This window comes from Phycisphaerae bacterium, from assembly GCA_028714855.1.
GTDB lineage: Bacteria > Planctomycetota > Phycisphaerae > Sedimentisphaerales > Anaerobacaceae > CAIYOL01.
This window is the reverse complement of the sequence record JAQTLP010000012.1, coordinates 1-46,893: the sequence shown is the minus strand read 5'-3', so window position 1 is coordinate 46,893 and position 46,893 is coordinate 1. Positions and strand designations below refer to the sequence as shown.

The following is a 46,893-nucleotide window of genomic DNA, read 5'->3' as shown; positions in this document are numbered from 1 at the left end:
TGCCGACCTTCGCTATGCCAAAGGCGTGAATAAATATCTTACAACTCCGTTATACTTACTTCTCGACCAGCCCGCCAAAATCAGGGCATATAAAATTGTTAAAGACAATTATGAAGGTATTTATAATGGAGGTTTGATATATAAAAAGGGAATGGCTCTTAAAGTTACTGATTATAATAGCAGTGAAAAGGAGCAATGTGGTAGCGGTATAAATCTTGCAACCCTCGACTGGTGTATCAAAGAATACAAAGACGGATATAGAATTATGCTGTGCGAATTTACCGCTAAAGATATTGTGGCCATACCTATTGGCTCTGATGGCAAATTCAGAGTCAAAAAATGTAAAGTTATTAAAGAGATTGACCTCGTAAAAATCGGATTAAGAAAAATAAAAGCAAGGAGAAACAATGATTAAAGAAGCCAAAACATATTTAAGTGAGATAGCATTTGTAATATTTATATCGATGTTGATTACTACTTTTATAGGGGTTGGTTATGCCAATCGAAAGCTATATCAAATGCAAAAAGAGATAGTCTGCCTGCAAAACAGCGGGTGCTGCTTAGAGCTAAAAGGAGTAACTATCAAAAAGGCAGCACAATCCAGATGGAAAAACAAAACTTCTGACTACCAGCCAAATTATACATACAAATGTATCAGGTGCGGCAGGGTAGTTGTCAAAGATTCACGGTCTTTGTCGGCAGAAGAGTGCATAAATATAATAGATGTCCTTTTCTGTCCGATTCAGCACAAACCCATACTGCAATCATACTATAATCATATTTTAGACAATTAAAGGAGCAATAGCCAATGGCAAAAGAAGTAAACCTGATTAAGAAAATAGTTTTAGACGTTGACGGAAAAGAAATACCACTTACTCCCGAACAGGAACAAAAACTTTGTATGGCACTTCTGGACTTATTGGGTATCAAAAAAGAACAAGATGATTCTTTCAAAGAATTGTTACAAAAACTCAGGGAAGGTGGACGGAGTTTCGATGTGGTTATCACCGCATCGGCGTTATTAGTGATTTTACAAAGTAGCCCTATTAAGTAAAGATATTATGGAACATAATTATCTTGATTGTATTGTATTTTTTATAGCAGGTGTTATCGAAACTGCTTGTGCATTTGTTGTATTTTGGAAACATATTAGGAAGTGGGATATATTTAAGTAGCAGTTTTAAGTGCGGGGTATAATCCTTTCACCCTCCCTCCGCAGCCCCGCACTTTTTGGAATTATAACTTTATATAAAAGGACAGAAGTATGAAAGTTTATATAAAAGCTAAGTATGTCGATGAAGCTGTTGACCTGCAATTTAGCCACTACGACAATGGCAGTGTATCGATTAAAGGTGTAAGCGTTGAAGACGAAGAACCTCTATTCATTGCTACCGTTGCACTTGAACTGATTCCACCTAAAAACCACGTCTTTTTGAAGGGTTGGGGAGAAAATGAAGGAATACCAAATGCTCTTGAAAAAGCTGGCATTGTAAAATTAACTGGTTGGACGATTCCGACAGGTTTTGTAGAGGCACAAGAAGCTATTTTACTTAAATGGGCAAAAAGGAGAATGAAAAATGAAAGTAGAAGAAATAGAACCTAAAAAGTTTCAACCAGTCAAACTTGTTTTGGAAACACAAGATGAAGTGGATAAACTTTATGCAATAGCCAATCTTGCGCCACTCCAGAACCTTATTGGTCTCGAAAATATGTGGCAATTGCTGATAAGATACAAAAGTTCTGGTTATATGCAATACCACAACCTACTTGATAAGTGCTGGAAAAACTAAATTTGCTGGCAGTTGGTGGATTACGTGCAGGGACGCAAAATAGAAAACTCTGAATGCAACATTATAATAACAGGATAAATCCAACTGCCCGCTTTTGAAAGGAAACTGAACAATGAAAAAACTTACTTTAGACAAAACTTGGTATGAATGTCTAAGGATGTGGAGGGATATTGTCCATAGTGGATACTTTAAAGAGGAATGGCTTGAAAAAAGCGGATACGAAGATGAACTGTATAATAATTGTTTCTTTTGTGAATGGGCAAAACAACATAGGGGGGGAGGTCTTACGTGTGATGCTTGTCCCGCCAAAGAAATTGATGCAGAATTTGAGTGCGGGAAAGAAGAATACGACTATCTTTTCCACCCCGACCTATTCCTTGCCAAACTTGAGGAATTGAACAAAATCCGCCTGAGCAAAAAATGTGCATAGACAAAGGAGATAACGATATGAAGGTTAATTACAGACCCAAACAAACGCACCGCACAATAGGCGTGATTGGCGTATTCGTCCTTGTAATGGCTACCTGCTGGTATGTGTTGTCGCTATGCAATACCCCGCAGCCGGTGATTGAGAAGGTGAGCATCAGAGCGAAGGTAATAGAATTACAGAACCTCGTCAAAGCAAAACCGGACGGCAAAATTGGCAGGGAAACAATGGAAAAAGTAAACACGGCTGTTGACAGGGAATTAGCCAATGAATACGCCGATGTGTATATGCACATGGCAAGTGGAGAGCCAAATGGAAAGAGTGATTAAAGACAAAGAAGGAAATAAATTGTTTTTGGACATACATAAATCCAAGAAGTATTTAGAGATAAGAACTGGAATAACATATTGTTTTCGGTATGCACCTAAACAAATTGATGAGCTTATCACCGCTTTGCAGGAAGCAAAAAAAGAATTGGAGAAAAAATGAAGAACGATAAGAAGGAAACGGCGGAAGAGTTTGCAGAAAGAATGAAGATAAAGTGGCACAATGCAACAATACAGATTAAGCCAGATAATGCTCCTGTTTCTACAAGTTTGCCAAACAAACTTATGAAGGATTTGCACGAAGCACTCGCCTTTATCGACCGCTTATCGGCGGAAAACAAAGAGATTAGAGGAGAATATCAGCAATTTAGGACAGCACACCTTGAAGATAAAGATAATATGACATTAGAAAACAAAGACTTGCGAGCCAGCCGCGAGAGGTGGAAAAAGGCAGTAAAATACATATTCCAAGATATGAGTTTAGACGCTGAATATGGAACAGCAGAGACGGATAAAGTTAAATATATTATTGGCGATGAATTTGAGGAAATAAAGGAGTAAACAATGAAAACTCTTTTTGACATTAAACCTTTATCAGCAAACACCGACCCGATAAGCAGTTTTGAAACTGCCGAGAAGAACAGGCCGACTATAAATGAACAGGCGTTTAAGGTGCTTAAAGCATTGACCGAACATAATGGCGTTACAAGTCTTGAACTGTCTGAAAAGTCGGGCATTGATTATGCTGTTTGTGCAAGAAGATTACCTGATTTGCGAAGATACGGTGCAGTCCAGAATTGCGCACACCCTTGCGGTAGAGAAATCTGTAATGTGTGTACCCTTGCAATGTTTAAGAATTACAAGGGCGAGAAAAGAATAATATGGTATGTGAAAGAGGTGAAATAATGCAAACAGACCATTTGGTAAAAGTAGAATTTGTGGGCACTGGCTATGTCCACATTATCACCGACAGCGAGGACGAAGTGTGCAATATGATAACCAAAGGCGAAGGGTATGATAAGCAAGATATTGATAGTCAGTGCATAACCAGCGTAGAAATGATAGAAATTATTGGCAAACAGGAATGCGAGGAAATAAATGAAGATTAAAATATCAGCAGGATTTTCGGGAGTAATTGCAACGGGTTCTTTTCAAAATGCACGACCGAGTTATACGGCAAAAGTAGAAATTGAAACGGATGTGTCTATGGTAACTAATATTATAGATGATTGGCAGAAAGAACTTCAGAAAATTTGCTACCAAAACTTTAAACGGGACGAACAAGCCCTGACTATCGAAAAAATACAACGGGAGCGCACGGATTTCAGAATGTACGGTGATTTCCCGTCTGTAACATCTATCCTTAATTGGGACACTGACTTTTGGGTAACTGCGATTGAGTTACAGCAATATGCTTCGCAAGGAAGTCTAATTCACGCTCAAGTCGCCGAATTTATAAAGACCGGTGAATGGAAACCTGTTGAAAAGATAGACGGCACTTGGTCTGATTTGGTTATTGTGAAACAAGGCAAATTACAACTACCTATTGAAGGATGGAGTTTCCCTGATTTCCTCAAAAAATATCCTATCGAGAAAATGATTTGTGGCGAGTCGATTATAAGCAAAGAACATCGTTTCGGTGGTACGCCAGATATAAGAATTTGCTATTATGAAGGCAAAAAAACGCTTGCCGATGTTAAGCGAACTCCGCAAAAACTTAAAGATTTCAAGCAGATTGCCGCCTATATTATTGCAGAGGAAGAAAACGGCGAAAGTCCCTATGAGCAAATGATGGTGATTCCTTTGAATGATAAAACACAACAAGGATTTTCAAGGCCGGTTATCTCAATAGAAATTAACCAGTACAAACAAATGTTTCTTAAAGATAGAGAAAATTTTCACCGCCGTTATGGGATTTAAATTGGGAGATTAAATGAGCATAAGAGATGATTTGCATTGTCCTAAATGTAAGGCCAGAATAATTGTAGACTGCCTTGCAAGCAATCCCCCGCAATATGAATGTCGATGTTGCCGATGCGATTGGGGATTAAGATATTTTCAAAGAGCAGATTCGTTTGCCCAGATAACCCAAGAAGAAATAGAAAGTACTGGTTGCGAAAAGTGCGATAAACTCAAAGGCAATAGATTATGTCCTACCTGCGAGATAGAAATGTGCGAATCGTGTATTTTACAAAATATGAATAGGGTTGAAGAATTGAAACAAGAACTGAAAGGAAAGAAGGTGAAAAATGAACTTTGAGCAAATTAGATTGGCGGACGGCAAAAAAGATGAAAAGGGCTACCAGATAAAAATAGCTATGTTTGGCACGGTCAATAGTTTTGAGCCGGTACAATTCACAAAAGATGGCAAACGTTTCCAGCAAGTGATAATTACGGACGATAATAATGAGCGGCAAAAGGTCAAAATATGGCTTGGCAAGGACAAAACCATAGGGGATGGTTTTATAAATCGCCGGTTAGCGTTTAACATTGCCCCGAACCCGTTCAAGAATATAATGTATTACGGTGGGTTTTGGAATGAGAGGGTAACCGTTGAACCCGCTAAAACCCCCGCCAGAGCGTCTATTCCGCCGTCAAATCCATTATATTCGCCTACCCCCCAAAGCAATTTAGGGACTATTAGTGAGGACTGGGCAAGGTGCAAAGTATTGTGTGCATATATACAGGGCGAACGGGCTTTAGGACAAGGACTTTACGAATTAGTCCTGCAAGATGTTAAGTTTATCAAGGAAGGCGAAAAGTATTTTACCCCCGAACCAGACCCAAGCATAACGGAAGGCGGTCAAGACGATATTGATGCCGTTGGCAATAGGCATAGACCGGACGAGGTGGATGATTCGCCCTTTTGAGCGTCAACGGCAAGTAGAGGAATTTAAAGCTAAATATAAGTTATGAGGTAAATATGTCAAAAGAAGAAAGTCCATATATTGTCGCAGAAAAAATCAAAAGTAAGATAAAACTACTCGAAACCGGCAGGGGATTACTTGAAGGATTAGGCAATGACAAGGCGTTGGCGATAGCCCTTTATGACAAAGAACTTGCTATTACTTTGATGAGATTAAAAAATGGGAAGGCGTTATCCCTTGAAGATGAGATTATCAAAGACCCCCCCGCCTCTACTTGTGAAAAAATAGCCAAAGGTATCGTTTGGGAAAGCAAATTGCGACTCGAACAGTCAGAAGCAGCATACAAAAATGGCGTATCAAAATTGCAAAGCGTAGAGGCAGAATTGAACGCTTTACAATCTCTGAATAGACATTTATCAGAAACTTAATCCTGATTACGAGGAAGGTTGCAAACTGATTGAAGGAATTAAGATGAGAATGGTTGATACGAAAAAGGAGTAGTGAAAAATGAGCATATATGCAAAAACAAGCGGGGTAAGTATAGAACGGTCAAAAGCTGCTATCGAGAAAACTTTATCAAGATACGGAGCGTCTCATTTTGCCTATCAAACAGACCATCAAAAAGCAATAATAGCATTTGCGTACAAAGGAATGGCTATCAAGCTTAAATTGATTTTACCTAATCCTGATAATTATCAAACAACACCAAGCGGACGAAAGCGGCGCAGTAACGAGGATATGCTTGCGGCGTGGGAGCAAGCGTGCAGGTCAAACTGGAGGGCGTTACATCTGGTTATTCTTGCAAAATTAGAAGCTGTTGAAAGCGGAATTGCTGCTTTTGAAGATGAGTTTATGGCATACACTTATTTACCAAATGGACGTACTGTCTCAGAGGAAATTTTACCACAGATAAATAAGGCAATAGAAACGGGCAAAATGTCGAATTTGATTTTAACCGGATTAACACCTTAAAGGAATTAAATTAAGGATAAAAAGCTAATGCACTACAATACCAATACCCTTGCAAGGACACCGTTGCAACTTAGCTACGCAGCAGTAACCTTTGACGAAAACAAAAACGAGGTAGGCAATATCCTGCTCGGCAAGACCGTAGTTGCGTGCGGGATACGCAAGGAGATAGCCGGTGAGATTTGCAGAAGGTTTAACGAATATTTATGGCTAAAGGGAAACAGAAATACCGGAATCGAGGTAAAGTTGATATGAGTCGGAGTTATAAAAAAAAACCGATTGTTTGGATTACCCGTCCTTGCGATGAAAAATCCCACCGTGCCGCTCGGCATATAGTAAAAATGGAACTTAAAAAAGACGAACCCGACTTGGCAATAATAGAAAGCGACACAAGGGGACTCGGTTACGATGAATGGGGAACTTGGGTTGGGTGGCCTTCCAAAAATCTTGTAGAGGATAAACACAAAAAAGCCGCTGAAAAAATTATGAGAAAAAAATAGATGAAATACATAACAATAGAAATGGACGAGAAAAAGACAAAAGCATTTGAAAAAGCTCATAATGCTCTCAATAAAGCCCGAAAGAATTTTGAGATAGCCCGTGAGGTTTATTCCAAAGCCCGTAAAAATGAAGCTAATACGGCTTATTGGAAAGCTTATAGGGCTTATATGGCTTACACAAAAGCTTTTGAAGCTTACCAAGAAATTATTAGAACCACCGTAAATTTTAACACTAAAGGAGCGAAAAATGAAAGTAAGAATTAAATTTGTAGAGCCGGTTTTAGGAACATTGTCGGGAAATAAGGACGCCGCAACGGACTTTATTCTCTCAAAAAATCCTGCCAAAGTACCGGCACAGGACGAAATCGAGGCGTTGCCTGAAGATGAAGCCCTCGAAAAGTCCAGCACGATATTCCCCAGAGAGGACGGAAGGCCGTTTATTTGGGATTACCAATTAAAAGGATTTTTCAAAGATTCCTGCTTGGCATTGATAATGTCCGGCAAAATGACACAGGAGGAATTAAAGAAAATCGGCCTGACGAAATATCTGTATAAACGAACCATTGATATGATGTTATTTGTCAGACCTCGAAAGATGTTTTTAACGATACCTGAAGGCGGTAAGATAGAGTTTTGTGAAAGACCTTTGCGGGGACAAACGATGCGGGGTGAAAGAATATCTCTGGCACGTTCCGAAATGTTGCCTGCCGGTACGACCTTTGAAGCAGAGATAATGTTACTCGATAAAAAACTTGAAGATTTTCTGAAACCGTGGCTCGACTATGGTGCGTTAAGAGGTCTACTGCAATGGCGAAATTCTGGAATGGGTTCTTTTGTATATGAGGTTTTGTGATGCAAAGGCAGAGTTTTGCAAGGCGAAGTATCGCAGAGGCAAAGTGGAGATTGTAACGCAATGTGTTGTAAAGGTTAAGCATGGTATTGTATTGCAAGGGCAGCGTGGCGTAAGGTGGAGTATGGTTTCGCGAGGGCGTTGTGTTGTGTCGTGATGTATTGTCGAGCAAAGGCAGCGTCGCGTAAAGTATAGCAAAGGCATGGTGATGTACTGTTGAGCGAAGGCGAAGTAGCGCAAGGCGTAGTTGGGCAATGTGAAGGCGTAGTAACGTATCGCAACGCAGCGGCAATGCTTTGTTTAGCTTAGCTTAGCTAAGGTATGGTAGCGTAAGGTGCTGTATAACAAGGCGCAGGCGAAGTAGCGCACAGTATTGCAATGGCAACGTAAAGTAATGTAAAGTTTTGTTTTGCAAAGGCGCGGCAGCGTTCGGCAAAGTAAGGCAGTGGCATGGTGAAGTCGGGCAATGTGAAGGCATAGTAACGTATCGCAACGCTATGGCGGGGTGCGGTATGGCAATGTATTGTTGAGCAAAGGTATGGTAGCGTATGGCAACGTGAGGTATAGCAAAGCGAAGGCGTAGCGAATCAGTAAAAGGAGAAAGAAGGAATCGTATGGCAAAACTATCCCTACAGGAGGCAAGAAAATTGGGTTTTTGTGAAGGGCCACTGGTTAAAGAATACAATAACCAGCGAATCCACGATACTATTGGCAGCAAAGAATATGACTTTCGTTCAAAACTGGATTGGCGGATTGCTAAATATCTCCAATTCTTGAAAACAGCCGGCGAGATTAAAGATTGGTGGTATGAACAAACCACGTTTAAGTTTCCCGATGATACTTGGCTTGTAGATTTTGACATACGCAACAATAATGATACCTTAGAATACTGGGAAGGAAAAGGGCTTTTTGAAGCTGATACACGGCGGAAGTTAAAATTACTCAATAAGTATCAGCCAGAGGTCAAAATAACAATGGTTTTTAACTCCAAAAATAACGCCAAAAAGGTCAAATTGTCAAAAAAGTATCTTAATAAAATATGTATTTTGACTAAAAATGGGATACAAACAATTTTAGATAAAAGTGTTACAGAAAAATTCAATATATGATATACTTTAACACAGATAGGTTAGCTACCGAAAAGGCGGGGCATCTCGACCCGCCCTGCTGTGTCTCAATTTCGAGAAATACTACGAGAGGTATTAAATGAAAACAATTCAATTAACACAAGGAAAAACATCAATTATTAGCAATTCAGATTTTGGTAAAGTCTCAAAATTAAAATGGCAATACTGTTTGGTTGGCCGCAAAGGACACAAACGGGAATGTGTGATGTGGAGAGGTAAAATAGATAGGCAAAAAGTAACTATTATTATGTCTCGGTTAATTATGGATTGTCCACCCAGTAAGGAAGTTGACCATCGTAATGGTAATCGCCTCGACAATCGTAGATGCAATTTACGGGTTTGTTCTCATGCCGAGAATATGCGAAACCAAAAAAAGAAGGTTGGTAAAAATATACATAGCAAATATAAGGGTGTCGCTTTGGTACAAGACAAGTATTGGATGTCTGTTTTGACCTATAATTACAAAACTGTTTATCTTGGTTATCACAAAACAGAAAAAGAAGCTGCATTGGTATACGACAAAAAAGCAAAGGAATTATTTGGTGAATATGCGAATCTTAATTTTAACTAAATTGGGTGTTCGGGCCACTTGCCGATGCAAAAGGGTTGTATTATTGCGGGATTTAACAAGAGGTATGGTTTAAACGGCTGAAATAACGCATACGCCTTCGCTGGTGCTGTTTTCTTGGTTATTGGCAGCAGGAAATACGGCTAAAACGAACCTGCGTGATTGTGGAGAGTTTTGAATGTTAAGAATTGACGATTTGCAAGGTGATTGGACAAAGGCCATTGGCAACGTGGTGTGTTGCGACTGCATTGACTTGATGTCCCTTATTCCCGACAAGGCGATTGACCTCACATTAACAGACCCCCCTTACGGGATAAACTTCTGTTCTAACCGGACGAACCGGAAAGAGAGATTACAAAACGATGATTATAATGACTGGCTTTTGTTATTGGCCGATACTTTGCCGGAAATCAAGCGGGTATTGTCAGATATTGCTTGCTGCTGCTGCTGCTGCTGCGGCGGCGGAAAAACTCCTGTTACTGCTATTTTCACGATTGAGGCCATAAAACATTTTAACTTAATCCAGACGTTGGTTTGGAAGAAATTTATCGGCTTGGGTTGGCGATATAGGCCGTCTTATGAAAATATTGTTGTTCTATCAAAAAGCAAAGATGGTTACAGTTTTTATGACGAAAGCAAAAAATGCTCAAACGTAATTGAGGGAATAAATCAAGACATACCACAATTTGACGAACACCCCACACAAAAGCCCCTTGAATTGATGAAACGTCTTATTGAAATACATTCAAAACCTGACGACCTTATTTTCGACCCCTTTGCGGGTTCTTTCACTACCGCCCTTGCCGCCGAGCAATTAGGCCGAAGGTGGATTTGTGCTGATATTTCTGAAAAGTATTGCGAGATTGGCGACAAACGCTTAGCCAAAGAGCGTAGTCAGGGCAAGTTTTCTTTTGGCGTTAAATAATGTGGAAAATTATTAACCTTTTTTAGGAGATTAAAAAATGAAAACGAGAATTGTATTAACTACTGTATTTGTAGTAATGGTAGCGACAATAAATATCGCTTTGTATCAGGGCGTGTTGCCCAACACTACCGCAAACCTTGCTCTTGGCCAAATGAACGAAGATGGTTCAAGAGAAGCTCTGCGTCTTATTCAACAACTTCAATCCGGCGCAGGTTCATGGGGGTGGTTTGTTTGTATCGTTATCTTGCTTTTGGTTTGGTGGAAACCGGCAAAAGAACTAATTCAAAAACACCTTGCTAAAATTGCTATTTTGGCTATTTTGTCTGTCTCGTCATTTGTATTAACGGGTTGTCCGAAGCCATACGACAAAGAAGAATTTGTTGAAGTTAAAAATAATGAAACAGCTTTTGTAATACCACTCGAAAACAAAACTGATTTGCAACAAAAAATGCAGTCAGTAGAATCTCTACAAAAAATGCAGGTAGCTACTAAACGTATTCAAATATCACATCGCTGGCAGAAAACGGGTCGCTTTAACCGAAATGGCAATTGGATTCCAAACATCGTTGTAATCAAGGTGGACAGAACTCCCGTTACCCGCGAGTGGACAGTCAACGAAACAACGGGAACAACCGGAAAAAATGAAGCTATTTGGGTAGAATCACAGGACAGTATCGGGTTTAGTACCGGCTTTACCTGTACTGCTTACGTTCAGGAAAAAGACGCCGCAACATTCCTGTATTGGTATCCTACGGGTTCGCTTGCGACTGTTATGGATTTAGAGGTTCGTGGCAAAATTCAAAAAGTAGTCCAACAGGTTGCCGCTGGATATAAAATGGACGAACTCCGCAATATTAAGAATACTATTAGTGATGCGGTCGTTAAGGAAATTACGGAGTTTTTTACCCAACGCGGAATAACAGTTCAGAATATTGGTATGTTTGGCGGCTTTGAATACGAGAATAAGGATATTCAAAAAGCCATTGATGATGTCTTTGTATCCCAACAGCAAAAGAATGTGGCTCTTGCTTTAAAACAAGCACAGGACGACAAAAATAAAGTTATCGTTATGGCTGCCGATGCTGAAGCACAGGCACGTATAAAACGAGCCGAGGGAGAAGCAAAGGGTATCCAGCTTGTTGCCGATGCTGCCGCCAAAGCCAACAGTAATCCTGCTTTCATAAAACTTAAAGAGCTTGAGAATCAGGCAAAATGGATTGACAAATGGCAAGGACTTTTGCCGCAAAATCTGTGGACTACTGGTAATAACCCTCCAAATATAATGGTTACAACTGACGGTAAATAACACATAGATTTTGACTTTGCGGGAAAAGGTCGTAAAGTAGGTAAGAGAGATTATTGGTAGGAAAATGAAGAAATTTAAACCGCCGACTCCGGAAGAAATTCAAACCGTTTTTAGCTCTTGGAATAGATATAAAGGTCAAGGCAACTGGAAAAGCCATAGGGAATTAACCTACGAAACGGAAACTGCCATTAAAGATGTCCTTAAGCATTATACTGTTGAGCAAATATGCAAAGCCATAGACAATTATGCCCTTGTACTATTAAGTAAAAATTGCATTTGGAGTTATGCGTGGACTCTATACCAATTTCTAATACGAAGTAGACCTGATAACAGACAGGAAAAGCAGTTTTGGCGGTTCTTGGAAAACAATTTTATAATTGATGATTATATGACCATTGAAGCAATTAAGGCGCGTGCGGCAAAGCGGCAGGAAAGTTACAAGAAGATAGAGCCGCCCGTTGTCCCGCCTACTCCGGAAGAAAAAGCCGAACTACGCAAACAGTTTGACGAGCTAATGCACCGTAAAAAACCGGAAATATTATCACCGGAAGAAATAGACCACAGGAAAAAAGAGCAGATAGGCAAACTGGCCTTAAAGTTGGTTTGACCTGATAATAAAGGAGACAGAAAAATGAATTTTGAACAGATGAAACAGGCAGGGCGTTACTGGCAAAAGGCGTGGCAGTTGGTTGATGGTTGCACCAAAGTAAGTCCTGCGTGTGATAACTGTTGGTCGGAGGCAATGGCGAAAAGGTTTCATAAATTTGCCTTGATAAAAAGTTACAACTGGAAGGGGTTAATTAAATTCCGTCACGGTAATCTTGACCTTCCCCTGCATACTCGAAAACCGACAGTATTTTCAATCTGGAACGACCTTTGGCATAGTGAAGTGCCTTATACTTTTTTCACTGACGCAATGGTAACGGTAGAAAAATGTCCCCAGCATATCTTTTTAGGGTTGACAAAAAGAGCCGAAAGAATAACGGAATGTTTTAAGGATATATGCCCCCCTAAAAACCTCTGGCTCGGCGTAACAGCGGAAAACCAACAGTATGCAAACGAAAGAATACCGATACTTTTACAGATACCGGCGGCACATAAATTTATTTCATTTGAACCCTTGATTTCTACAATAGATTTGTTAGAATGGAATAAAATTGGAAATACGCCAATTGCTACGGAAGAGGGAATTACGGCAAAGAGAAATAGCGGCGTTGTTCGGAATAACACAAGCTGCGGTAAGTTGTATTCGCAGGGGGAAAAGTTGGGTATATCTTCGCTAAGTCTTTGTATTGTCGGCGCAGAGACCGGCCCCAACGCTCGTTATTGTCCGCGCGAATGGATTGAAAGCGTAGTGGAACAATGCAAGGCCGCTGGCGTGCCGGTGTGGGTCAAGGCATACCACAAAGGCACAAAAGACCATTTTAAGATAATCCATAATTTCACAGATTTGCCCGAAAGTATAAGAAAGCGAGAACTCCCCTTTGCGATTGACAAGAAATAACAAAATGAGCGCAGGGCGTTGTGGGTTGCCAATAAAAATATGCTAATGCCAATTTCTCATAGGCCGAAGCAACGCCCTGATATTATTAACAATTTTAAGAAAGGAAAAAAAATGAAACACTGGACTGATAAACTTGTAAAATTAGGTGCTTGCCAAGAAGCTATTGAATGGGGGAAAAGGTTTAGTTCAATGCAAGCTGCGTGGTTGGTCTGTGAAAGAGGAGACCACATGCTCTGGCTAATTGGTAAACTATCCGGCGAACCGGGCTGTGATAAGCGAAAACAGTTGGTTTTGACGGCTTGCAAGTGTGCCAGACTTGCTTTGCCTTATATAGAAAAAGGTGAATTGCGACCACTAAAAGCTATTGAAACGGCAGAGCAATGGGCGAGGGGTGAAAATGGCGTAACTCTCGATGATGTAAGGCACGCCGCCTACGCCGCCGCCGCCGCCGCCAACACCGCCGCCTACGCCGCCGACTACGCCGCCGACTATGCCGCCGCCTACGCCGCCGCCGCCGCCGCCGCCGCCGACTACGCCGCCTACGCCGCCGACTACGCCGCCGCCGCCGCCTACGCCAGAAAAGAAACTCTTGCTCAATGTGCGGATATAGTTAGAACTGATTATCCAAATGTTGACAACTTGTTTGAAGCAGAAAAGGTATTGCAATAAAAACAGCCCTTGACGTTTTCAGTCTTGGGCTGTCGGGAGGAGGAGGAAAAATGATTTTACTTCTTATCTTTTATTTTGGAAAAACATTTTAAGCACCATCCGTCTTTTTCCCGATTACGACACTTTTTCTTTGGGCATTTTTTGCAGTACATAGTTTACCTCTTGGGTAGTTTCTCCAGAAACTCCAGTATATATCCGGCGATTCTCGAAGGCCAGTATTTGCCTTTGGCTTCCTTAACCTCATCACTTTCCAGAAACTTAGCAACGTCTTTAAGTTTTCGTTTGAGTTTCTGGTTTTCACTTTTTAATTGCTTAATTGTCGTTTTTAGTAATATCATTTTATTTCAACCTTAAAAATCTTTTTAAGAACTCGATTGCTTAGATACGCCCCTGTATGCTTGCCCGTTGTTTCTATCCTGTAATAGTCAACCTTATTAGGGTCATTAACATCATAAACTGTTTTAACGAATTGAAGTTCTTCACCTTTAATTGCGTATATTGGTGTTAAAGTGTCCTGCTCAAAAGGATTGCAACCGGAAATAATCAACAGTGCTGCAACAATAAAGATTCGTTTCATATCGTTGATTGCGTCTAATAAGCCCTGCCGGTCGCCTTTGTCGATAGCTTCATCAGCTTTTTTGAGGGCGGCTTTTTTGCGTTTGACTTCTGCCGAGAAATATTCTTTATAGACCTTATCTGCCAGACTTATTATACTTTTGGTCATATAACCAAATACAGCCGCAATAGCTTGAAATGCTGCCGTTAAAAGAGCCAACATAAGCCACCTCTTGTTTCAGGTTACTTTTTCAGAAGTCCTTTAATCGCTATCGGAATATGCTTCGCTTCTTCTATGATAGTGTTAATTTCCTCTTTGGTCAAGTTTCTATCGGCAAGGGCTACCAGTATAGCATTAAGCAAATCAGCGACCTCTTTAACTACGACCAAAATCTTGCTGGCATAAGCCCACACCACGCCGATAGCCAACAACGCTCCGAGTAAAGCGGGCAGGTTTGAAATAATGTAATCAATCATAATCTGTTCTCCTTAAAATTAACTTTTCCTAAAATGTTCTTTCTGGCCTTTGCTATTGCCAGTTTTATATTCACAACTTCCCGTAAAACTATATCATCAGCAAAATGCCCTTCAGTGTGCATAACCTTGATTTCATTTTCTAAATCTTCGTATGTTTCGTCAAGATTGTCAAGATGTTCCTTAATGTCCATCTTTAGTTTCCAACGCCTTTTCAATTCTATCGAGGGATTCTTTGACAGTGTTCATCTGGTCGTCCCTCATTTTTTGATAGATATTAAATTCACTTCGATTGACAAGTTGCTGAGTAGGAGCGTGTATTTCATCGTTGGTTAGGTGTTTGAATAACTTTTCGTCTATCTTCTCAATGTCTTTATCAACAGAGCCAACATAAATACCAACAGCAAGCACCAGTATAGATGCTAATGTAGTTAGTGAAAAATGAGTTATCTCAAACCACGTTTTTTTGCTATTGCCGTTCTCAACCATGATTGCAATCCTTTAATCTGTATTGTCGTTTATAGCCGCACCCGCAGCCGGAGTTAAAACAAAGCTACTTGTTCCCAAATCATTTATATCTAAGCCGCCGCCGTCAAATATCCTGTTAAGTGCAACTGTCGTGTCGTCTGCTGTTGATGCTATATTCACCGCAGCCGAGGTCTTGGCTGTTCCAGTAAACTTGTGCCGGATATAGTTGCCGAGAAGAATACAATCATCACCGGAGATATTTACAGAGCTTGTTTCTGCATAAGGAGTGCCTTTGATTAGTCTATTGCCGATTAGGGTGTAAGTTGATGCGCCGGTCAAATTCATAATGGGATAAGCCGAAGATGAAAGTTGCGTAAAGTTGCAGCCGATTAGTGTGCCAAACGAACCTGCTTGCGTAGAGGTCATACCGACCTTCTCAAAGTCGTAGAAGTTACAGGCGGAAAACGTCATTGGACCGTCATTCAATCCGATAAGTAAAGCCGATGTCTGGTTAGAGCCGAAAGAGCAATCCGTAACCGAAAGATTGTTCACTTCCTCGCACGCGTAGAATCCATAGTTGCTGTCTACTTCGTGGCAGTTTTCTACCACAACATCACGGCTTGCCCCGCCTATCTGTATGCCCCAATTCGCTTTGCCTTTGGTATTATTGGCAATAAGGCCGTGTACGAATACCCTCTTGGCATAGTGGCTATATATACTGCACGCTGTTGCATTATAAAGTTGAACATCGGTTATTCTAATGTTATTGCTTTCGGTAGCCGAGGACGCCTCAATCTCGATAAGGGAATTTCTGTATGCCAATTTATTATCACTATTTCTGTTGGCATAGTTACCCTCAATCTTAATACCTTTAATCTCTACATTGCTTCGGTTATAACTTCCGAGTCCGGTTTTTCCTATACGAATCGCAGGAAACTCATTTGTAAGAATAGCTGATTGAGCGGTAGTATAAGCATCGTCTACGCTTGGTGTCAGGTTTATAATATTGCCGACTACCGAAGTGATTGTATAATATTCTGCACTAAAATCGGTTTTATTATTTGCGGCCAGATAGACTTCATCATTTGCCTGAAAACCGTTAGAATCTGCAACGTGGACGTGCGTATCTGCATTTGCGGCGTTTACTGTTAATGCCGACCATAAACCAGACGGTTTTTTGACAACCGACCTTTGCCCGACCCCTTCCAGTGTGATATTCCTGTCCGGCTTTATCGGGGCTCGAAGATTAAATGTGCCTTCAGACAGAGGAATTAAACCGTACCCTGCCGTATTTGAATCGGTAATGGCAAGGTTAATCTCATAATCGTCCCTGATACCATCACACTTGTATTGCGCAATGTCCCTGATATATGAAGGTGCATTCACGGAAGCGACAAGATACGGCACGATAGTATCAGGCGCATACCTGCTTCTGTCTGCACCAAAACAAATAGAGGTTAAAAACAATACCGCCAACAATGACTTTTTCATTTGTAAACTCCTATATTAGTTAGATTTGTACCTACTGATTTAGTAACGTCATTTCTTATTCTTTGGTATTTTATGAACCCGCCCATTTTGCTCATCATTACGCTAAAGTCCCAAGGGTTTAAAAACCTGATTTCCTGTACCCTGAAATAGTTTCTCTGCATTTCGCAAAGTGGGTCTCTTTTCTGCCAGTTGTTAGCAAGAAAGGCATAGTCTCTTAAATTATACGGCTTCGTCCATCGTTGGTGAATTGCTTTTAAGTCTTTGCCGTCCGTGATGCAATCCGCCTGTGCAGTAAGACAGAGGAAAACAAGCAAAACCGTAACGCCTAAAAATTCCTTAGCCAGTCTGAATATCTGTGTAACTGTCGGTGTTTGATTGCGGTTTTCAGTTGTTCTGAAATGCTCTACTCTGGCAAGGAAAATAGATTCTTCTTCGGTATAGATACTATTATCACCAATCGAGTCCGAGCGTCTGCCTTTGTAGTTTTGGTACTTGATTTTCATTTACCTAATCCGATTTAGTTTTCGGTTGCTTAATAACATTACTGCCTTTTTTCTTTTTAGAATATGTATTCGTACTGACACCCAATTCCTCAAAAATCATAGATAAAATTATATTGGCGGAGTTCGGATTGTTTGCCAATTCCTGATAAGTAGTAACCGGCAGCGGTGTTATAAAAGTATTAAGCTCTCCCGTGAATGTTATTTTATTGCCGCGATAATCACTGCCCTCTAAAATATTCTTAGCTAATTGCGCTGCGGGTGAAAACTTATTCTCAAAAAAATCATAAACAACATCTTTGCCGGTTTGCGCACCGTATTTGCGCGACCATAAATCAACCGTTTTACCTGTAATACTGCTTTTGCTTTTCATCGTTATTAAACGTGAAGCCAATGTAACTATTAAACGTGAAGCCAATGTAACTATTCCCGCCATTCCACCGGTAACGTCAAATCTCGTATCACCTACTCTTATTTTTCCGAAGTTTGCACTGCGGGGGTCAACCTCTACACTGTCAGGGTCAATTGCTTTTGCAATAACAAGAATAGCAGCCGTTCCACTTATTATTTTTACCAGATTTATGGCCGCTTGCTTCCTTACAAAAGGACTCAGATTTTTATCGAATGTGTGTGCCATTAAAATATCGAAGTTTGCTTTAAGGTTTCTTGGTGCAAAGAAAACATTATTAAGAGTGCTTGCTATCGGTTCTAATCTGCCGACATTGCCCCTGCTGGTTAGGGAATTTACAAGTCTGCCAATACCCAAATCGGTCGTTGTCGGCAAGCCGGATTTTATCGCAATCTCGGTATATAAATCATACAAATCTGCTCTGTTTCTATACATAAATCCCGTATACGCTGCTTCACTCGCCTTGAACAGTTTGCCGAGAACGGGAATTTTGCTGGGCAGGTGCGTGGGATATGCTTCTTCCATTACGCCTACGGCCAGTTTATCTTTAATCATATTATCATAAGTCGGTCGCGATACTATATCAGAGTTGATTTCGTCCATTACATTTTCACCGCCGAGCGTTTTCCAAATATCCACAAAAGTGTTGGCGGAGTTTTTAAGCCATATTGTTGGGTGCGTCCAAAGTACCTTTAAACCCTGCCGTAGGATTGCACTGTTATCTAAAGACGCTTTAGACGCCTTTGCCAGTCCCGCCAGTTCTGAAAATGCCGTTCTGGGCATACGCAAATATTCATAAACACTTTTTTGCTTTGCTTTTGTTTTGAGGTCGCTTATGTAATTGCTAAAAGCTACCCGTGCATCACCGTATTCTTTCTCGGTCGGTGTCTGCCTCTGGCCGGTCAGCCGTCTTTCGGACGCTTCCATAATAATTTTCTTGTCGAGGGCTATTTTACCAAGAGATGAAATGTTAGCGGCCTGTTCCATTGTTACCGTAACATCTAATTTATGAGCTACTATATCTTCAAGAAAAGCGTCCTGTGTGGCGGGATTAAGAATTTCCGTCATTTTATCGACTCTTGAAATAATGTCCCTTTGCGCCTGCTTGCTTATTCCGGCAGTCTGTTTCGCCCAAGTGATAATTCCTCTTTGCTGGTCTTTTAATAATAACTTGCTCTCAAACAGCGAATTGACTTGTACGGCGTGTTCTTCGCCAAGCATTTCGGTAAAAAACGCCCTTCTTTCGGCAGAGGTCATATCAGTAAGTTTGTCCGGCGTTACAGTCCCGCGTTTTAACGCTTCCAGAAATTTATCGGCTAAATATTTTGGTAAACAATACATAATTACTTTAACATTGAATACTAATTATAAAATCTTCCCACGTCTTAACGGTTCTGGTCTTGCTTTCTTTTGTTATTGATTTTTTGATTTCATCAACACCTTCTTTTTTGGCAACTTTCGCCTCCTTACCAGTCCGTAATTTGAATGATTCTTCTTTAGTAACTACTATGTCCTTTATTGCCGCTACGGGACTTTCAGATTTATCGAGTCCGGTATCGAGTGCTTGTATTCTCCTGCCAATTTCCGTAGCTACCGAATTTAATCTGCTGGTCAATGCTAAGTCTCGTAATGTTTCACTATCACCTTCGTTAGTGGCTCTTTCGACTATTCCGGCATAAACATCTTCGGGATAAACCCCATCAGAAATACGCGGTTCTTCTATGCCCATTGCTATTCGTTTGGCACGTTTCAAATCGTAGTTCATCAAATCCACGACTTTTTTTGCCTGTTTTTCCGTATCTAAAACCCTATACCCCGGCCAACGTTCAGCTTGTAACTCAATTCGTTTGGCTACTGCCGTTTCTTCGGTACTCTTTGAAAGTCCTCTTTGTTTAAGCTCTCCTGCACCTTGAATCTGTGGGTATTGAACGCCGACTTCCCCTTTGATTTCGGGTATGGTTTTGGGTTTATTTATATCATTCCAAATATCAGGCAAGTTAAGTTCGATGGATTTTCCCAAGTCCTCCACCATTTTAGTTGACCAATCTTCAAATTTTCTTGCGCCTGCTTCGAGATGGAATGTCCCTATTTTAACCATATCCGACCATTCCTGTGGGTCGAATATTATGGTTGAACCCGCTTGCCTGCCACCATAAAGACGTCCTTGCCCTTCAATGTCTGGTTCTGGCAATTTATATTCTTCTTTGTCAAGAAATTCCTCCTGTTTTCCGGTTGCTCCACCTTCTAATATTGGACGGCCAAGCAAATCTGTTTGTCTTGTTTTTTCTGATACTTCCTCAGTAATTAATCCAGCCCGTCTTCTCATCTCGTTCCACAATTCGGGTGTTGTTGATGTTCGTTTTAATTCATCTAATCGTTGTTCAAGACGTGAAACTTCTTTCTTGATAGTTTCTTCATCGGAAAATTCTAATCCCATTTCACGGGCAGTGTCCGGCCTTCTTAACGCGCCTCTAACAGACAATATTCTATCTTTAATATTTTTTACTTCTTTGCCAACTTCTCTGGCAACCGCTCTGGCTTCACGGATTGATGTATCATCATAACCAAATAGATTGCCCTGCGTGGATTTTAGTTTGTCTGAGGGTGTGGTTCTGGCAAGTATCTTTGCAAATTGCTCAAGTTCTTCCGGCGACATATTTTCGGCTTCTGACATTGCTGCCAGTTGTGCCGATTCGTTATTTGGTGCGCCTCTGGCTATTGCTGCGGCTTTTGATTCGTTGAGTTTTCCGCCGATAAAGGCGGCGTAGACATCATCGACCGCACCTTTACCAATTCGGAAGCCGACCTCGCCCTTAGTGCGCGATAATAATCCTCTCTCTCTTGCTTCTTGTTCGGTAATGGCGGTGTTTTTGAAGTATTGAGCATAATCTTTTATTCCACCTTGCCCCTCTCTTATATTAGATTCGGCATCGATTGTCAAGGCCATTTCTTTAGTAAATCCATCTGCTTCCTTAACAATCTGTGCCTGTATGGTTTTTTCACCTGTTCTTATTGCGTGTCGCCATCTATGACGACCCGTAATAACCTCTAAACCGCCACTTGCTCGTTCCCAAACAACAATCGGGCCAGTTCCTAATCGTTCATACTTACCCTGCAATTCGCCACCAAGCACCTCGCCAGTTACAGAGCTTGCAGATTCTTTGAAGTTCGGTATGTCTTTTGAAAGTTTTAATTTATCAACAGACACTTCAGAAATAGGTACTTTACTTGTATCAAAAACTGGTTGTGTCAAGGGGGTTGGTTCTGGTATATTTACTATTTCTCCCTGCCCCTTCACTTCAGGTTGCCCTACAATCGTTTCGGGGGTAGTTACGGCAGGTTCGGCAGGAATTTTTGCTTCCTGCGATGAAATAACCCCTGTGGCAGGGGGTTTAGCGGGTTCTATGGGTTGTGTGGTGCGTCTTGCCTTAATTTGATTATATTCATCAAGGGTAACGACTTTATTATCGGAACCCCAAACTTTAGTTTCTGCTACGGTTTGTTCTATAACCTTTGTTAAGTCGGTATCAGCTACTTTATTAAGTTCTGGATTAAATTCTTTAGCTTTTCGTGCCGCTTCAGGGAAAAATCCCTTAGTAGCCATATTCCATGCCTCAAAACCAAGAATAGTGATTCCAGATTCGATTATCTGCTCTCGCGTACCACCTTCTAAGGCAGTCAAGCCCATAAAGCCACCAGTAACAAGAGGGATACGCCCCGGTAGATATTTACCAACACCCTTTTCAGCCAAACCCCAAAATGGATTTTTGATATATTTACCCGCCGCACCAACGGCCGCGCCAACTATCGCCGATTTGCCTGCCTCTTTAGCTTTTTGTTCCGCTAACTGCCCCCACGTCATTTCCCTTGACGGCAGTTGAAGTAAAGACTGTTCGGCGAATTTCAAGGCCGTTCCGGATATTGTTTCGGCTTTGCCCGGTATCAGGCCAAATTCAAGCAAAGTCCTGCCGGTGTCTGCTATTATGCCCCGCCACTTATCTGGGTCGGATAATTTTAACTGTGAAAGATAAATGTCCTGCGCTTCACTTGCAGCGCGAATATCCCCTGCATCATCTTCTATGCCTATCTTTTTGAGAACGCCTTTTCTGCTCAAATAAGGGAAAACACCGAATACGTTACCGAGTCTTGTCCACTTGATAAATTCAGAGCGTTCAGAATCGTTCATGCCCTTGATATAATCAAGATGAAATTGCACCCGTTCTTTTTCAGTTGTTGGTTTTTCATAAGCAGTCATTGTCGCACTGCTTAAAATGTCGGAAAAATTAAACCCCTCGCTGGCATATTTATTATCGGCCAATTCCACTAATTCTATCGGTGCTTCCAGCTGTATAGATTCACCAAAAATCTTTTTGGCTTTTTCGGCAACCTGCTGCGGCGTCCAGTTCGATTCGGGCAGTTTTATTTCAAACGACTTAGGCACTATTTCCGTTTCGGCCTGTTCCTCTAAATCGCCGAACATACCAACAAACTGTCCCTGCGGTTTTTCCAAAACCGAAGTATTAGAACCGGCTAAATCGTCAAATAAACCCATCTTTTAAACCTATCTTTATTCCGGAAATTTTTCCTTCAGTCTTTTCAATGCTATCTTCATTTTTTCAGGGTCTTCGTATATCCGCCAAAGTTGTCTTTTGCTGTCTTCGTCAAGATTTTTCCAGTAAATATCAAGCTCTATTGCGGGTGCTGACTGCATACGAACATCTTTCGGTTTGGCATTGGTAACGCCTATTTGTGCCTTCATTTCGTAAAGTTCTTTAGGAGTGAACGTCTTATTGGGATTTTTGGCAAGCTCATCATCTACAAAATTAAATAATTGAATATTTATATTTTTAACGTCCTCGTCATCGTGCCAGCTAAACCACTTGGATTGAATGTCCTCTTTGTGTTCGGCCATTGCGCCATCGAGCATATCCGCAAGAGATTTAGGGTAAGGATTGTCTAATCTGTTAACTGCCCACTTAAAATCCTCATCGGTAATGCTTCTGTCAATATATCTTGCCTGTAAAAGTGCATCATAAGCATTGAGAGTAGATATTTTCTGCTCCGCCGCGTTAATAATGGTATCTTTAACAACCTTAAATCCCTTCGGAGTTGTTGATTCAGGTACGGGTTTGTAGGAATTTTGCAAATATCCTTCGTTATCGTCTCCGCCAAGCCATTTAGCTTTCATTTCCTTATTAAGATTAAGTGATTCGACTTCGTTTGGAGTTACAACACCTTTTATTAGATTGTGGGTCAAATCCTGCGTGGCTTTTACATCGATAGCGTATTTATTGTCTTTGTCTTGTTTTATTTTACCGGCTGTGTAGTCGTTAAGATTGCTATTCAATGAACCTGTATCTTTGGGGGTCAAAATGCCAGACGTTTTAGCATCGAGAATTAACTTTTGTGCAACTTTTTTTGCCTCGGCAACGTCTTTGCCATTTACCACTGCATCGTCAATAATTGACTGTGTTTGACCTCTGATATTTTCAACACCTCTTTCGTAAAACGCCTTCTGCGCCTTGCCTTTGATTTCTTCTTTAATCTGCAATTCCATTTCGGGAATATTAAGACCGGCCAGTTTCTTGTCTTTGCCGTGCGCTATCAGCGTATCTATCTGCGATTCGTAATTCTTAAATTCTATTTCATCGGTTGAATTTGCCCATCTGTTGCCCCAATATTCCAGTCCCGCTTTTAATGCCGCTTCGTCCTGCTGTGCCGACTGAACCATTGCCTGATTTACGGCGTGGATTTTAAGATTGCTTTTAACGGTATCAAATCTATTATTAAAAATATCGGCAGCCGCACTATTCATTCCCTTCATCGTGGTGTTTTTGAAATTATCGCCGAACATTTCATCGAAAATCTTGCCATCTAAATCAGGAATTCCGCTTTCCTGTACCTTTTTTGAATATACTGTTAACTGGCTGTCAACGGCAACATCGGCGGCGGCCAGTTGGGTATCCCTCTGGCTCTCGATGATTTTACCCATTAGCTCCATATTGACACCAGCCGTTGCATTGCCAAAAGCTATCAGGCCGCTCTTATCGGCAAGTGAATAAGGCGGTTTAGGCATAGACGGCTGTTCTCTTGGACTCGGCGGTAACTGTTGTTGTGTATAAAGAGGTATTTGCATTTTTAACCTTAATACATTATCTTTTCTATGGCTCATTTAACCATAAATTGGCTGAATTGGCCGATTTATACATAGATGGTGAAGCAGTTGTCGGCATTTTCTTTGGCATAGCAGAATAACCCAACATTGCAAGACTTCCCCCGCCCTGCATTAGCGAAGCCCACGAAGACCAGTTGGCATTTTTCCGTGCCGATTTGCCCATTCTTCTTTCAATGTCTGCTGACGCCCTGAATGCGCCCGCCTGTCTGTTATAAAAATTAGCTTCTGTTTCACCTTCTTCGAGAGTAAATCCTATGTCTTTGGCTATTGCGGCGTTTGTTTGTGCCTCTACGACAAGCGGAGTGCCTATATTAAGTTTTATATTGCCTGCCGCAAATATTGATTTTTGGGTGTTCTTGAATCTGCGTCCCTGTTCGGCCTGAACAAGTGCCGCCTCATTCGCCCGCTCTCTTGCTATGCGGGCGTTTTCCTCCGCCATTTTAGCGTTGTCAAGGTCGATTAAAGCGCGTGCATTGGCTATCTTTTGTGCCTCTTTGCCTTCCTGACGCTGGCCGATAAAACTCATAGCCGTGCCTGTTATCATACCGCCGACTGCAAGAGGTAGCAACGCTTCGCCCATATTAAATTACCTTCCTGTCCCACGATAAAACTTTACTTTGCGGGTCTGTAAATCCTAAGTGCCTTACGAAGTTTTCGCTCAATCCCGTTTCTGAAAATACCCGCCATAAACTAAGTTCGTCCCGTTGTTTTTCAAAGGTGCTTTTAGCTTCTTTTAAAAGGGATAGTTTTCGTTCTTGTCTTATTTCGGGCGGAGTAATCATCCAGATTTCCCCTATTCCTGTATATCTTATCCCGCCCACACCGACTAATTCATTATTTTTATTACTATCAAAGTAACTTAAGGCCGTACCCGTACAGATATTAAGATGAGCCATGAGGCGCAGTTGTGCGTCAAGTATCGAATTTTTCTGCTCATCGGTCAAACCCTGCTGTTTCTGTTCTTCGGATAGTACCGGCAATTCGGGATAAACAGATAGATTCTGCATCATAATTGTTACAAAATCGTCAACAGTCATTGCCTTAGTAGTTATCATTTATTACCCTATTGGGGTTACCTCATAAACCGGCGTAATAGAACGCACGGTAATCGGCAGTGGTTTATCACCCGTTAAATAAATCGTCTGCTTGCCCATACTTCCATAGGGATAAGCAACCCTGAAAACAGAATATTCACTTGTGTATAATTCCTGCGCCGAAAGTGTAGGTGAAGTCGGGAAGAAATTTATTTCCTTAAGCTCAGTGTCATGCTCACCATTACCGTATTTACAATACCCTGTTTTGTAGAAGTCAAAATCAATGGCCATTATCTTTTTGCTCATGTCCTTGTCCATAGGGTGGGCGACAAGAGGCATAGACTCATATTCCCAAGTAATAGGCAGGCCGATGATTGCCTTGCTTGCGGCGTTATTGATTGTTACCGAGCCGCTATCAACCACTACGTTATCACAAACAATACCATCGGCGTAAACTGATACTGTTTTACCCTCTAAATGGTCGAGTCCTGAAAATACATTTGCCAGTGCGCCGTCATAAGACAGACCGGAGTCCACAAACCAGCAATCATCATCGTCAGAACCCCAGTTTATCGGCTGAAACTGCTCGATGTAATACACATCAGAACCATCTACATTGCGTTTGACAACAGCCCAAATCTCATCTTCATCTTCTGAAGGGACTTTGGTAAAGTATTGAAATTCCCCGCCTGTGCTATCGAGTGTCGCCCACGCGATAACTTCCTGCTTTTTCTGATATGTTAAGACTGCAATAGTACCATCATTAAGAATACACCATAAAAGAGGGTTCGGCCTGTTCTGGAACAGCATATCTTCTACGCCGCCCCCTTCCCTTAAAATGTCCTCTGAAAGAACGGTCAAATCAGATTCACTTAAAAGCACCCTGTCTTCCGGCGCAACATAAGTAAATTCCCTTATCTTTTTACCGCCCCTTTCGGCGTACAAAATAGATTCCTCGGCATAGACAGCCCTTAAAGCGGTCGAGCCGATTCTTGTTTGTATCGAATATTTAGGACTTGTAGGAGTAATCGGCTTGCCCTGCTCGCCGTATTTGCCAACGGAGTTACTTGTCCCGATAACAAGATAATCCTGTGAAAGAATCCAGTGTATAGGGTTCTGTCCTTCAAGTGCTACGGTAAAGGCCGAATTGTCATAAGTACCCTCGAAGAAACTTTCGTAATTATCGGGGTCTGCCCTGCCGAACCATATTGTTTGAGGATAGTTATCCGAACAGGCGAAAATAAGTCTTTGCTGATGAAATTCCACTGTTTGAGGATAGCCCCTGTAATCAGACCAGTAACCCTCTCTCCACCTTCTTGTGGCAACGGTATCTACCAGCGAAGCAATGACCGTAGCCGTTGCGTTCTGTGAATCCGAAACGTGTGTTATCCTCACAACACCATGATTTAACGGGTCTGCGATAATCAATTTATAAGTGCAAGTACCGCTAACCCAATTTGTCATTTTTATCCGGTAGATAGCACCTGTTTCTTCTTCTTCAGATGGGTTATCAAAATTAGCTGAGCTTAACGGTGCAAGTGCGGGATTCCACGTTGAACCACTGTCCTCGCTTCTTTCAAGTGTTACAGTAGCGTCCCACGTTCCGGCCGTTGTAAATCCGTACCCGCCTGTAAAATACTCCGAGCTTGACGAATTGGCATTACTGCCCAGACTGCCGCTTAATACGGGTGTGCCTCTGGGCTGATTTATCTCGAAAAGACAATCCTCGTGGCTTGGATTGAATACCGCCGCACTTGCCGCAAGCGTTATCGCCCCTGTTATCGCGGAAGGTGTTATAGTTATGTCCTCTGTATTTTCCTTCATAAACGGGCCATTGATTATATTAGCATCGTCAATAGTCCAGTTATCGTGCATTACCCTTGTTAGTTTTTGCGGCCAGTGCGAACCATCTACAAGGTACATCACATTATCAGATTGAGAATATTGAATATACGGCAGGTCTGCGGTCGTAAAAGGCGTTACTATTTCGTATGCCGAAGCACCTGAAAGTATCTGTGCGCCGTTACGGTAAAAACGCATATAAAGATTGCCGACTTCTATTACATAAAAATCAGAAGTAGAATACTCGAAAGTTATTAGTCTGGCTGCGTATGTGGAATCTTTGGTAGATGAGATATATTTAGTACCCGGCCTTCTTGTGAACGGGCCTTGCGGGGTCGTGAATATATTTCTGAATGTTCGGCTTGCGGCCTTATACCTCTGAAAATCACTTCTCGCATCGAGCAACGGTGTCGCCCTGCCGGTATTAAAAGACGTTATTGTCGGGGATATTTTCATATTCTATTTATTTAGTCTTGGTCAACGGGATTGCCTAAAGTTCCTCTGCCTTTAAATCTAATCACTAATGAGCTTCCGGTCGTTCTTATTTCAAAATATTCATCTATGGCAACTTCAAAGGCGATACTTCCGCCCGATGATGTTGCCGCAAGCTGATAACCTACCCTGACACCTGCCCCATAAGGGTCGTTAGTCGTTCCTACATAGCCGTAAAGGGTCTGTGCGGCGGTCAATCCGGCCTCTGCATATACAAAACCGTTTATAGTCGCTTTGTAGGCGTGCGAAGCAACCATATCATCGTTGTTTGAGTCTTTAGTGGTATAGGCGGTAAATGTACTTCCGGTAGCTACCGCATCATCGGCGTATTTCTTATTGGCAACCTGATAATCAGTTGTCGGCGCGGAAGAAGGCGTTACCGGAAAAGAAGAAAATGTTTTAACTCCGGCTATTGTCTGATTACCTGCAAGTTTAGCGCACAAGGCCGACAAGGTATCAACATAAGTTTTTACCGCTTTTTGGGTAGCTATTGAGCTATCAGAATTTGCCGCAAGTGTGCCATCGGTGTCAGATGCCAGAAGTGAAGCTGTTCCCAAACTTAATGCCGCAATGAAAGCGGCGGCATTGGCAGCACTCAAAGCATCTTCCATAAAAGAGCTAACAGGTATCTCGCTATCACCTACCGGCCCGGCAGAAGCTATGATATTTCCACTTGAATCGAAGGCGGCGTATTTACTGTTTCTATCGGTAGGCAATTCAAGCGTGGTAACATCATCGGTATTTTTAAGATGGACTGCCCTGTCCAACCGTTCCTGCAAGTCCTGAACAATCCTTGTCAACTTATCGAGGGAAGCGGCAAGTGCAATATGCGTAACTGAGGCCGTTGCAAGCTCCTGCGTCTTGACTAACTTGCGCACTATATGGATTTCATAGGTGTTTGCCAGTTCGACAAGAATAGTTACCGTGCCGCCGTTAAGATAGTCCCCGCCGGTGGCGGCTATGGTGTAATCCGTAGTTTCGGCAAGGGTCGTTTCTGCTCCGGTGGAAATAAGCCGTTTTCTCACCTCAATATCACTTGCCGAGTAACAGGGCATAGTAAACAGAAACGTAGTTATTCCAGTTCCGCAGGCAAATGATTCCCTGATTGATTCGGACGAGGCAACTGTCATATGTATCTCCTTTAGCAACCTTTGCCGAGCAATTTACAGTTCACATTACAAATAGTAGGTACAAGAACAAGTACATTATCGCCTAACAAGTCTATCCTGCATTCTGCAATCCTGTTATCATCGGACGATGTTACCGTCCAGCTTGCGGTATGGTCTCTATTGGTGTCAGTAATAGTAATCTGGTCTGCAAAATAATAAGTCGCTATATCTGATAATTGTGTACCCACTGTAAATACAAGCTGGCCGTAATAATCAAGTGCGCAATTTGCGGTAGTATCCACCTTCCCACCGGCAAGAACGGGCAAACTTCCGCCGTACACCTGATAAGTAACGGTCAGGTCTGCCGTTATGCCTACGCATCGTATTCTTGCGCCGTTCCAAGTGCAGGGGATTATCACGCTGTTTACTTCTGCTGCGCCGGTATTGGCATCATTGACAACGCTTAAATAAGTCCTGCCGCCATATCCGCCCGTGCCTGTTGCGGCAGTCAAATCATTCGGCTCTAAACCAGCCGAAGTCGTAGTGTCGAGAACCTGCCAGCCGTTCTGATTGGTGATAAGAATTACCGGCGAATTGTGTATGCTGTCAATAAAGTCTTTAACGCTTTCAGGGACAACAGAGCTTTCAACGGCGTAAACTGCCGTGCTGAAAAATATCAGGCATATTAAAATGAAAATCTTTATCAAAACATTTCTCATTTATTGTTCTCCTTTAAATTTATCTTCCACCTAAATAATCTGTTTTAGTTTCCGTAAAATTGTCCTGTTGGGATTGATTAAATCCCTGTGTATCAGGAATTACCATTCCTTTGTATTCGACCATTAACTCACGTCTTATTTGAGTGTTCTTTCCGGCAACGGGTGCTAATTCAGCCGCAAGAAGTGTTGATATACATTCGACCATCATAGCACTGTAAGTACCGGTATTAGTCTGGTCGATGCAATATCTGATAAACGCACTTGTGCCTTCATAATTCGATAACGAATTAGTCAATAATATTTTACCATTGCCGACCTTATTGAGAATTGTTGTGAATTGATACCGTGTGATTTTGCTCTGGTCTTCTAATCCCAAATCACTTTCCGCTATCTGGTCGATGATAACAAGGCAGTCCGAAGGGACGTTAAAGGCGTATTCGTACTGACCTGTTTCGGGCAGACTTGCGCTTGCAATTTCTGCACCCAAATCGGCATATTTCAGGGTTTCCCTTAAAGGGCTTTTAACAACTGCAAGGTCGGTAATTACTTTTCGCCTGCATATCGGATATAAGAATTTACATTTTTTGGACAGGCCATCAGAGGCGTTTATATCGGATATGAACGAATTGCCCGTAATCTGGTCGCCCGCACCGGCAAGTTTAACGAAACTGTAATTGCAAATCTCGGTTTCGGTCATATACCACCTTTACCACCTTTATAATCTTTAATATAAGGGCAGGACGGCGGGCGGAAAAATGAAAAAACGCCCGCCTGTCCCTACCCTTTAATACTTTAATCCTTAACTATTACTTCAACAATTATACTTTCGACAGTAACCGTATCAGCACCGTTGGCAGATGTAATCGTGCAGTAAATATTTCCACCAGCCGCCAAGTCTTTTGCACCTGTGGCGTGGTCGAATACTACTGCATTTGCAGTCTGCATAAACGTTCCGAAACAATCCTGTGTCGCTGCGGCAGTTGACATACAGTAAATATCTGCCGTCCAGTCGCCCGCGTCTGCATCGGCGGCGGTAAGTGTAAGCACATTACCATCGAGAAGATACAGGTTGACTACCATAGCGGCGTTTGCGCCTACTTTCGTACCGAATAATCTGTACCTTATAGTTTCACCGCCGTTAAACCAAGCGGCAGGCAAAGCAATTGAAGTGTCGGTAACGGTGGCTGTGTTGTTAACTATCGAGGTCTGTATCGTACTCTGGTCGGCTATAATTGGAACAGAACCCGTATAATCAGGCAGGGTAATAGTCCGGTCTGCTTTCGGGTCTGAAACTGTAACGGTGGTTTCGTAATCATCGGCAGTTACACCCTCAAAGACAAACGAGGCATTGCCGCCATTGATAACTATTCCCGTTGCGTCCGCCTGTGTCAGTGTAAGAATATCAGCGGCGTTAATCGTAATATCGCCATTGGCTGCGCCAGCCGCCGTTAAAGCTATCCCGCCGTCAGTAGTTGCCATATTGATAACATCACCGGCAAACGCCCCAACAGCGGTAACATAGAATTGGTTAGCCATAGCACCGGAAGTCGCTACTTTCACACCGCCAGCAGAGGCGGTAAGCTGAAGTGCATCTGCCGAAGTACCGGTAGAACTAACTACCAAATGTGAATCCGTAGCACCGGCAAGAGCAACGGTAAAATCTTCTGCACCGGCATTGCTTGTTACGGTGATATTGGATGTTCCAGTACCATCAATACTCAAAAGGTCTGCATCAAGGGTAAAATCGGCACTCGCGCCCGTTCCGGTGATTGTCATATTACCTGTACCATAACCGATTGTAATTCCACCGGCTGCGTTAAGGGTCTTCAGCCATATAGCATTTGCATCTGCCTCACCTGCCGAAAGAGCAAGCGTGGAAGTGGCGGCAACTATATTGACATCTTCACTCGAAGCACCACCATCGGCAGAGATAATAAGCCCGCCGACTGTAGAATTGATTTTAACGGCGTCAACGGTGTTCTCGGTCGATGTTACAGTAACCGATTTAAGACCATCTATATCAACGCCACCGGCACTTGCCGCCAAATCAATGGCGTCATCGCCCGTACCTGCGGCCGCCAAAGTAATACCGGCCGCAAATGCACCTGTCTGCTGCAAAGCCAAATTATCGCCCGAAGTGGTAGAAGCTACCGTGATGATAATATCATCTTTAGCATCTATATCCAAACCACCGGCAGGAGATTGAAGCCGTATAGCGTCAGCACCCGTTCCGGCCGCTTCCAAACTGATAGAAGCGTCAACCGCACCGGTTTGAACAAGCCGGAAATCATCGGCAGTAGTCGTAGAGGCGCAGGTGATGATAATATCGTCCTTAAAATCAGCATCTAAACCGCCTGCAAGGGCTTGAAGTGAAATAGCCGCTGCGCCAGTACCGGCAGCAGAAAGTTTTATACCGGCGTCAACTGCTCCGGTCTGATTTATGGCAAGATTGTCATTGGTAGTAGTGGACGCACAAGTGATAATCACATCGTCTTTGCCATCGACATCTATTCCACCGGCGGCAGCCCTTAGAATAAGGGCGTTTACGTCTGTGCCGGTCGAACTTACGGCAACGTGGGTATCGACAGCCCCTATAGTCGAGATATTAACGTCCTCGTGCGCTGTGGCGGCGGTTAACGTCAATAGTATATCGTCAAGTGCTGTTTCGGATATTCCACCTGCCGAGGCCGTCAACTGCAAAGCGTTTGCACTTGTTCCGGACGAAGCTACAATCAAATGGTTATCGGCTGCGCCAGTAACGGATATTGTCATATCTTCGGCAGTACCGGCCATACTGAAATTGGTCGTGCCTGTGAAGTCGAAACTTGCAAGGTCGCAATCCAAAGCGAAGTCTGCGCTTGCACCCGTGCCTAAAATATCCATATTGCCAGTACCGAAGTTTACATCAACCCCGCCTGCGGCGTTTGATGCGGATATTCTAATGGCGTTTGCAACCGCTTCCGTTGCGTTAACGTCAATCGAACCGCCTGTATTGGCTATTGTAATGTCCTCTCCGGCTGCGCCGGTTGTGGTAATATCAATATCAGCACCGGCAGTTATATCTATTCCAGCAGCAGCGTTGTTGGCAAAAAATACAATAGCATCAGCAACGGCCTCGGTAGCGGTAACATTGACACTTGCGCCAGTGTTGTATATGTCAATATCCTCGCCGGTAGTTGCACCAGAACAAAGAATATCAATACCGCCATTTTCACTTTCAATTGTCAGAGCGTCATCAGACGTACCATTTGAGAAAATAGCAAGATGAGCATCTTGCGCACCAAGTAAACTTATCGCAAAATTATCTCCATCACTATTGGCGGTAAGTGATATTGCCGAGTAGTCAGCATCAAAGGTTATATTGTTAATGCCGGTCAAGTCGTCTATATCACCAAACCCCAAAGTTACAACACCGGTAGTGGATTTTAGGTCTACTTCATCAACAAGAAAATCCAGACTCAAAGTTTCATTGGCCGTGCCGTTATCTTCGGTAAAAGCTATTTCCGTATTGGTAGCATTGGTTATAGTGGCTGCATTAGTAAGAACAAAACCGCCTGTACCGCTTGTAACGGTAGTGCCTGCGGTAAGAGAACCCGCACCGGCCGTTAATCCTGTAAACGTACCCACACCTGCGGCCGTTACGCTCCAAGTAGAGCCAGAACCATCTATGTCTTTACCAGCCACACCGGAGGAGGCAAACTGCAAAGTATCACCCGTTCCCGTATTGGTAAGACGGACAGTTTCGGGGTTGTTTGTGGTGTCGTTCTGAACCACGTCCAAACCCCTGTTATTGCTTGTGTTGGTAACGGTCAGGGTAATAGCATCACCGTCAACAGTTACGGCAGAACCACCATTGTAGGCGGTGTCCAAATCACTGACCGCACCTGCACCGGCAGAAGTCCACGACAAAACAGCCGAGCCGTTGGTCTTTAGCAACTGACCATTAGTGCCATCCGTAGCGGGCAACGTGTAAGCAGTTGAGCCGACAGTAAGGTAGCTTGTCTTTAAAATCAGGTCGTTAAAGTCAATGGTAGTTACGCCGGTAGAGGAGTACAAAGTTGCCTTGTCAGAACTGAAAAGAATCCGTAAATCCTCACCGGTTACGTTGTCGCCAAAAATCAATGTGCTTGCCGTAGCACCTGAAACGTAAGTGTTGGCATCGAAGTAAATCATATCGCCATCGGCAAGATTAGAGTCATTAAGTATCGCCTCTATCTCGTTAATGGTTTTGTAAATAGGGTCTCTGTTTTTACGACCGCTTTTGGCATAAGCTATATTATCAATATAGTTAGTGCCTCCGTAGGTCATATTGCCCAAGACAATGTCTTCCATAAACAGAAGCATTATCAGGAATACTAATATTGTTTTCTTCATTTGTGTTTCCTTTCAAAAAGGGACAGGAGGGACGGTTGTATTTCAAACCGTCTCTCTAATGCCCCAAAATCTTTAATTTTCGTACATCTACGGATTTCCGACATCAGATGTTAAAACCTGCTTGTTAAAATCACTTTGCGCCTCATCTTCGAGCCACGCATCGATATAGAAGTTTCCAACGGTTGTAGTGTTATTGAAATACAGTTGAATGTAGCGCACGGCTATTTCGTAAGGCAGTCTGCCTCTCCAAATCCACGCACCGGCCGTTGCAAGCCGTGCATCGGTCTGGACAACTTCAGCACCGGCCGCACCGTGAAGAAGCATACCGTAATACTTAATCGTGCCGCTCAAATTTGTGGCATTGTTGGTCGCCGAACCCCTTAGCTCAATACTAAGCGTATCTGCCGTCCCTGTTGGCGCAGCGGCCGTTTTGATACAGAGCATCGGTGAATGTTGTCCAACACCGATTTGCGGGGTTGTTACCCCCAAATCGATAAAGTTGGTGGAGTATCCGGCAGCGGAAATCGCTGTTGCCCCATCCTGAAAAATACCTAAATTTTCGTGCATACCCATAATCTATTTCCTTTCCAAATCTATGGAATTTTATTGTTTGTTATGTTATTGCTTTAAACCGCTGTAACGGCAGTTTCGCTGATAGACAACGCATCCATCGCGCGAATGACCATATCGCCAAACCTGTAAAGCGGAACATCATAGATATTGTTTCTGTCATATATCACGTTCTGTTTCGCCTCACCCAAGACCTGAAAATGCGTCAAAAGACGTTTGGGGATATACATAAAGACCGGCTCACTGCCTTTGAATATCTCGTTGCGTGCCTGATAAATCAGTTTGATAATGCTTTCGTCTATACTGGCTATCGCGGCCGCAATGTTTCTTATTCTGGCAACGGAACGAATATCGCTGATATTCAGACCTATTTTCCATTCGAACTCAGTCCGCCATTCCTGACGCTGTAAACTGTTCTCTGCGGTGGCGTAGACAAGGCCTGAATCTTCTTGAGAAATACCCATCTTCGGGTCATTTGCAGGTGTTATGCCGCAAAATTTGTCAACTGATGGCTGAATCATCCATATTGAAGTAGTAGCTGTACCCGTACCGGCAGCGTCAAACACTCCGAAATTCGCGGCCGTAGAAGGGTCTGGATTTGTCGGGTCGTAAGTGCCGGAACTGTTATCAGGTGTTTTGTAACGAACATCCAAGCCATCGAACTTTTCAGGTGTGGCCGCGGAAGTGCCGTAGAAGAAATGGTTGCAAACGCCCTGACTGAATCCCTCAATGTGCCTGTTCTCTATTTTGGAACGATAACCAGTTTTATCCGGCATTATATCGAGAACGTGCTTGGGAATGGACGCCCTGTCAACGAACAGTGAAATGTTCTCTGTGAAGTTGTCCCATTTGACCGTTGACGAATTATGACCATCACCAATCTTGATAATTTGCGGGGTGGGAAGTGATGTTTCTCTCGAACCCTCATTGCTCATTGCCCCGTTTGCCGGAACAATCGGAATGTCCTGCATAAAAGGGTTCTTTTCCGTGCATATCTCGGCGAAATTTACTAATTTGTTGTCCTTCACTAATTTCAGCGAGGACACCAAATTGTAGCGTGAATCTAAACCTAACTCTGCCATTGTATGTCTCCTAAATAATTTTTAGAAAATCTTCGTTAGTAAAAACAATTATTCGGGAGAGGGTGTCGCTTACGCGGCCTCTGCCTTGCGTGTTGTGGACACGCTAAGCCAGTCTGTCTTTGCAGACTGTCAAGAGGCGCAACCTTGCGGTGCGGTGTCTCTATTTTCCTGCATACTTATATACTTATAACCGTATCTGCTTTACTGCATATCACGCAGGGGTTATTTGTTCTTTCTGCTCGTTGCCCAGCTTTTAGCCGGTTTCTTCTGCACTTCAACTGCACTTGCTGTCACTACCACTGGTTCAGGTTCTTTCCAGCCGTTAGTAGGACAATACTTATCAGGGCATTTAACATCTTCCGGCTCTGCCGTGCTTTCAAATGCACAATTACAGGTATTGCATTTGTAACGGCTTATCCGCGAAAACCCTGATGTTTTCTTTTCTTCCTTAACTACAACTTCAGTCTTTATTTCTTTTTCCGTTTCTACATTTGTTTCATCTGGCATTTATATATTCCTTATTTATTTGGGTCGCCCCATAACTGTGGACTTTTAGGCCATCTTTGTTTATTCTGTTCGTACTGGCTTAATACTGGTTTATTTTCTACACCACCGCCGCCTTCGTGCGTTCCCTGCCCTTCGGTTATCTCGGCAAGATGAAATAACACCCGACACAAAACGGGATTTGTGGTTATGCCCGAACTGACAAGCTCGGAGGAGGATTGTTCAATCTCTTTGTCTGTTAATTTGAGCGTTTTGGTGATAACATTCGCAAACATACGCCTGACCAACTCGCTCTTTTCGGCAACCTTTTCCTTCGTACCTTCTACGGCAATAAGCGCGTCATTGGTCGCAATCTGCTTGGCGTGGAAGGCATCTTCGTCCGCTTTCTTCTGTGTGGCTATCATCGTTTCGATTTGCTGTGCTGCTTTCGACATAGCGTTATTATAAAAAGTAACCAGCTTTTGTGCCTTTGCCTTCGGTATCTTTTCATCAACAACGAATTTCTTGAACTCAGTTATCATTTCATCGCTGGTCTGTAAATTCTCCGGCAGGCCGTCTTTTATGTTCAGGTCTTCCAAGTCCTTAATATCGCCGACTGCACCGTTGACCTTTTGCAGCCACGACTTGAAATTATCTCGGTCTTTCTGTTCCCACTTCTCGACCTCGTCAAGACTTTCAGGCATTTTACGGCCTACGATTTTTTTGGCTTCATATCCGCCAATAATAGCTTCTTCTGGTGTGGCGTAGTCGTGCATTGCTTTAGTAAATGCCTCTTTTGCTTCCGGCGTAGCCAGTTTTTCGTGGTTAAATTCCTGCGTCCAGTGCTTTACTTCTTCACTCATTTTTCAAGTCCTTTAATAAGTTTGTTTCCTGTGCTATCTTCAAAACAATATCCGCTATTGCCTTTAAAAACTCATCTTCCCTGCCTGCTATCATCGTAAATATCTCGTTGCGGGTTTCATTGTGCAACGCCTTGTCGCCTTCGTCTTTTATCTCCAGAAATAACCTCTGTAAATGATAAGCAAGAAATTCCCCGCCTGAATGTAAATAGCAGGTCGTCAAAAACTCGCCTATCTTGTCAAAAGGTATTTTGTTTTGTTTCACTTACGCCGCCTTCCCGCCTGACAATGCGCCTAAAATACTGTCTGGCTCAACCTTGCCGGAAACTCCTTTTGCCGCCTTAGCTGACTCAATCATCTGTGCAAACTGCTTGTCCTGCTGCATCTGTTTGTTTATACCATCAACAACCGCTTCCCAATCCTCTTTGGTGTTTATCGTGCTTATCGGGAAATTCGTAGCGTTCCTGATATAGTCCACTAACTCGTAAACTTTGAGAATATACTTAGCTTCGGGGAAGGCCGCAAATATCGGCGACATTGCCGCAAAGCCAGACTCTATCGGGGCTAACGACTGCTGTATTCTCTGCGCCCTGTTAAGCGGCCCGATGAACTCCGGCACAATATCCATCATATTATCGGCAGGATAAATCTTGCTATTAGCCAGAATCACATCGGATATATTCGCCAAAACATCAGGGGCAAAAGGCCCACGACCGGCCCGAACCTCAATTTCCATCTTCTGCTCATCACAATCCCTTAGATATTTGCTATGAGATTCTATACCGGTAACTAACGTTGCCTTCTCACCTACCATTTGCCATATCTGCGCAGCAGTAGGCGGACTCCCACCCTGCTCGACAAGATTATTGAACATTGTAAACGCCTTTAGCTCGAACCAGCGTTCAACATTTTCCTTAGCTACTTTAACGCCCTCGAAATTCCATTGAATATCGCCAATGGTGTCTAATGCTTTTGGGGGGGTCTGGTATTCACTGGCATCAACAGTAGTTATTCCCGAAGGGGAGAAATCCACCCTGCCCAACATACCCTTCAGCATATATCGGGGCGGATTGTTCTTGTGCTGCAAATTCTCAAGATACTGTTTCGTTATCTGCTGCAAACTCTGATTGTCCCATATAGCCATATAAGCGGGTGTTCTTGAAACAGGGTCGTAATATTTCTTCTCGTAATCCCACACAACAAACGGTTTGGCAAAGAACTTGTCAACTTTTAATGGATTGTCTTTATCTTTATCGCTTCCGTTCTCGAAATATACACCAATCCATTTATGGTCTGTGCCTGAATTGGCCGGTTTCCAAGTACCCCATACTAAATCATCTTTCCTGAAAATAGCATAGGCAAGAGTAAGTTTCGTATGAAAATTGCCGCTCTTGATAAAATTATTGAATTGCAAACTAAGATGTTCGGTTGCCCACGTTGCCTTTTCTTCGCTCGTCCTTCCTTGACAGAACGTATCCCAAACCTTCTTGACCGTCCAAGTCGGGTCTTCAATTATCAGGCCGTTAGGCCGATTGTACTTATCATACGAAACGTAACACTGCTTATAATGCTGTGGAAGCCACATCGTCCGGCTTTCAAGAACAGAACTTTCCTCACACAACATTACGGGCGAACCGATAGTACCACCATCAAGCGTGAATTGCGGCTGGACTTCGTAGAAATTGCTCTGCCGATAAGATGCGCTCATGTGGTCTCGGACGTCCTGACACCACTGGTCAAGCCGGTCTATACCCTTTAGCTCGAACTGTTTCATCGAATAGGAAATCCAGTCTATATTCATCGAAACAAGATTGCCCTGAAATCCCTTTGCCCACACGCGGGAAGCCCAAACGGGCGTACCTTCATAAATATCTGCACCAAAGAAGCCGTCCTTACTTGTATCTATTCCTAAATCAGGCCTGAAAATACTTGCAATAGTATCACGGCAGGGATTGAAAACATTATAAGCCGCCTTTAACTGTGTTAGCAGGTCTGTAATCTTATCGAACAGTTTCTTGTCGTCCCACGCTGTCATTTAACACCTGTTATTTTATAGTGTTTGGGTCGTTTATATCCTTTGGCTCAAGTTTTCTTAATCTACTTTCCACGCTGTTAGGGTCATTTGCATCAAGTATCTTGTTAGTCAAAGCAACGTGGTAATCCCCGTTGACTTTGTTCATTCTAACCAATGTAAAGATGATTTGGGACTCTTTACTGTCCCCATACTCGTCAATCCACTGCTGGTTTGGCTTGAGCAGCACACTCATCGGGTCTGTATTTGGGTCTGTAGCCGTGGCTATCTCTTTTGACTTATGGACTTCTTTGCAGCCAGCGACAAGTAACAACACCGTTAAAATCAATACTTTATTCATTTTTCGTTCCTTTCATTTTTTGTTAACATTAACCACCCCCGCCCAACAGCGAAGGCGTTCCCAATGTAGGCGAAGCCCAGCCCTTAGTCAATAAAGAACCGGACAATCTCCTGCTCATTCGCTCATCTTCCGTTGTCCCCGCACTTAATTTTCCTGCCGTAACTTTGGCGTTACCAATCGGCGAAGATTCGATTGACTTCATTCCTTCAGGAGCAGTAGTTTTACTGCCTTCTTTTCTCTTTTTGGCCATCTCGTTATACAAAAAGCCCGCACCCGCACCAGCACCCATACCGGCAGCACTCATAGTCAACATCGTTCCCGAAGCAGCACCTACGGCAGTAGTGGCCGTTGTGCCGAACAATGCTCCGCCAGCTAAAGCACCTATAATTATCGGAGGCATATTACGCCGCTCCTATTCTCATTCCCCGTGTTAACGGGTTGCCGTGATAGGCAGAAGGGGTCAAATCAATTCTGTGATTAACTGAAATACCATCGTTTATAGTAAACATACCATTTGCCCAAATACCCATTATGTAAGCATCAGCCCTGTCGGGACTCGAACTTAAACGCTTTTTAATGTCATCCTTGTTCTCGATAAGCATACGGCCATTTCTAAACTCATAGCAAGGCAGGCATAATTGGTTCTCTAACACAATATCTTTTTTACCATCAGACCGTAATATGACTTTACCATCGCTAAATTGTTTGGCCGCATAATCCCACGCCTCAGCACGCTTATTGTAAAACCTGTTCTCGTCAACGGCTTTTTCTGCACTGTTAAACCCGATGATAGTCCAACCTTTGCCTTCCCGATGTTCATTGTCGGGCGTGTTGTTTCTTTCATTCAGCCAGTCCACGATACCAGCACCAATACCAATAACGTCAATAATGGCAGTCTTGCACCCCTTAGCGTCCATTAGCCACGCTATTTGATTGGCTGTATGTATGGTGTCCTTCATACCGTAAATCAATTCGTCAACGATAACACCATCTTCGAGATAATATATAACAGTCTCATCATCACCAAATCTCGCAGGGTCGCACGCAATAACCTTTTTGACGATGTTCGGCTTGTGCCATAACCGAACAGCGGCGCCGGACACCCAATTACTCTTGATTACCTGATTAACGCCCTCAATGGCAGACCAGTTACCGTATAAGTACGCCTGTAATAGCTCCGGACGATGTTTAAAGCTATCTTTAAGATTGTCAATATACCTTTGCGTACAATACGGATTATCGCTCGGCAGAGCAGAAATGAACCGCTTATTTGGCTTAACCGAATCAATGAATTCTTTTTTTAGCCAGCATTGAGCCGGATTGGCTGTGTATAACGCTTTACCGGCTATTGGCTTGCCATTTACCACCAACCGGCCAAATGTGGCCGCTCTTAATAAACTTAAATCATCCTCAGTCGTTTCCTCTGCTTGGTCAATCGCATAAAAAGCGTATTCGGCAGAATTAAACTTCTTAATCGTTTCACGATTATCGAACCCACCCGTATCAACCTTAACCCGATTATCGATTATAATTGAAGCAGGGTCGTCTTTGACAACATATCCGTCAACTGGAATAGTCTTGAACCACGTCTCTAATGTCGTGTCTTTGAAATGCTTGGCAATTTTACGACCTATAAAGCCAATCGGGAGCGGGTGGTCGCTCTGTGGGATATTGTGTTCCCTGATAAACCTGCACGCAGTTAAAAAAACCCAAACACACAAAAACCAGCTTTTCCCTCCGTATTTTGCACCGCCAAAAAGCACCTCATCAATCGCTAAGTCCTCAAGGGCGTCAAATGCCTCTGTCTGCTTTATACTCAAAACTGGATTAAAATCAACTATCATTCTGTTTATAAGTCTTTGTAACGCTTATGTTTACAAGAAATTCTCGCAAAGCAGGAATATCGTTAATAGACAAATCAGGAACGACCTTGCTCAATAACGAGCACAGCACCTTATCACTCGCTCGCGCGCGCCGAACGGCATAATCAAGCAAAGACTCTTTATCGCGTTTTTCGGCACGTTTAATAGCTGCTACAAGCTCAGTGCCAAAATCTCTGCTGCCTTTTGGACGACCGTGTATATTACCTGATTTTCCTTTTTGAAACATTTGTTTTTTGTTTGTTAAACAACCTTTTGTTGCTTTTCGGCATCATTTACGTTAAGTGTAACTCTAATATTCGGCGTGTCAAGAGAAAAATTAGATTTACTTATAGAATATTTAGAAATGCTTATAATTGTAAAGCAAAAAAGTCCCCAACTGTAAAATTGGAGACTTTCTTGTCCGTATTAACCTCTATTCGCTAAAATAGTTATGAAGGCCCTAACTAATTCGCGGCAAAAGTCCTTCTTTAGAAAACTACTTTACTTTCAATACTTCAATGTTCCTCTGCCTTCGTTGCTCGAATTCTTTATTTGATAATTTTGCCTTTGGTATGGTTTTTAGTATATTACCTTCAATGGGATTGTCAACATTTGTATCTTTTTCTTTTATACTTTTCTTTTCTTCTTCTTTATCTTTATGGTTGACATTGATAACAGGTGTTGACATTTGGTTGACTTGTTGACAAGTTGTTGACGTCTTTAATTTTTGGCGTCTTTCTGCTTGTTTTTTGCACCATTTTTACTTTACCTTACTTCTACCGAAGAACTACTCCTACTTCTCCTTACCCTTCGACAACTCTAACCTTGTCTATGGGTTAAGAATAACGTTCCTTCAGGAAGAAGAAGCTGAAGAAGATTATATCAATTTGGCTTTTTTTGTCAATAGCACTATCTTGCTAATATTTGTTTATGGCGTTTTTAGCTTGAAAACAGCCAAAATAACATAAAATAGTCATAAAATAACCCTGTTATTACAAAAAATAACACTATCTTGCTATATTTTACGTAACTGCTTAATTCACAGGTATTTATATTCAAGGAGTAATATGGCTGTTTTGACATATCCTTTGATATGTTTTTTGGGTCTAAAGATGCCAATTATAATGCCTTTATTGCTTCCTTAAAAACCGCATATTACGTTCTTCCTGCCCTCATTTTTAGCCCAAAAAAGACCATACCCCCTAAGTCGTTTATTTACAAGCACTTAACATCTAAGAAAAACGCTCCACGATGCGATATGAGCGATTATCTTTGCTGGGTAGGGGTAAACGTAGCCCGAAATAACAAATCAAACAATTTGATATTTCCCGATAAAACCGGAAAGTTGAATTGCAATCTATTTATTATGATGTCCCCACCTAACTATTTTTTACCCCCTTTTTAAATCCTTTATTATCAAGCACTTAGCAATAATAATTATTTTATTTTATTAGACTTTGTACTTGACTTTTCACGCGGAATAACCGATATTATACATAAAGAGTAAATGCTCTTTTGAAAGTTAATAGCGGTCAGGCGGAAAGTAGCGGTCAAACAATGCTAACACAAATAACAAATTTACACCATTCAAAACTTCCCCCTGTTGGTTCAATCGGCTACCTTGTTATGAATACAAACAGATACAGAGAAAACCAATACTATCACGGCAAAAAAGAATTATGGCAGGTTTTGGCTTATCCTTTGAATGATAATGTTTCGCCGTATAGTATCGGAATACATACGATTATCGTTCGGAGACTTAATGACAAAAGACTTGCTCCGATACGATTAAGCGGTTTTTATTTTGAGTCAAAAACATACGGGAACTGCGATAAACCAAATTGCAATAAATGTGAATGTTTACCGGTTTGCACAAGAGGCAGAAAACTGTTAAGAAAAAACTAACAACCTTCAAATAGCTTGACCGCTATTATCCTTGCAGGGCACGGCCTGCGTGGCCGTTCGAGTCGGCTACAAGGATTTAAAACGTAAAACATATTTAAAGTTAATAGCGGCTAAGTAGAAAGGCGGCCAAACTATGAGAATCACAAAAACATTTAACCACGAAGGTGAAATTCCTTTTGAAATTACTCCTGAACAAGCAGTTGATTATTTAGAGCATCACGGTTATTACGAAAAAGGTACAATAGAATCAATTTTTGAGCGAAACGTGGAAATTAGTCTTAAAACGCCTTGGGCGTTTTACGATTTTAAGCCAGACCCATTAACAAGTTAAAAATCTGCGAAAGGGAAATTAAAATGGCAAAGAAAGAAACAAAAGCACATCAAACTATTAACGAACAGTATCAAATAATTGGTTGTTTAAATGACAGCCGCCCAGTTAAGCACGAAGGAAACGAACCGGCCACTGATGAAGTATTAAAAGATATGGCTACGGAAGATGCACTGGACGAAATGGATTGGTAATTCTTGAACCCATCCCTGCGTTAGCGGGGAAGAAAGGAATAAATTATGAGAGAAGCTATAACGGCAGGTTTTTTTGTATTCTTCCTTTTGTTCACCTTGTTTTTTATGGCAGGATATGTGGCTGATTATATTAGGGGTAATAAAGCAGAAATGCCGACTGCCGCCTTCGTTGTGTTTCTTTTTGTATTATTAACAGCTATATTTTTCGGGTTGTACAACAAACATTAACCGCCTATTCAGCCCCTTGCCGCGTTGGCAGGGGCTGGAAGTAATAATAAAACTTATCATTGAAATCTTTTATATGATAACGAAATCGCCTAAACGGCGGATATGGTTTGGTGTAAAGAAGGAATGCACAGCGTCCATTTATAAGAGCTGCGGAAGCGGTTGTGGCGAGCTGCGGCGGACGAGGATTATGGGTTCGACTCCCATACCATACGGCACAATAGGCCGCCAGTTAATACTAACTGGCGACCGGTTAATTATGGCGGGCAACTGCCTGCCTGGGATTTTATGAAAAAAAGGAGAAATTGCTACGGACAATAAAGAAATAGAAACAATCAAAGTAGCCATCAAAAATGGTTTTCCTAATCTATTTTCACCTGTTTTAAAAGATAGTGTGAAAGAAAAAGGACGACTGTTGGTTGTAAGGGTTTGTGGGCATTGCCAAAAGAAAAAACCTTTTTCGGATTTTTATTACCAACACAACGGTGGCCTTATTCATAAAATTTGCAAAGACTGCCAAAGAAAGATAACTAATTTTTACCAGAAAGCGTGGAAAAGAAAACGTGCAAAACCAAAACCGTTACCAACGACAAGTAGAATTTGTAATATCTGTCATATTGTAAAACCCATAGAAGAATTTTCTCATAACCCAGTTGGTAATATGCGTAAAAATTGCAAAGAATGCTACAACAAATTAGCAAATCTGCGGAGAAAAACTAAGCTTGCGGAATACCCAAAATTAAAAGAACAACGCTTAGAGTACCGAAAAAAATGGGCTAAAATAGATAGAATTATAAAGCCCAAAAAATACAAATTCATCGCAGAAAAACGGCGTATAAAAGAAGGCAGAAAAAAAGGATGTTCCAGAAAAAGAATTAGCGTTTTCGCAAGCCAAAGCTTAGATGCTTGTTTCAGTAAAGAAAACCCCCACAATTTATATGAAATAACCCAAAAGCAATAATCTAAGGAGAAAAAAATGAAACGTGAAAAACAATTATTCGAGGGTATTTTGACCGATAAAGACTTATACACAATCGAGGATGCTGTGGTCTATAACAAAAACATCGGTATCATCGCAACTAAAGCAGCCGACGAACTTATCCTTAAACTATATACAGATTTTTGGGAAAAGAATGTTGGCACAGTACGCAAACACTCCATCACAAGCCCGCGCAGAACGCCAAGAAAATCAACCTGTTTGTAATAGAGCGCGTTGCCGGTCAAAACTTGCGAGATTGCTCGGCGAGTTTAGTTTGGTAAAAATAAAACCCAAAACAGTTTAAATATCTTTTAGAAAAGGAGAAAAAAATGAAAATAGAAAAAGATATTAGAAAAAAAAGGGGAGTTGCGTATTATGAAAAATTATGAAAAACTAAAATACTGTAGCGGCTGTGAAGATAATTTCTATAACAGCAACAATCCTTACGGCATCAAAGAGTGTTGGTGCTTAAAAACAGCCAGGTTAATATGGCGAAAGAAAGTGTCCGTTGACCAATACCCTCCTTGGACACAAAAAGCGGGGCGATTTTTAAGTTGTTATCATCAAAAAAGATATGTTTTCGTCAAGCCAAAACAATTATGTTAAAAGGAGAAAAAAATGAAACGCACAAAAGAAAAATGGGAAGTACGCAAAAATGGTTCTCAACTTGGGATTTTGGCCAAATTATCAGACAAGCCCAGTGAAGGCGGATACCGCATTGTGGTCGGCAGAAATGATATAGGAAAAGGTTATATACTCGATGAAGCTGACGCCCAATTGATAGCCGCCGCTCCGGATTTGCTGGAAGCGTGCAAAAAGTTATTGGCATTGCACGATGAGGCGATGTTTATTTGCGGTGTAGATGATGATGAATACGCCAAAACTGTTTCCGCTATAGCTATATCCGAAATGCGCGCAGCCATTACAAAAGCGGAAACTCTTTTCGACACAAAAGATAACCAAGAAAATTCCTGACTATTTTGAAATATTTTTTCTCATTGTAACTGCGTTATTTTGCAAATACTTATGAATATTTAAGACGTTAAGTACATAAAAAACAAGAAAATACACTTGACAGATTTAAGAAGAACGCCGATAATCCTAACATTATGAAAAGCCGTGCGAGACAATTTGAAACCAAACCAGCCTTGTTGGCCTGCCGTACGTCCATCACTCCGACCGCTCGCACGGCGCAGCTTACGACTGCGGCAGGCATTTTTTACCGAGGGAATTGAAATGCCATATTATAAACTGACAGACCAGAATTTGGGAACATACCGAGGTTTTCAATGGACTATCGGCAAATGGGAACAAGCCGATGGTAAAGGCGAGTTGTGTACTGAACACTGGCTACATTGCTATAATTCTCCATTGTTGGCCGTATTCTTAAATCCAGTCCACGGTGGTATAAAAAACCCCCGATTATTCAAAATAAAGGTTGGAGGCGAGAAAAAATCCGATAGGGGACTAAAATTTGGTTTTACTAAAATGCGATTGGTTCAGGAAATTCCACTACCCGAATTAACAAAGAATCAAAAGATTGCGTTTGGTATTTTGGTTACTAAGGAAATCTATAAAAACAGAAAATGGAACAAATGGGCTAATAACTGGTTGAATGGTAGGGATAGAACGATTGATGCGGCCCGTGCGGCAATTGATATGAATTGTACGGCTTTTTGTGCCAATGATGCGGCTTATGCAGCTTGTTCGGCTAATTTATTTGATGTAGAGAGATATGCAGCTTGGACGGCAGCTGATACGTTTAAAAAACGTCTGCCGCTTATCAAATTAGCCAAACAAGCATTAAAATACCCATAAAAGGATAAAAGAAGGAAAAAGATGAATCGAAACAAAGGTAGAAAATTTGGCAAATGCCCTTTTTGCGGGAAAAAGGGGCTATGTAAATATAACACTCGCTGGTATGTTGGTGCATTGTGCAGATATTGTTATTGTCGAGTTACAGGTTGGGTGTGGCTTACAAACAAGAAACCCCATGCCGGATTTGTGCCGATAGAAGGCAGGAAAAGGGAGCGCGAAATAATAAACTCGATACCGAAGGAGAGATAAAATGAGCAAATTAACAATGAAATTTGAAATTAAACACAAACTAACCGACAGTATTTTGTTTTCTATCAAAACGGAAAATTGGCGCTTGGCAATTGAAGCGGCAATAAGAGCGAAGGCCGACCTTAGCTCTGCCGACCTTCGCTCTGCCGACCTTCGCTCTGCCGACCTTCGCTCTGCCGACCTTCGCTCTGCCGACCTTCGCTCTGCCAACCTTCGCTCTGCCGACCTTCGCTCTGCCAACCTTAGCTATGCCGACCTTCGCTCTGCCGACCTTCGCTATGCCGACCTTCGCTCTGCCAACCTTCGCTATGCCGACCTTAGCTATGCCAACCTTCGCTATGCCAACCTTAGCTATGCCGACCTTCGCTATGCCGACCTTCGCTATGCCAAAGGCGTGAATAAATATCTTACAACTCCGTTATACTTACTTCTCGACCAGCCCGCCAAAATCAGGGCATATAAAATTGTTAAAGACAATTATGAAGGTATTTATAAT

Annotated in this window: 65 protein-coding genes; 37 read left to right on the top strand and 28 right to left on the bottom strand. The window is 42.2% G+C overall.

The window, feature by feature from the left end; genetic code table 11:
* From PHG53_09745 to PHG53_09615, 27 genes are all read left to right on the top strand, one after another.
* A partial coding sequence (locus PHG53_09745) for a hypothetical protein (GenBank protein MDD5381901.1) occupies positions 1–415 on the top strand: 415 nt, incomplete at its 5' end.
* Complete coding sequence (locus PHG53_09740) at positions 408–794, top strand: hypothetical protein (protein ID MDD5381900.1); 387 nt, start codon at positions 408–410, stop codon at positions 792–794. The genes PHG53_09745 and PHG53_09740, both read left to right, overlap by 8 nt.
* Before the next feature lie 14 nt (positions 795–808).
* Positions 809–1,054: a hypothetical protein gene (locus PHG53_09735; protein ID MDD5381899.1), complete on the top strand. Its 246-nt coding sequence runs from the start codon at positions 809–811 to the stop codon at positions 1,052–1,054.
* A gap of 210 nt (positions 1,055–1,264) precedes the next feature.
* Entirely contained in the window at positions 1,265–1,603 is a 339-nt protein-coding gene (locus PHG53_09730) for a hypothetical protein (protein ID MDD5381898.1), read from the top strand.
* Positions 1,578–1,790 (top strand): hypothetical protein, encoded by a 213-nt coding sequence (locus PHG53_09725; protein ID MDD5381897.1) that lies wholly within the window; start codon positions 1,578–1,580, stop codon positions 1,788–1,790. The genes PHG53_09730 and PHG53_09725 overlap by 26 nt, the downstream gene beginning before the upstream one ends.
* 112 nt (positions 1,791–1,902) lie before the next feature.
* Complete coding sequence (locus PHG53_09720; GenBank protein MDD5381896.1) at positions 1,903–2,220, top strand: hypothetical protein; 318 nt, start codon at positions 1,903–1,905, stop codon at positions 2,218–2,220.
* A 17-nt stretch (positions 2,221–2,237) separates the two neighbouring features.
* The gene (locus tag PHG53_09715; GenBank protein ID MDD5381895.1) at positions 2,238–2,546 is read left to right on the top strand and encodes a hypothetical protein; all 309 of its coding nucleotides are present in this window, start codon (positions 2,238–2,240) and stop codon (positions 2,544–2,546) included.
* A complete protein-coding gene (locus PHG53_09710) occupies positions 2,530–2,706 on the top strand; it encodes a hypothetical protein (protein ID MDD5381894.1) in 177 nt (58 codons plus the stop codon). Before PHG53_09715 ends, PHG53_09710 begins: the two co-directional genes overlap by 17 nt.
* Positions 2,703–3,104 (top strand): hypothetical protein, encoded by a 402-nt coding sequence (locus PHG53_09705; protein MDD5381893.1) that lies wholly within the window; start codon positions 2,703–2,705, stop codon positions 3,102–3,104. Before PHG53_09710 ends, PHG53_09705 begins: the two co-directional genes overlap by 4 nt.
* A 3-nt stretch (positions 3,105–3,107) precedes the next feature.
* On the top strand, positions 3,108–3,449 hold the full coding sequence (locus tag PHG53_09700) for a winged helix-turn-helix domain-containing protein (GenBank protein ID MDD5381892.1): 342 nt from the start codon (positions 3,108–3,110) through the stop codon (positions 3,447–3,449).
* A complete protein-coding gene (locus tag PHG53_09695) occupies positions 3,449–3,652 on the top strand; it encodes a hypothetical protein (GenBank protein MDD5381891.1) in 204 nt (67 codons plus the stop codon). Before PHG53_09700 ends, PHG53_09695 begins: the two co-directional genes overlap by 1 nt.
* Positions 3,642–4,463 (top strand): hypothetical protein, encoded by an 822-nt coding sequence (locus PHG53_09690; GenBank protein MDD5381890.1) that lies wholly within the window; start codon positions 3,642–3,644, stop codon positions 4,461–4,463. The genes PHG53_09695 and PHG53_09690 overlap by 11 nt, the downstream gene beginning before the upstream one ends.
* 13 nt (positions 4,464–4,476) lie before the next feature.
* Positions 4,477–4,803: a hypothetical protein gene (locus tag PHG53_09685; protein MDD5381889.1), complete on the top strand. Its 327-nt coding sequence runs from the start codon at positions 4,477–4,479 to the stop codon at positions 4,801–4,803.
* Positions 4,793–5,413, top strand: coding sequence for a hypothetical protein (locus tag PHG53_09680; protein MDD5381888.1), 621 nt, complete (start codon positions 4,793–4,795; stop codon positions 5,411–5,413). Before PHG53_09685 ends, PHG53_09680 begins: the two co-directional genes overlap by 11 nt.
* A 53-nt stretch (positions 5,414–5,466) precedes the next feature.
* The gene (locus PHG53_09675) at positions 5,467–5,838 is read left to right on the top strand and encodes a hypothetical protein (protein ID MDD5381887.1); all 372 of its coding nucleotides are present in this window, start codon (positions 5,467–5,469) and stop codon (positions 5,836–5,838) included.
* Positions 5,839–5,917: 79 nt separating this feature from the next.
* Positions 5,918–6,382: a hypothetical protein gene (locus PHG53_09670; GenBank protein MDD5381886.1), complete on the top strand. Its 465-nt coding sequence runs from the start codon at positions 5,918–5,920 to the stop codon at positions 6,380–6,382.
* A 27-nt stretch (positions 6,383–6,409) separates the two neighbouring features.
* Positions 6,410–6,634, top strand: a complete 225-nt coding sequence (locus PHG53_09665; GenBank protein ID MDD5381885.1) for a hypothetical protein — start codon at positions 6,410–6,412, stop codon at positions 6,632–6,634.
* 86 nt (positions 6,635–6,720) lie between these two features.
* Positions 6,721–6,879 carry a hypothetical protein gene (locus PHG53_09660; GenBank protein MDD5381884.1) on the top strand — a complete coding sequence of 53 codons (159 nt, stop codon included), beginning with the start codon at positions 6,721–6,723 and terminating at the stop codon, positions 6,877–6,879.
* The gene (locus tag PHG53_09655) at positions 6,880–7,143 is read left to right on the top strand and encodes a hypothetical protein (GenBank protein ID MDD5381883.1); all 264 of its coding nucleotides are present in this window, start codon (positions 6,880–6,882) and stop codon (positions 7,141–7,143) included.
* Positions 7,127–7,732 carry a hypothetical protein gene (locus tag PHG53_09650; GenBank protein MDD5381882.1) on the top strand — a complete coding sequence of 202 codons (606 nt, stop codon included), beginning with the start codon at positions 7,127–7,129 and terminating at the stop codon, positions 7,730–7,732. The genes PHG53_09655 and PHG53_09650 overlap by 17 nt, the downstream gene beginning before the upstream one ends.
* Before the next feature lie 644 nt (positions 7,733–8,376).
* Entirely contained in the window at positions 8,377–8,838 is a 462-nt protein-coding gene (locus tag PHG53_09645) for a hypothetical protein (protein MDD5381881.1), read from the top strand.
* A gap of 97 nt (positions 8,839–8,935) precedes the next feature.
* Positions 8,936–9,427: an HNH endonuclease gene (locus tag PHG53_09640; GenBank protein MDD5381880.1), complete on the top strand. Its 492-nt coding sequence runs from the start codon at positions 8,936–8,938 to the stop codon at positions 9,425–9,427.
* Between the two features lie 175 nt (positions 9,428–9,602).
* A complete protein-coding gene (locus PHG53_09635; GenBank protein ID MDD5381879.1) occupies positions 9,603–10,349 on the top strand; it encodes a site-specific DNA-methyltransferase in 747 nt (248 codons plus the stop codon).
* Positions 10,350–10,386: 37 nt separating this feature from the next.
* Positions 10,387–11,655 carry a hypothetical protein gene (locus tag PHG53_09630; GenBank protein MDD5381878.1) on the top strand — a complete coding sequence of 423 codons (1,269 nt, stop codon included), beginning with the start codon at positions 10,387–10,389 and terminating at the stop codon, positions 11,653–11,655.
* A 64-nt stretch (positions 11,656–11,719) separates the two neighbouring features.
* Entirely contained in the window at positions 11,720–12,262 is a 543-nt protein-coding gene (locus PHG53_09625) for a hypothetical protein (protein ID MDD5381877.1), read from the top strand.
* Positions 12,263–12,286: 24 nt separating this feature from the next.
* The gene (locus PHG53_09620; protein ID MDD5381876.1) at positions 12,287–13,159 is read left to right on the top strand and encodes a DUF5131 family protein; all 873 of its coding nucleotides are present in this window, start codon (positions 12,287–12,289) and stop codon (positions 13,157–13,159) included.
* Positions 13,160–13,270: 111 nt separating this feature from the next.
* A complete protein-coding gene (locus PHG53_09615) occupies positions 13,271–13,828 on the top strand; it encodes a hypothetical protein (GenBank protein MDD5381875.1) in 558 nt (185 codons plus the stop codon).
* A 155-nt stretch (positions 13,829–13,983) separates the two neighbouring features.
* On the opposite strand, the gene PHG53_09610 is transcribed toward PHG53_09615, so the two are convergent.
* The 28 genes from PHG53_09610 to PHG53_09475 all read right to left on the bottom strand — a co-directional run bounded on the left by PHG53_09610 (position 13,984) and on the right by PHG53_09475 (position 41,387).
* Positions 13,984–14,166 (bottom strand): hypothetical protein, encoded by a 183-nt coding sequence (locus PHG53_09610; protein ID MDD5381874.1) that lies wholly within the window; start codon positions 14,164–14,166, stop codon positions 13,984–13,986.
* A complete protein-coding gene (locus PHG53_09605) occupies positions 14,163–14,606 on the bottom strand; it encodes a hypothetical protein (GenBank protein MDD5381873.1) in 444 nt (147 codons plus the stop codon). Before PHG53_09605 ends, PHG53_09610 begins: the two co-directional genes overlap by 4 nt.
* A gap of 20 nt (positions 14,607–14,626) precedes the next feature.
* A complete protein-coding gene (locus PHG53_09600) occupies positions 14,627–14,860 on the bottom strand; it encodes a hypothetical protein (protein ID MDD5381872.1) in 234 nt (77 codons plus the stop codon).
* Positions 14,857–15,051, bottom strand: a complete 195-nt coding sequence (locus tag PHG53_09595; GenBank protein MDD5381871.1) for a hypothetical protein — start codon at positions 15,049–15,051, stop codon at positions 14,857–14,859. Before PHG53_09595 ends, PHG53_09600 begins: the two co-directional genes overlap by 4 nt.
* Complete coding sequence (locus PHG53_09590) at positions 15,041–15,346, bottom strand: hypothetical protein (protein ID MDD5381870.1); 306 nt, start codon at positions 15,344–15,346, stop codon at positions 15,041–15,043. The genes PHG53_09595 and PHG53_09590 overlap by 11 nt, the downstream gene beginning before the upstream one ends.
* Positions 15,347–15,358: 12 nt before the next feature.
* Positions 15,359–16,816: a right-handed parallel beta-helix repeat-containing protein gene (locus PHG53_09585; GenBank protein MDD5381869.1), complete on the bottom strand. Its 1,458-nt coding sequence runs from the start codon at positions 16,814–16,816 to the stop codon at positions 15,359–15,361.
* The gene (locus PHG53_09580) at positions 16,813–17,319 is read right to left on the bottom strand and encodes a hypothetical protein (protein MDD5381868.1); all 507 of its coding nucleotides are present in this window, start codon (positions 17,317–17,319) and stop codon (positions 16,813–16,815) included. Before PHG53_09580 ends, PHG53_09585 begins: the two co-directional genes overlap by 4 nt.
* A 4-nt stretch (positions 17,320–17,323) precedes the next feature.
* Complete coding sequence (locus tag PHG53_09575) at positions 17,324–19,066, bottom strand: hypothetical protein (GenBank protein ID MDD5381867.1); 1,743 nt, start codon at positions 19,064–19,066, stop codon at positions 17,324–17,326.
* A gap of 7 nt (positions 19,067–19,073) precedes the next feature.
* A complete protein-coding gene (locus PHG53_09570; GenBank protein ID MDD5381866.1) occupies positions 19,074–22,277 on the bottom strand; it encodes a hypothetical protein in 3,204 nt (1,067 codons plus the stop codon).
* A 15-nt stretch (positions 22,278–22,292) separates the two neighbouring features.
* A complete protein-coding gene (locus PHG53_09565) occupies positions 22,293–23,801 on the bottom strand; it encodes a hypothetical protein (protein ID MDD5381865.1) in 1,509 nt (502 codons plus the stop codon).
* Between the two features lie 85 nt (positions 23,802–23,886).
* Positions 23,887–24,480: a hypothetical protein gene (locus tag PHG53_09560; protein MDD5381864.1), complete on the bottom strand. Its 594-nt coding sequence runs from the start codon at positions 24,478–24,480 to the stop codon at positions 23,887–23,889.
* Between the two features lies 1 nt (position 24,481).
* Positions 24,482–24,955 carry a hypothetical protein gene (locus PHG53_09555; protein MDD5381863.1) on the bottom strand — a complete coding sequence of 158 codons (474 nt, stop codon included), beginning with the start codon at positions 24,953–24,955 and terminating at the stop codon, positions 24,482–24,484.
* A 3-nt stretch (positions 24,956–24,958) separates the two neighbouring features.
* Positions 24,959–27,232 carry a hypothetical protein gene (locus PHG53_09550; protein MDD5381862.1) on the bottom strand — a complete coding sequence of 758 codons (2,274 nt, stop codon included), beginning with the start codon at positions 27,230–27,232 and terminating at the stop codon, positions 24,959–24,961.
* An 11-nt stretch (positions 27,233–27,243) separates the two neighbouring features.
* Positions 27,244–28,398 carry a hypothetical protein gene (locus PHG53_09545; protein ID MDD5381861.1) on the bottom strand — a complete coding sequence of 385 codons (1,155 nt, stop codon included), beginning with the start codon at positions 28,396–28,398 and terminating at the stop codon, positions 27,244–27,246.
* A gap of 11 nt (positions 28,399–28,409) precedes the next feature.
* Positions 28,410–29,096: a hypothetical protein gene (locus PHG53_09540; protein MDD5381860.1), complete on the bottom strand. Its 687-nt coding sequence runs from the start codon at positions 29,094–29,096 to the stop codon at positions 28,410–28,412.
* Positions 29,097–29,115: 19 nt separating this feature from the next.
* Entirely contained in the window at positions 29,116–29,793 is a 678-nt protein-coding gene (locus tag PHG53_09535; GenBank protein ID MDD5381859.1) for a hypothetical protein, read from the bottom strand.
* 95 nt (positions 29,794–29,888) lie between these two features.
* On the bottom strand, positions 29,889–33,470 hold the full coding sequence (locus tag PHG53_09530) for a hypothetical protein (GenBank protein ID MDD5381858.1): 3,582 nt from the start codon (positions 33,468–33,470) through the stop codon (positions 29,889–29,891).
* An 87-nt stretch (positions 33,471–33,557) separates the two neighbouring features.
* Positions 33,558–34,043 (bottom strand): hypothetical protein, encoded by a 486-nt coding sequence (locus PHG53_09525; GenBank protein ID MDD5381857.1) that lies wholly within the window; start codon positions 34,041–34,043, stop codon positions 33,558–33,560.
* Positions 34,044–34,096: 53 nt separating this feature from the next.
* Positions 34,097–35,122 carry a hypothetical protein gene (locus PHG53_09520; protein MDD5381856.1) on the bottom strand — a complete coding sequence of 342 codons (1,026 nt, stop codon included), beginning with the start codon at positions 35,120–35,122 and terminating at the stop codon, positions 34,097–34,099.
* A 222-nt stretch (positions 35,123–35,344) separates the two neighbouring features.
* Positions 35,345–35,629 (bottom strand): hypothetical protein, encoded by a 285-nt coding sequence (locus tag PHG53_09515; protein ID MDD5381855.1) that lies wholly within the window; start codon positions 35,627–35,629, stop codon positions 35,345–35,347.
* Positions 35,630–35,640: 11 nt separating this feature from the next.
* Positions 35,641–36,468, bottom strand: coding sequence for a hypothetical protein (locus tag PHG53_09510; protein ID MDD5381854.1), 828 nt, complete (start codon positions 36,466–36,468; stop codon positions 35,641–35,643).
* Positions 36,461–36,730, bottom strand: a complete 270-nt coding sequence (locus PHG53_09505; protein MDD5381853.1) for a hypothetical protein — start codon at positions 36,728–36,730, stop codon at positions 36,461–36,463. Before PHG53_09505 ends, PHG53_09510 begins: the two co-directional genes overlap by 8 nt.
* The gene (locus PHG53_09500) at positions 36,731–38,500 is read right to left on the bottom strand and encodes a portal protein (protein MDD5381852.1); all 1,770 of its coding nucleotides are present in this window, start codon (positions 38,498–38,500) and stop codon (positions 36,731–36,733) included.
* 10 nt (positions 38,501–38,510) lie between these two features.
* Positions 38,511–38,837, bottom strand: coding sequence for a hypothetical protein (locus PHG53_09495; protein ID MDD5381851.1), 327 nt, complete (start codon positions 38,835–38,837; stop codon positions 38,511–38,513).
* 28 nt (positions 38,838–38,865) lie between these two features.
* Entirely contained in the window at positions 38,866–39,237 is a 372-nt protein-coding gene (locus tag PHG53_09490) for a hypothetical protein (protein ID MDD5381850.1), read from the bottom strand.
* A gap of 1 nt (position 39,238) precedes the next feature.
* The gene (locus PHG53_09485; GenBank protein ID MDD5381849.1) at positions 39,239–40,681 is read right to left on the bottom strand and encodes a hypothetical protein; all 1,443 of its coding nucleotides are present in this window, start codon (positions 40,679–40,681) and stop codon (positions 39,239–39,241) included.
* A complete protein-coding gene (locus PHG53_09480) occupies positions 40,671–40,946 on the bottom strand; it encodes a hypothetical protein (protein MDD5381848.1) in 276 nt (91 codons plus the stop codon). The genes PHG53_09485 and PHG53_09480 overlap by 11 nt, the downstream gene beginning before the upstream one ends.
* A 249-nt stretch (positions 40,947–41,195) precedes the next feature.
* Positions 41,196–41,387: a hypothetical protein gene (locus tag PHG53_09475; protein ID MDD5381847.1), complete on the bottom strand. Its 192-nt coding sequence runs from the start codon at positions 41,385–41,387 to the stop codon at positions 41,196–41,198.
* Between the two features lie 938 nt (positions 41,388–42,325).
* Between PHG53_09475 and PHG53_09470 the strand changes: the two genes are divergently transcribed.
* From PHG53_09470 to PHG53_09425, 10 genes are all read left to right on the top strand, one after another.
* Positions 42,326–42,604, top strand: coding sequence for a hypothetical protein (locus PHG53_09470; protein ID MDD5381846.1), 279 nt, complete (start codon positions 42,326–42,328; stop codon positions 42,602–42,604).
* 133 nt (positions 42,605–42,737) lie between these two features.
* The gene (locus PHG53_09465) at positions 42,738–42,935 is read left to right on the top strand and encodes a hypothetical protein (GenBank protein ID MDD5381845.1); all 198 of its coding nucleotides are present in this window, start codon (positions 42,738–42,740) and stop codon (positions 42,933–42,935) included.
* Positions 42,936–42,958: 23 nt separating this feature from the next.
* Entirely contained in the window at positions 42,959–43,126 is a 168-nt protein-coding gene (locus tag PHG53_09460) for a hypothetical protein (protein ID MDD5381844.1), read from the top strand.
* Between the two features lie 45 nt (positions 43,127–43,171).
* Positions 43,172–43,354: a hypothetical protein gene (locus PHG53_09455; GenBank protein MDD5381843.1), complete on the top strand. Its 183-nt coding sequence runs from the start codon at positions 43,172–43,174 to the stop codon at positions 43,352–43,354.
* Between the two features lie 73 nt (positions 43,355–43,427).
* On the top strand, positions 43,428–43,643 hold the full coding sequence (locus tag PHG53_09450; GenBank protein MDD5381842.1) for a hypothetical protein: 216 nt from the start codon (positions 43,428–43,430) through the stop codon (positions 43,641–43,643).
* Between the two features lie 102 nt (positions 43,644–43,745).
* A complete protein-coding gene (locus PHG53_09445) occupies positions 43,746–44,312 on the top strand; it encodes a hypothetical protein (GenBank protein MDD5381841.1) in 567 nt (188 codons plus the stop codon).
* Positions 44,313–44,327: 15 nt separating this feature from the next.
* Positions 44,328–44,555, top strand: coding sequence for a hypothetical protein (locus PHG53_09440; protein ID MDD5381840.1), 228 nt, complete (start codon positions 44,328–44,330; stop codon positions 44,553–44,555).
* Between the two features lie 393 nt (positions 44,556–44,948).
* Positions 44,949–45,305 carry a hypothetical protein gene (locus PHG53_09435; protein ID MDD5381839.1) on the top strand — a complete coding sequence of 119 codons (357 nt, stop codon included), beginning with the start codon at positions 44,949–44,951 and terminating at the stop codon, positions 45,303–45,305.
* A gap of 261 nt (positions 45,306–45,566) precedes the next feature.
* A complete protein-coding gene (locus PHG53_09430; protein ID MDD5381838.1) occupies positions 45,567–46,148 on the top strand; it encodes a hypothetical protein in 582 nt (193 codons plus the stop codon).
* Positions 46,149–46,398: 250 nt separating this feature from the next.
* Positions 46,399–46,893: pentapeptide repeat-containing protein (locus tag PHG53_09425; protein ID MDD5381837.1), on the top strand; the 495-nt coding region annotated here is incomplete at its 3' end.

Coding starts and splice junctions, on each gene's coding strand:
- PHG53_09455 (MDD5381843.1), top strand. CDS start 43,172: ATGAGAGAAGCTATAACGGCAGGTTTTTTTGTATTCTTCCTTTTGTTC.
- PHG53_09650 (MDD5381882.1), top strand. CDS start 7,127: ATGAAAGTAAGAATTAAATTTGTAGAGCCGGTTTTAGGAACATTGTCG.
- PHG53_09710 (MDD5381894.1), top strand. CDS start 2,530: ATGGAAAGAGTGATTAAAGACAAAGAAGGAAATAAATTGTTTTTGGAC.
- PHG53_09590 (MDD5381870.1), bottom strand. CDS start 15,346: ATGGTTGAGAACGGCAATAGCAAAAAAACGTGGTTTGAGATAACTCAT.
- PHG53_09680 (MDD5381888.1), top strand. CDS start 4,793: ATGAACTTTGAGCAAATTAGATTGGCGGACGGCAAAAAAGATGAAAAG.
- PHG53_09605 (MDD5381873.1), bottom strand. CDS start 14,606: ATGTTGGCTCTTTTAACGGCAGCATTTCAAGCTATTGCGGCTGTATTT.
- PHG53_09475 (MDD5381847.1), bottom strand. CDS start 41,387: ATGTCAACACCTGTTATCAATGTCAACCATAAAGATAAAGAAGAAGAA.
- PHG53_09720 (MDD5381896.1), top strand. CDS start 1,903: ATGAAAAAACTTACTTTAGACAAAACTTGGTATGAATGTCTAAGGATG.
- PHG53_09610 (MDD5381874.1), bottom strand. CDS start 14,166: ATGATATTACTAAAAACGACAATTAAGCAATTAAAAAGTGAAAACCAG.
- PHG53_09585 (MDD5381869.1), bottom strand. CDS start 16,816: ATGAAAAAGTCATTGTTGGCGGTATTGTTTTTAACCTCTATTTGTTTT.
- PHG53_09470 (MDD5381846.1), top strand. CDS start 42,326: ATGAATACAAACAGATACAGAGAAAACCAATACTATCACGGCAAAAAA.
- PHG53_09715 (MDD5381895.1), top strand. CDS start 2,238: ATGAAGGTTAATTACAGACCCAAACAAACGCACCGCACAATAGGCGTG.
- PHG53_09565 (MDD5381865.1), bottom strand. CDS start 23,801: ATGCCTAAACCGCCTTATTCACTTGCCGATAAGAGCGGCCTGATAGCT.
- PHG53_09490 (MDD5381850.1), bottom strand. CDS start 39,237: ATGCCTCCGATAATTATAGGTGCTTTAGCTGGCGGAGCATTGTTCGGC.
- PHG53_09550 (MDD5381862.1), bottom strand. CDS start 27,232: ATGAAAATATCCCCGACAATAACGTCTTTTAATACCGGCAGGGCGACA.
- PHG53_09595 (MDD5381871.1), bottom strand. CDS start 15,051: ATGGACATTAAGGAACATCTTGACAATCTTGACGAAACATACGAAGAT.
- PHG53_09575 (MDD5381867.1), bottom strand. CDS start 19,066: ATGTATTGTTTACCAAAATATTTAGCCGATAAATTTCTGGAAGCGTTA.
- PHG53_09700 (MDD5381892.1), top strand. CDS start 3,108: ATGAAAACTCTTTTTGACATTAAACCTTTATCAGCAAACACCGACCCG.
- PHG53_09430 (MDD5381838.1), top strand. CDS start 45,567: ATGCCATATTATAAACTGACAGACCAGAATTTGGGAACATACCGAGGT.
- PHG53_09580 (MDD5381868.1), bottom strand. CDS start 17,319: ATGAAAATCAAGTACCAAAACTACAAAGGCAGACGCTCGGACTCGATT.
- PHG53_09660 (MDD5381884.1), top strand. CDS start 6,721: ATGGAACTTAAAAAAGACGAACCCGACTTGGCAATAATAGAAAGCGAC.
- PHG53_09460 (MDD5381844.1), top strand. CDS start 42,959: ATGGCAAAGAAAGAAACAAAAGCACATCAAACTATTAACGAACAGTAT.
- PHG53_09560 (MDD5381864.1), bottom strand. CDS start 24,480: ATGGGCGAAGCGTTGCTACCTCTTGCAGTCGGCGGTATGATAACAGGC.
- PHG53_09725 (MDD5381897.1), top strand. CDS start 1,578: ATGAAAGTAGAAGAAATAGAACCTAAAAAGTTTCAACCAGTCAAACTT.
- PHG53_09615 (MDD5381875.1), top strand. CDS start 13,271: ATGAAACACTGGACTGATAAACTTGTAAAATTAGGTGCTTGCCAAGAA.
- PHG53_09655 (MDD5381883.1), top strand. CDS start 6,880: ATGAAATACATAACAATAGAAATGGACGAGAAAAAGACAAAAGCATTT.
- PHG53_09535 (MDD5381859.1), bottom strand. CDS start 29,793: ATGACCGAAACCGAGATTTGCAATTACAGTTTCGTTAAACTTGCCGGT.
- PHG53_09570 (MDD5381866.1), bottom strand. CDS start 22,277: ATGGGTTTATTTGACGATTTAGCCGGTTCTAATACTTCGGTTTTGGAA.
- PHG53_09670 (MDD5381886.1), top strand. CDS start 5,918: ATGAGCATATATGCAAAAACAAGCGGGGTAAGTATAGAACGGTCAAAA.
- PHG53_09480 (MDD5381848.1), bottom strand. CDS start 40,946: ATGTTTCAAAAAGGAAAATCAGGTAATATACACGGTCGTCCAAAAGGC.
- PHG53_09640 (MDD5381880.1), top strand. CDS start 8,936: ATGAAAACAATTCAATTAACACAAGGAAAAACATCAATTATTAGCAAT.
- PHG53_09515 (MDD5381855.1), bottom strand. CDS start 35,629: ATGCCAGATGAAACAAATGTAGAAACGGAAAAAGAAATAAAGACTGAA.
- PHG53_09600 (MDD5381872.1), bottom strand. CDS start 14,860: ATGATTGATTACATTATTTCAAACCTGCCCGCTTTACTCGGAGCGTTG.
- PHG53_09705 (MDD5381893.1), top strand. CDS start 2,703: ATGAAGAACGATAAGAAGGAAACGGCGGAAGAGTTTGCAGAAAGAATG.
- PHG53_09450 (MDD5381842.1), top strand. CDS start 43,428: ATGATAACGAAATCGCCTAAACGGCGGATATGGTTTGGTGTAAAGAAG.
- PHG53_09555 (MDD5381863.1), bottom strand. CDS start 24,955: ATGATAACTACTAAGGCAATGACTGTTGACGATTTTGTAACAATTATG.
- PHG53_09620 (MDD5381876.1), top strand. CDS start 12,287: ATGAATTTTGAACAGATGAAACAGGCAGGGCGTTACTGGCAAAAGGCG.
- PHG53_09465 (MDD5381845.1), top strand. CDS start 42,738: ATGAGAATCACAAAAACATTTAACCACGAAGGTGAAATTCCTTTTGAA.
- PHG53_09520 (MDD5381856.1), bottom strand. CDS start 35,122: ATGGCAGAGTTAGGTTTAGATTCACGCTACAATTTGGTGTCCTCGCTG.
- PHG53_09485 (MDD5381849.1), bottom strand. CDS start 40,681: ATGATAGTTGATTTTAATCCAGTTTTGAGTATAAAGCAGACAGAGGCA.
- PHG53_09510 (MDD5381854.1), bottom strand. CDS start 36,468: ATGAGTGAAGAAGTAAAGCACTGGACGCAGGAATTTAACCACGAAAAA.
- PHG53_09495 (MDD5381851.1), bottom strand. CDS start 38,837: ATGAATAAAGTATTGATTTTAACGGTGTTGTTACTTGTCGCTGGCTGC.
- PHG53_09740 (MDD5381900.1), top strand. CDS start 408: ATGATTAAAGAAGCCAAAACATATTTAAGTGAGATAGCATTTGTAATA.
- PHG53_09540 (MDD5381860.1), bottom strand. CDS start 29,096: ATGAGAAATGTTTTGATAAAGATTTTCATTTTAATATGCCTGATATTT.
- PHG53_09665 (MDD5381885.1), top strand. CDS start 6,410: ATGCACTACAATACCAATACCCTTGCAAGGACACCGTTGCAACTTAGC.
- PHG53_09675 (MDD5381887.1), top strand. CDS start 5,467: ATGTCAAAAGAAGAAAGTCCATATATTGTCGCAGAAAAAATCAAAAGT.
- PHG53_09625 (MDD5381877.1), top strand. CDS start 11,720: ATGAAGAAATTTAAACCGCCGACTCCGGAAGAAATTCAAACCGTTTTT.
- PHG53_09500 (MDD5381852.1), bottom strand. CDS start 38,500: ATGACAGCGTGGGACGACAAGAAACTGTTCGATAAGATTACAGACCTG.
- PHG53_09440 (MDD5381840.1), top strand. CDS start 44,328: ATGAAACGTGAAAAACAATTATTCGAGGGTATTTTGACCGATAAAGAC.
- PHG53_09530 (MDD5381858.1), bottom strand. CDS start 33,470: ATGAAGAAAACAATATTAGTATTCCTGATAATGCTTCTGTTTATGGAA.
- PHG53_09545 (MDD5381861.1), bottom strand. CDS start 28,398: ATGACAGTTGCCTCGTCCGAATCAATCAGGGAATCATTTGCCTGCGGA.
- PHG53_09690 (MDD5381890.1), top strand. CDS start 3,642: ATGAAGATTAAAATATCAGCAGGATTTTCGGGAGTAATTGCAACGGGT.
- PHG53_09525 (MDD5381857.1), bottom strand. CDS start 34,043: ATGGGTATGCACGAAAATTTAGGTATTTTTCAGGATGGGGCAACAGCG.
- PHG53_09635 (MDD5381879.1), top strand. CDS start 9,603: ATGTTAAGAATTGACGATTTGCAAGGTGATTGGACAAAGGCCATTGGC.
- PHG53_09435 (MDD5381839.1), top strand. CDS start 44,949: ATGAAACGCACAAAAGAAAAATGGGAAGTACGCAAAAATGGTTCTCAA.
- PHG53_09685 (MDD5381889.1), top strand. CDS start 4,477: ATGAGCATAAGAGATGATTTGCATTGTCCTAAATGTAAGGCCAGAATA.
- PHG53_09630 (MDD5381878.1), top strand. CDS start 10,387: ATGAAAACGAGAATTGTATTAACTACTGTATTTGTAGTAATGGTAGCG.
- PHG53_09735 (MDD5381899.1), top strand. CDS start 809: ATGGCAAAAGAAGTAAACCTGATTAAGAAAATAGTTTTAGACGTTGAC.
- PHG53_09730 (MDD5381898.1), top strand. CDS start 1,265: ATGAAAGTTTATATAAAAGCTAAGTATGTCGATGAAGCTGTTGACCTG.
- PHG53_09695 (MDD5381891.1), top strand. CDS start 3,449: ATGCAAACAGACCATTTGGTAAAAGTAGAATTTGTGGGCACTGGCTAT.